The organism is Roseococcus pinisoli, assembly GCF_018413645.1.
GTDB classification, from domain to species: Bacteria; Pseudomonadota; Alphaproteobacteria; order Acetobacterales; family Acetobacteraceae; genus Roseococcus; species Roseococcus pinisoli.
In genome coordinates this window covers 1-54,770 of the sequence record NZ_JAHCDA010000006.1, presented here as the reverse complement: position 1 = coordinate 54,770, position 54,770 = coordinate 1, and the positions used below count along the sequence as shown (strand labels likewise).

Annotated in this window: 50 protein-coding genes, 1 tRNA gene and 1 riboswitch (1 of these 52 running past the window's edge); of the genes, 27 read left to right on the top strand and 24 right to left on the bottom strand. The window is 71.0% G+C overall.

All coding sequences use genetic code 11. The features are described 5' to 3' along the window. The 5 genes in view from KHU32_RS22365 to KHU32_RS22345 are tightly spaced (at most 2 nt apart) and all read right to left on the bottom strand, a layout consistent with a single transcriptional unit that may run on beyond the window. On the bottom strand, nucleotides 1-159 hold the beginning of the coding sequence (locus tag KHU32_RS22365) for a precorrin-8X methylmutase (RefSeq protein WP_213672409.1). Its footprint begins 468 nt before the window's first position; 159 of the gene's 627 nt are visible here — the first part of the coding sequence; the start codon lies at nucleotides 157-159; the stop codon falls past the left edge of the window. Continuing rightward, complete coding sequence (locus KHU32_RS22360) at nucleotides 159-1,274, bottom strand: hypothetical protein (protein WP_213672408.1); 1,116 nt, start codon at nucleotides 1,272-1,274, stop codon at nucleotides 159-161. Before KHU32_RS22360 ends, KHU32_RS22365 begins: the two co-directional genes overlap by 1 nt. Next, nucleotides 1,271-4,447 carry a cobaltochelatase subunit CobN gene (cobN, locus tag KHU32_RS22355; protein ID WP_213672407.1) on the bottom strand — a complete coding sequence of 1,059 codons (3,177 nt, stop codon included), beginning with the start codon at nucleotides 4,445-4,447 and terminating at the stop codon, nucleotides 1,271-1,273. Before cobN ends, KHU32_RS22360 begins: the two co-directional genes overlap by 4 nt. Before the next feature lie 2 nt (nucleotides 4,448-4,449). Continuing rightward, complete coding sequence (cobW, locus tag KHU32_RS22350) at nucleotides 4,450-5,481, bottom strand: cobalamin biosynthesis protein CobW (RefSeq protein WP_213672406.1); 1,032 nt, start codon at nucleotides 5,479-5,481, stop codon at nucleotides 4,450-4,452. Further along, nucleotides 5,478-5,858, bottom strand: coding sequence for a DUF1636 family protein (locus KHU32_RS22345; protein WP_213672405.1), 381 nt, complete (start codon nucleotides 5,856-5,858; stop codon nucleotides 5,478-5,480). The genes cobW and KHU32_RS22345 overlap by 4 nt, the downstream gene beginning before the upstream one ends. A gap of 107 nt (nucleotides 5,859-5,965) precedes the next feature. After that, nucleotides 5,966-6,182: riboswitch (cobalamin riboswitch) on the bottom strand. A 69-nt stretch (nucleotides 6,183-6,251) separates the two neighbouring features. Here KHU32_RS22345 and cobU point away from each other — a divergent pair. From cobU to KHU32_RS22330, 3 genes are read left to right on the top strand one after another with little or no spacing between them, the layout of a single operon-like run. Then, nucleotides 6,252-6,758 carry a bifunctional adenosylcobinamide kinase/adenosylcobinamide-phosphate guanylyltransferase gene (gene cobU / locus KHU32_RS22340; protein ID WP_213672404.1) on the top strand — a complete coding sequence of 169 codons (507 nt, stop codon included), beginning with the start codon at nucleotides 6,252-6,254 and terminating at the stop codon, nucleotides 6,756-6,758. Beyond that, nucleotides 6,755-7,369 (top strand): cob(I)yrinic acid a,c-diamide adenosyltransferase, encoded by a 615-nt coding sequence (gene cobO / locus KHU32_RS22335; protein WP_213672403.1) that lies wholly within the window; start codon nucleotides 6,755-6,757, stop codon nucleotides 7,367-7,369. The genes cobU and cobO overlap by 4 nt, the downstream gene beginning before the upstream one ends. Further along, nucleotides 7,369-8,829 (top strand): cobyric acid synthase, encoded by a 1,461-nt coding sequence (locus KHU32_RS22330; protein ID WP_213672402.1) that lies wholly within the window; start codon nucleotides 7,369-7,371, stop codon nucleotides 8,827-8,829. Before cobO ends, KHU32_RS22330 begins: the two co-directional genes overlap by 1 nt. On the opposite strand, the gene cbiB is transcribed toward KHU32_RS22330, so the two are convergent. Genes cbiB through KHU32_RS22295 form a run of 7 tightly spaced genes read right to left on the bottom strand, consistent with a single transcriptional unit; the run spans nucleotide 8,813 to nucleotide 15,220 of the window. After that, complete coding sequence (cbiB, locus tag KHU32_RS22325) at nucleotides 8,813-9,751, bottom strand: adenosylcobinamide-phosphate synthase CbiB (RefSeq protein ID WP_213672401.1); 939 nt, start codon at nucleotides 9,749-9,751, stop codon at nucleotides 8,813-8,815. The genes KHU32_RS22330 and cbiB overlap by 17 nt on opposite strands. Continuing rightward, complete coding sequence (gene cobD / locus KHU32_RS22320; RefSeq protein ID WP_213672400.1) at nucleotides 9,748-10,701, bottom strand: threonine-phosphate decarboxylase CobD; 954 nt, start codon at nucleotides 10,699-10,701, stop codon at nucleotides 9,748-9,750. Before cobD ends, cbiB begins: the two co-directional genes overlap by 4 nt. Nucleotides 10,702-10,756: 55 nt before the next feature. Beyond that, nucleotides 10,757-11,725 (bottom strand): Bug family tripartite tricarboxylate transporter substrate binding protein, encoded by a 969-nt coding sequence (locus KHU32_RS22315; RefSeq protein ID WP_213672399.1) that lies wholly within the window; start codon nucleotides 11,723-11,725, stop codon nucleotides 10,757-10,759. Between the two features lie 60 nt (nucleotides 11,726-11,785). After that, nucleotides 11,786-13,057, bottom strand: a complete 1,272-nt coding sequence (locus KHU32_RS22310; RefSeq protein ID WP_213672398.1) for an NAD(P)/FAD-dependent oxidoreductase — start codon at nucleotides 13,055-13,057, stop codon at nucleotides 11,786-11,788. 3 nt (nucleotides 13,058-13,060) lie between these two features. After that, a complete protein-coding gene (locus KHU32_RS22305) occupies nucleotides 13,061-13,795 on the bottom strand; it encodes an amino acid ABC transporter ATP-binding protein (protein WP_213672397.1) in 735 nt (244 codons plus the stop codon). After that, a complete protein-coding gene (locus tag KHU32_RS22300) occupies nucleotides 13,792-14,451 on the bottom strand; it encodes an amino acid ABC transporter permease (protein ID WP_213672396.1) in 660 nt (219 codons plus the stop codon). The genes KHU32_RS22305 and KHU32_RS22300 overlap by 4 nt, the downstream gene beginning before the upstream one ends. A gap of 10 nt (nucleotides 14,452-14,461) precedes the next feature. After that, entirely contained in the window at nucleotides 14,462-15,220 is a 759-nt protein-coding gene (locus KHU32_RS22295; RefSeq protein WP_213672395.1) for an ABC transporter substrate-binding protein, read from the bottom strand. Nucleotides 15,221-15,391: 171 nt separating this feature from the next. On the opposite strand from KHU32_RS22295, the gene KHU32_RS22290 reads away from it, so the two are divergent. From KHU32_RS22290 to KHU32_RS22280, 3 genes are all read left to right on the top strand, one after another. After that, a complete protein-coding gene (locus tag KHU32_RS22290; protein WP_213672394.1) occupies nucleotides 15,392-17,101 on the top strand; it encodes a tetratricopeptide repeat protein in 1,710 nt (569 codons plus the stop codon). 8 nt (nucleotides 17,102-17,109) lie between these two features. Further along, a complete protein-coding gene (locus tag KHU32_RS22285; RefSeq protein WP_213672393.1) occupies nucleotides 17,110-17,991 on the top strand; it encodes a 4-(cytidine 5'-diphospho)-2-C-methyl-D-erythritol kinase in 882 nt (293 codons plus the stop codon). Further along, nucleotides 17,982-18,056, top strand: a tRNA-Gln gene (locus KHU32_RS22280). The genes KHU32_RS22285 and KHU32_RS22280 overlap by 10 nt, the downstream gene beginning before the upstream one ends. Before the next feature lie 76 nt (nucleotides 18,057-18,132). On the opposite strand, the gene KHU32_RS22275 is transcribed toward KHU32_RS22280, so the two are convergent. Continuing rightward, entirely contained in the window at nucleotides 18,133-18,738 is a 606-nt protein-coding gene (locus tag KHU32_RS22275) for a hypothetical protein (protein WP_213672392.1), read from the bottom strand. Nucleotides 18,739-18,855: 117 nt separating this feature from the next. Further along, on the bottom strand, nucleotides 18,856-19,764 hold the full coding sequence (locus KHU32_RS22270) for an alpha/beta fold hydrolase (RefSeq protein ID WP_213672391.1): 909 nt from the start codon (nucleotides 19,762-19,764) through the stop codon (nucleotides 18,856-18,858). 173 nt (nucleotides 19,765-19,937) lie between these two features. Here KHU32_RS22270 and KHU32_RS22265 point away from each other — a divergent pair, with 173 nt between their 5' ends. Further along, nucleotides 19,938-20,879: a LysR family transcriptional regulator gene (locus KHU32_RS22265; protein WP_213672390.1), complete on the top strand. Its 942-nt coding sequence runs from the start codon at nucleotides 19,938-19,940 to the stop codon at nucleotides 20,877-20,879. Here the strand turns inward: KHU32_RS22265 and KHU32_RS22260 are convergent. From KHU32_RS22260 to KHU32_RS22240, 5 genes are all read right to left on the bottom strand, one after another. Further along, nucleotides 20,824-22,674: a M14 family metallopeptidase gene (locus KHU32_RS22260; RefSeq protein ID WP_213672389.1), complete on the bottom strand. Its 1,851-nt coding sequence runs from the start codon at nucleotides 22,672-22,674 to the stop codon at nucleotides 20,824-20,826. The genes KHU32_RS22265 and KHU32_RS22260 overlap by 56 nt on opposite strands. 287 nt (nucleotides 22,675-22,961) lie before the next feature. Beyond that, a complete protein-coding gene (gene ugpE / locus KHU32_RS22255; RefSeq protein ID WP_213672388.1) occupies nucleotides 22,962-23,783 on the bottom strand; it encodes a sn-glycerol-3-phosphate ABC transporter permease UgpE in 822 nt (273 codons plus the stop codon). Beyond that, nucleotides 23,780-24,667: an ABC transporter permease subunit gene (locus KHU32_RS22250; protein ID WP_213672387.1), complete on the bottom strand. Its 888-nt coding sequence runs from the start codon at nucleotides 24,665-24,667 to the stop codon at nucleotides 23,780-23,782. The genes ugpE and KHU32_RS22250 overlap by 4 nt, the downstream gene beginning before the upstream one ends. Then, complete coding sequence (locus KHU32_RS22245) at nucleotides 24,664-25,998, bottom strand: extracellular solute-binding protein (RefSeq protein WP_213672386.1); 1,335 nt, start codon at nucleotides 25,996-25,998, stop codon at nucleotides 24,664-24,666. Before KHU32_RS22245 ends, KHU32_RS22250 begins: the two co-directional genes overlap by 4 nt. A gap of 240 nt (nucleotides 25,999-26,238) precedes the next feature. Beyond that, on the bottom strand, nucleotides 26,239-27,243 hold the full coding sequence (locus tag KHU32_RS22240; protein WP_213672385.1) for a Bug family tripartite tricarboxylate transporter substrate binding protein: 1,005 nt from the start codon (nucleotides 27,241-27,243) through the stop codon (nucleotides 26,239-26,241). Between the two features lie 148 nt (nucleotides 27,244-27,391). Here KHU32_RS22240 and KHU32_RS22235 point away from each other — a divergent pair, with 148 nt between their 5' ends. Both KHU32_RS22235 and KHU32_RS22230 read left to right on the top strand, forming a co-directional pair. Beyond that, nucleotides 27,392-29,059, top strand: a complete 1,668-nt coding sequence (locus KHU32_RS22235; RefSeq protein ID WP_213672384.1) for a long-chain-fatty-acid--CoA ligase — start codon at nucleotides 27,392-27,394, stop codon at nucleotides 29,057-29,059. Further along, nucleotides 29,056-29,838: a crotonase/enoyl-CoA hydratase family protein gene (locus tag KHU32_RS22230; protein WP_213672383.1), complete on the top strand. Its 783-nt coding sequence runs from the start codon at nucleotides 29,056-29,058 to the stop codon at nucleotides 29,836-29,838. The genes KHU32_RS22235 and KHU32_RS22230 overlap by 4 nt, the downstream gene beginning before the upstream one ends. A 6-nt stretch (nucleotides 29,839-29,844) precedes the next feature. On the opposite strand, the gene KHU32_RS22225 is transcribed toward KHU32_RS22230, so the two are convergent. After that, on the bottom strand, nucleotides 29,845-30,687 hold the full coding sequence (locus KHU32_RS22225; RefSeq protein WP_213672382.1) for an alpha/beta fold hydrolase: 843 nt from the start codon (nucleotides 30,685-30,687) through the stop codon (nucleotides 29,845-29,847). 154 nt (nucleotides 30,688-30,841) lie between these two features. Here KHU32_RS22225 and KHU32_RS22220 point away from each other — a divergent pair, with 154 nt between their 5' ends. The 5 genes from KHU32_RS22220 (at nucleotide 30,842) to KHU32_RS22200 (ending at nucleotide 36,225) form a co-directional block, all read left to right on the top strand. Then, on the top strand, nucleotides 30,842-31,813 hold the full coding sequence (locus tag KHU32_RS22220; RefSeq protein ID WP_213672381.1) for a Bug family tripartite tricarboxylate transporter substrate binding protein: 972 nt from the start codon (nucleotides 30,842-30,844) through the stop codon (nucleotides 31,811-31,813). Further along, on the top strand, nucleotides 31,810-33,213 hold the full coding sequence (locus KHU32_RS22215; RefSeq protein WP_213672380.1) for an MFS transporter: 1,404 nt from the start codon (nucleotides 31,810-31,812) through the stop codon (nucleotides 33,211-33,213). The genes KHU32_RS22220 and KHU32_RS22215 overlap by 4 nt, the downstream gene beginning before the upstream one ends. An 11-nt stretch (nucleotides 33,214-33,224) precedes the next feature. Continuing rightward, nucleotides 33,225-34,931: a thiamine pyrophosphate-requiring protein gene (locus KHU32_RS22210; protein WP_213672379.1), complete on the top strand. Its 1,707-nt coding sequence runs from the start codon at nucleotides 33,225-33,227 to the stop codon at nucleotides 34,929-34,931. Nucleotides 34,932-35,206: 275 nt separating this feature from the next. Next, nucleotides 35,207-35,362, top strand: coding sequence for a hypothetical protein (locus KHU32_RS22205; protein ID WP_213672378.1), 156 nt, complete (start codon nucleotides 35,207-35,209; stop codon nucleotides 35,360-35,362). Between the two features lie 65 nt (nucleotides 35,363-35,427). Then, nucleotides 35,428-36,225, top strand: coding sequence for a class II aldolase/adducin family protein (locus KHU32_RS22200; RefSeq protein WP_213672377.1), 798 nt, complete (start codon nucleotides 35,428-35,430; stop codon nucleotides 36,223-36,225). 68 nt (nucleotides 36,226-36,293) lie between these two features. Here the strand turns inward: KHU32_RS22200 and KHU32_RS22195 are convergent, their stop codons facing one another. Together KHU32_RS22195 and KHU32_RS22190 are read right to left on the bottom strand one after the other, a co-directional pair. After that, nucleotides 36,294-37,262, bottom strand: coding sequence for a Bug family tripartite tricarboxylate transporter substrate binding protein (locus KHU32_RS22195; RefSeq protein ID WP_213672376.1), 969 nt, complete (start codon nucleotides 37,260-37,262; stop codon nucleotides 36,294-36,296). 23 nt (nucleotides 37,263-37,285) lie between these two features. Continuing rightward, complete coding sequence (locus KHU32_RS22190) at nucleotides 37,286-38,263, bottom strand: tripartite tricarboxylate transporter substrate-binding protein (protein WP_213672375.1); 978 nt, start codon at nucleotides 38,261-38,263, stop codon at nucleotides 37,286-37,288. 306 nt (nucleotides 38,264-38,569) lie between these two features. On the opposite strand from KHU32_RS22190, the gene KHU32_RS22185 reads away from it, so the two are divergent. From KHU32_RS22185 to KHU32_RS22150, 8 genes are all read left to right on the top strand, one after another. Continuing rightward, nucleotides 38,570-39,442, top strand: coding sequence for an ABC transporter substrate-binding protein (locus tag KHU32_RS22185; protein ID WP_213672374.1), 873 nt, complete (start codon nucleotides 38,570-38,572; stop codon nucleotides 39,440-39,442). Between the two features lie 7 nt (nucleotides 39,443-39,449). Beyond that, nucleotides 39,450-40,433 carry an ABC transporter substrate-binding protein gene (locus KHU32_RS22180; protein ID WP_213672373.1) on the top strand — a complete coding sequence of 328 codons (984 nt, stop codon included), beginning with the start codon at nucleotides 39,450-39,452 and terminating at the stop codon, nucleotides 40,431-40,433. A 19-nt stretch (nucleotides 40,434-40,452) separates the two neighbouring features. Further along, nucleotides 40,453-41,289 carry an ABC transporter permease gene (locus tag KHU32_RS22175; RefSeq protein ID WP_213672372.1) on the top strand — a complete coding sequence of 279 codons (837 nt, stop codon included), beginning with the start codon at nucleotides 40,453-40,455 and terminating at the stop codon, nucleotides 41,287-41,289. Then, entirely contained in the window at nucleotides 41,286-42,008 is a 723-nt protein-coding gene (locus KHU32_RS22170; RefSeq protein WP_213672371.1) for an ABC transporter ATP-binding protein, read from the top strand. Before KHU32_RS22175 ends, KHU32_RS22170 begins: the two co-directional genes overlap by 4 nt. Before the next feature lie 18 nt (nucleotides 42,009-42,026). Further along, complete coding sequence (locus tag KHU32_RS22165; protein WP_213672370.1) at nucleotides 42,027-43,013, top strand: ABC transporter substrate-binding protein; 987 nt, start codon at nucleotides 42,027-42,029, stop codon at nucleotides 43,011-43,013. Between the two features lie 46 nt (nucleotides 43,014-43,059). Next, nucleotides 43,060-44,412, top strand: coding sequence for an LLM class flavin-dependent oxidoreductase (locus tag KHU32_RS22160; protein WP_249681536.1), 1,353 nt, complete (start codon nucleotides 43,060-43,062; stop codon nucleotides 44,410-44,412). Nucleotides 44,413-44,479: 67 nt separating this feature from the next. After that, complete coding sequence (locus KHU32_RS22155; protein ID WP_213672369.1) at nucleotides 44,480-44,800, top strand: YdhR family protein; 321 nt, start codon at nucleotides 44,480-44,482, stop codon at nucleotides 44,798-44,800. Nucleotides 44,801-44,804: 4 nt separating this feature from the next. Continuing rightward, nucleotides 44,805-46,184 (top strand): LLM class flavin-dependent oxidoreductase, encoded by a 1,380-nt coding sequence (locus tag KHU32_RS22150; RefSeq protein WP_213672368.1) that lies wholly within the window; start codon nucleotides 44,805-44,807, stop codon nucleotides 46,182-46,184. A gap of 54 nt (nucleotides 46,185-46,238) precedes the next feature. On the opposite strand, the gene KHU32_RS22145 is transcribed toward KHU32_RS22150, so the two are convergent. Both KHU32_RS22145 and KHU32_RS22140 read right to left on the bottom strand, forming a co-directional pair. Continuing rightward, complete coding sequence (locus KHU32_RS22145; protein WP_213672367.1) at nucleotides 46,239-46,829, bottom strand: peroxidase-related enzyme; 591 nt, start codon at nucleotides 46,827-46,829, stop codon at nucleotides 46,239-46,241. Between the two features lie 36 nt (nucleotides 46,830-46,865). Next, nucleotides 46,866-47,834 carry a Bug family tripartite tricarboxylate transporter substrate binding protein gene (locus KHU32_RS22140; RefSeq protein WP_213672366.1) on the bottom strand — a complete coding sequence of 323 codons (969 nt, stop codon included), beginning with the start codon at nucleotides 47,832-47,834 and terminating at the stop codon, nucleotides 46,866-46,868. A gap of 539 nt (nucleotides 47,835-48,373) precedes the next feature. Here KHU32_RS22140 and KHU32_RS22135 point away from each other — a divergent pair. From KHU32_RS22135 to KHU32_RS22115, 5 genes are all read left to right on the top strand, one after another. Further along, the gene (locus tag KHU32_RS22135) at nucleotides 48,374-49,351 is read left to right on the top strand and encodes a Bug family tripartite tricarboxylate transporter substrate binding protein (RefSeq protein WP_213672365.1); all 978 of its coding nucleotides are present in this window, start codon (nucleotides 48,374-48,376) and stop codon (nucleotides 49,349-49,351) included. Between the two features lie 49 nt (nucleotides 49,352-49,400). Beyond that, a complete protein-coding gene (locus KHU32_RS22130) occupies nucleotides 49,401-51,005 on the top strand; it encodes an ABC transporter substrate-binding protein (RefSeq protein WP_213672364.1) in 1,605 nt (534 codons plus the stop codon). Nucleotides 51,006-51,035: 30 nt separating this feature from the next. Beyond that, entirely contained in the window at nucleotides 51,036-52,331 is a 1,296-nt protein-coding gene (locus tag KHU32_RS22125; RefSeq protein WP_213672363.1) for an NtaA/DmoA family FMN-dependent monooxygenase, read from the top strand. A gap of 291 nt (nucleotides 52,332-52,622) precedes the next feature. Further along, a complete protein-coding gene (locus KHU32_RS22120) occupies nucleotides 52,623-53,600 on the top strand; it encodes a Bug family tripartite tricarboxylate transporter substrate binding protein (protein ID WP_213672362.1) in 978 nt (325 codons plus the stop codon). Between the two features lie 5 nt (nucleotides 53,601-53,605). Then, on the top strand, nucleotides 53,606-54,580 hold the full coding sequence (locus tag KHU32_RS22115; RefSeq protein WP_213672361.1) for a Bug family tripartite tricarboxylate transporter substrate binding protein: 975 nt from the start codon (nucleotides 53,606-53,608) through the stop codon (nucleotides 54,578-54,580). Nucleotides 54,581-54,770: the final 190 nt, after the last annotated feature.

The window sequence follows — 54,770 nt, the reverse complement described above, 5'->3', positions numbered from 1 at the left end:
GGCGAAATGCGCCGCCGCCTCCACCAGCCCGCAGGCGTGGATCATGCGGACGGCCACGTCCTCCTCCTCCGGCGCGAAGCGGGAAAGGTCGGCCTCGGCGCGGATGATCGCGAAGGATTTCTGATAGATCGCCGCGCCGTCGCGGATGTAGTCGGACATCACCGGTTCCTGATCGCCGCGGCCACCTCGCCCGGCGCCAGACGGCATGCCGCAAGATCGCGCGGCCCGCCAGCCCGGATGAGGTCGAAGCCGCCGCCGCGCCCGACCAGCGTGACCGGCGCGGGGCCGGGGTGGGCGCAGCCCTTGGCGCAGCCGGAGAGGTGGACCAGACCCGGCAATCCCGGCAGGGCGGCCAGTTCCCGCGCGAGACCGCGCGTCTCCGCCTCGGCGCTGGCGCAGGAGGGCCGGCCCGGGCAGGCGACGATGCGGCGGCGCGGATCGGCCGGGTCCGTCACGAGGCCGATCCCTGCCGCGCGATCCCTCAGGGCCACGGCCTCCTCGTCCGCGAGGCCCAGGACGAGCCAGGCCCGCCCCGGCGCGGGCCGCAGCAGCGCCCCAGCCGGCAGGGCTTCCGCGAGGGCGGCCAGGTCTTCCGCCTCCAGCGCACCGAAGGCCCCGGCAAGGCCGAGCGCGCCCGCGGCCGCGTGCCAGCCCAGCGGCTCGGCGGCCGGCCGGGGCGCGGGTGGTTCGAGCGGCGCCTCAGCCTCGACCTCGCGCGCCCGGCGCGGACCGAGCCGTGCGAGCCAGCCGAGAATGGCATCGGCAGCGTCCTGGGTCGGCACGCATTCCTGCCAGCGGGGGCGCCCTCGCCCCCCGAGGCCCAGCAGCCAGGCATCGCCCGAGATCGCGACAAGCCGAAGATCGGCCCCGACCGCGTCGAGGGGCAGCAGCCCGCCGCCGTCCACGACGACCGAGGTCTTGGGCGCAAGCCCTTCCGGCCAGCGGGCCGCGATCTGCGCCACGATGGCGCGCGGACCGGCGATCTCCGCCGGATCCTGCCCGGCGAGCGGCCCCCTCATCACCGGCGGCGCGTCCACAAGGCCCACCGCTGCCAGCATCGCCGCGGCCTCTGCCACCGTCTCGGCGCGAAAGCCGCGAAGCTGGAGATTGCCGCGCGCGCTGACCTCCACCACTCCATTGCCGTGGCCTGCCGCGACTTTCGCGATCGTGCGGACCACGGCCGGGCTCCAATCGCCGGCGGGGGCGCGCAGCAGCAGGCCATCCCCCGTCGGCATGGGCGCGGCCAGGCTCGGGCACGCGCCGCGCGGCGTCACGCCGCTTCCCCCAGCAGCGCGGCAAGGCCGGAATCCACGTCATTGGCGCGCGGATGCCAGAGGCCCCGCCGCCGGGCCTCGGCGAAGCGGCGCGCGATGGCCCTCAGCGCCGCCGGATTCTCCCGCGCGAGAAAATCGCGCACGCTCTCATCGCCCAGATAGGCGCCATGCACCGCGTCCAGGGCCGCATCGGGGACGGCGTCGGTCGTCTCGGCGAAGGCGACGAGGCGGTCGACCGTCTCGGCCAGCTCGCTGGCGCCGCGCGGGCCGTGGCGCATCTGCCCCGCGATGAAGCGCGGCGCGATCCGCCCTTGCACCAGCCGCGCGAGCTGCGCCGCCAGCGGCCGGGCGCGCGGCCGCAGCGGATCGGTCGTATCCAGCGAGATCAGCAGCGGCGCGCCGCCCAGCAGCCGCGCGGCGCTGGCGAAGCCGCCGAGATGAGCCGCATCGGCGCCGCCCTCCAGCAGGTCACGCGCCGGGTCGTCGCTGCCGTGCAGCAGGGCGTCGGCGCCGGCCACCCGTGCCTCGAAGGCACCCGGCGCGGGGGCACCGTCGCCGCCCTGGCCGCCATAGGCATGCGAGGTCGCGTCCAGATAGGCGCGGCCCAGCTCGTCCCGCGTGGACCAGCGGCCCGAGGCCAGCGCGTCCTCGAGGCCCGCGCCGTAGGCCCCCGGCGCCGCGCCGAAGACCCGCGGGCCGGGCGCCGCGCCGAGGGGGTTTTCGTCCACACTTTCCTCGCGCTCCGCGACGGCCCGCGTCGCGGCGTCGAGCAGCGCGATCTGCGCGGGAAAGAGGTCGCGGAAGAGGCCGGAGAGCCGGAAGGTCACGTCCACCCGCGGCCGGCCCATCACCGCCGGCGGCTGCACCTCCACGCCCGTGACGCGCCCCGTGGCCCCGTCCCAGACCGGGCGGCAGCCCATGAGCGCCAGGCCCTGGGCGATCTCCTCGCCGCCGCTGCGCAAGGTCGCACTGGCCCAGAGGTCGAGGATCACCGCGCGCGGCATCTCGCCCTGCTCCTGCTGGTGCAGGCGGATGGCTTCCTCGGCGGCGAGGCGGCCGAGATCCATGGCGGTCGGCGTGGGCAGGCCGCGCGGATCGGCGGCGTAGAGGTTGCGGCCGGTGGGAAGCACGTCCCGCCGCCCGCGCCCCGGTGCGCCGCCGGGGCCGGCCGCGACGGCCCGGCCGTCCAGCGCCGCCAGCAGCCCGGCCCGCTCGGCCTCGGCGCTGGGGCGGCGATCCTCCTCCCCGGCCCGGCCGAAGACGTGCAGCCCGTCCTTGATCGCCAGCTCCTTCAAGTCGCAAAGCCAGGAATCGAGCTGCTTCAGCGCCTCCATCGGGCAGGATTCGGGGGTAAGGCCAGGCACCGCGCCGGCCTGCTCCAGGATCAGCCTGGCCAGCCGATCCCGCCGGCGGGGATCGAGCCCGTCGGCCATGGCATATTCGTCCAGCAGCCGCTCGAGATCGCGGTTGGCACCGTGCAGGCCCGCCTCCGCCAGCGGGGGCGGCAGGTGCCCGAGAGTGATCGCGGCGATGCGCCGCTTCGCCTGCGCCGCCTCGCCCGGATTGGAGACGAGGAAGGGGTAGAAGACCGGCAGGGCGCCCAGCACACGCTCGGGATAGCAATCGGCCGTCAGCGCCACGGCCTTGCCCGGCAGCCATTCGATGGCGCCATGCGCGCCCATGTGCACGACGGCATCGAACTCCCGCTGGAGCCAGGCGCCGAAGCCGAGCAGGGCAGGATGCGGCGGCAAGGCGGGGTCATGCCAGTCGGCACGGCGGTTCTCGACGCGCCCGCGATCCGGGGCGATGGCGACGGCGACCTTGCCGAAGCGCCGGGCGCGGAACGGCGCCGTGGCCGCCTCGCCCCAGGCGTCGCGCACCTCGGACGACAGCTCAGGGATCGGCGCGGTCTCGCGCGAGGCTTCCAGCGCCTCCATCAACTCGCGCGCGGTCGCCGGCACGGGGCCCACGGCATAGCCCGCCGCCGCGAGGTCCTGCAGCAGGAGGCGCACGCTCTCCGGCACGTCGAGGCCGACGGCATAGCCCGCCCGCCCGCCCGCGCCGGGATAGTCCGGGATGAGCACGGCGATGCGCCGCTCGGCCCGCGCCAGGGCCTGCAGCCGCACCAGCGCCGCGACCCGCGCCGCGACCTGGGCCACCCGATCAGACTCCACGCGGTTCACCGGGCCGGGCCCGCTTTCCTTGAAGCTCAGCGCGCCGGCCAGGACGCGCCCGTCGAGCTCGGGCAGCACCACATGCATGGTGAGGTCCGCGCCGCCGAGGCCGCGGGGGCTGCCTTCCCAGGCCGCGCGCGCGGTGGTCGCCATCACCGCCTGGAGCAGGGGGACGCCCGGCGCGCCGAGCACTCCCGCATCGCCCGAAGCGAAGCCGGTGGTGGTGACGATGACGGAGGGCCGCAGCACTTCCATCGCCCGGCGCACGAAATCGAGGCTCTCCCGCTCCTTCAGGCTGGCGACAAAGAGCGGGACGGCGGCGATGCCCTGCCCTTCCAGCGCCTCGGCCAGCGCGGCGACGGGCGCGGCGTCCTCGGCCAGCAGCATGGATCGGTAGAAGAGGATGGGCACCACCGGCCGCTCGCCCTCACGCCGGGGCACGACGACGCCGAGGCCCGGCGCCCAGGCTCCGGCGCGCGGCAGGCGCTGCGGCGGCGCGGCCTCCAAGGTCACGCCAGCATGGCCCGCCATCCGCCGCAGCAAAGCGCGCAGATTGGCTTGCCCGCCCTCGCGGAAATAGGCCAGCAGGGAGGCCTGCTCCTCGACCGGCAGGGTGCCGAGCGCGGCGAGGCGCGGGTCGTCGCCATCCTCGCCGGGCAGCACGGCCAGCGCGATGCCGTGCGCCCGCGCCGCCTCGGCCAGGCGCTCGACGCCGTAGCGCCACCAATCCAGCCCGCCGAGCAGGCGCAGCACGATCAGCTTCGCGCGGGATCCCGTGCGGTCCAGCCAGAGGTCCACGGACATCGGGTGCCGTAGCTCGCGCAGATGCACGAGCCGCAGCTCCGGCAGCGCCGCCCCCTCCGCCGCATGCGCGGCGGCGAGGACCGTGAGGTCGCTGTCGGTGAAGGAGAGCACCACCATCGGCGCCGGCGCCTGACGCAGATCGACGGGCTCGGCGAGCCCGTCGATCGAGACGGCGGTGGTGGCGAGGATATGCATGGTTAAGCGGCGAGCGCCCGCCCGACGGCGCCCTGGTCGAAGCCCTTCAGCCCGATCACCACGAGCCGACCCTGGCGCGCCTCGGCCGCCCCCCAGGCGCGGTCGAACTGGTGCGAGACGCGCTGGCCCACCGCCTGCACCAGCAGCCGCAGCGGCTTGCCGACGACGGGGCAGAAGCCCTTGGCGCGCAGCACGCCCGGCACGGCGCAGGCCGCCGTCACGCGCGCCGCGAGCGCCGCCGGATCGGTCGCCTCGGGGATGTCCATCACGATCGTGTCGAAATCGTCGTGATCGTGGTCCAGCTCCTCGTCGTGATGGGTACGGCGGTTCTCGATGTCCGCTTCCGTGGCGAGGCCGAGGCCCAGCATCACGCCGGGGTCGAGCTTGCCCTCCGCGCTCGTCACCACATGGACCGCGCGCGGCAGCGCCTCGGCGATGGCGGCCTGGGCGCGGGCGAGGGCCGGCGCGTCCAGAAGGTCCGTCTTGGTCATCACCACGAGGTCGGCGCAGGCGATCTGGTCCTCGAAGACCTCCTCGACGGGATCCTCGTGGTCGAGCGAGGGATCGGCGGCGCGCTGGGCGGCCAGGGCTTCCGGATCGGCCGCCACGCGGCCTTCGGAAAGCGCCGCGCCGTCCACTACGGCGACCACGCCGTCCACCGTCACGCGGCCGCGGATCGCCGGCCAATGGAAGGCCTGGACCAGCGGCTTCGGCAGGGCGAGGCCCGAGGTCTCGATGAGGATGTGGTCGGGCCGCGGGTCGAGGGCCAGCAGGGCGTCCAGCGCCGGCACGAAGTCGTCCGCCACGGTGCAGCAGATGCAGCCGTTGGCGAGCTCGATGATGCCGCTCTCGTCGCAGGCCTCGGCGCCGCAGCCGCGCAGGATCTCCGCATCCATGCCGACATCGCCGAATTCGTTCACGATCACCGCGAGCCGCCTCCCCTGAGGGTTCTGCAGCATGTGGCGGATCAGGGTCGTCTTTCCAGCGCCGAGGAAGCCGGTGACGATGGTGCAGGGAATGCGGGCAAGGCTCATGCGGAAGCTCCAGGAAGGGGGGGAATGCGGGCGATGAGGCCGCGCTTGAGGGGTTCGGGGCGGCCGCGCCAGGGCATGAGCCCATCGGCCGAGCGGGCCAGGAGCTGCGCGCCTTCCATCACCGCGGCGCCATCCGTGGGCGCCAGGTTGCCGAAGACGTAGCTCCAGCCGCCGGGCCGCGCCATGGCGACGGAGGGGCCGCGCTTGCAATTGGCCAGGCATTCCACCTCGCGGACCTCCACACCTTCCAATGAGGTCAGGGTGGCGGCCAGGCGGGCACCGGCGCGGGGCTGGGCTTCGGCCGCGTCATCGGCATGGCGGCAGGTCATGCAGACGAAGACCGTCACCGGCCCGGCGGTGGATTGGGGATGGGGCAAGCGCACGCTCCTCCCTCGCCGGCAGGCGCGGGACCGGGATGCAGTCGCGGCGCGCAAAGGCGCCTTCGCCGGGATGGCGGCCGCGCCGAGGCACCCCGCCCGGCACGGTGGTCTGTCGCTCGACGGCAGGTCTCCTGGCTCACGGATCGACGCCCGCCGCCGCCTTCCCGGGGCACCCTCGCGGGCACTTCCAGTGGCGGATTGGCAACGGGCTCACCGCTCACAGTTGCGGGGGCAGCCACGGCTTCGACGGGCCTGCGCCCCTCGTTCCGTGTTCCCTTTTCACCCCGCCTCCCGGCGGGGACCATCAAGCGGGGGCATGAGAGACATGTGCCGCCGCTTCCTGTCAACGCTGTTGCCGAAGGCGCCGCCTGCGGCCATGGTCCGCGCGCCATGGCCAGCCCCCTCACCCTCGTCCTCGGCGGCGCGCGCTCCGGCAAGAGCCGGCATGCGGAAACGCTGGTCCAGGCCGTGCCGCCGCCCTGGACATATATCGCGACGGCGGAATCCTACGACGCGGAGATGACCGCGCGAATCGCCGAGCACCGCGCGCGCCGGCCCGCCGGCTGGACGACGCTGGACGCCCCGCGCGACCTGCCCGCCGCCATCGCCACCGCGCCGGACGCGCCGCTGCTGGTGGATTGCCTCACGCTCTGGCTCAGCAACCTGATGCTGGTCGAGGCGGATCTCGACGCCGCGACGCAAGGCCTGCTCGCGGCCCTTCAGGCCCGCGCGGCCATCACCGTCCTGGTCTCCAACGAGGTCGGCTCCGGCATCGTGCCGGCGACGCCGCTCGGCCGCCGCTTCCGCGACGCGCAGGGGAGGCTCAACCAGCAGGTCGCCGCCGTGGCCGGGCGCGTGGAGCTCGTGGTGGCCGGCATTCCTATGAGGTTGAAATGAGCATCACCGACGAAGAAGCCGAGCGGCATCGCGAGAAGATGCGCAAGCGCAAGGCCGTGCAGGATGCGGAGGTGGCGTCCAAGCCCATCGTCCAGAAGGGCCTGCTGATCGTGAACACCGGCCCCGGCAAGGGGAAGTCCACGGCGGCCTTCGGGCTGGCGCTGCGCATGCTGGGCACGGGCGGCCGCGTGGGCGTCGTGCAATTCGTGAAGGGCGCCTGGCATGCCGGCGAGCAGGACGGCTTCGCCGCCTTCGGCGAGCGCGTGCAATGGCACAGCATGGGCGAGGGCTTCACCTGGGAGACGCAGGACCGCGCGCGCGACCTCGCCGCCGCCGCCCGCGCCTGGGAGCAGGCGAAGCGCATGCTGGAAGACCCGTCGCTGGACCTCGTGGTGCTGGACGAGCTCAACATCGCGCTGCGCTACGAGATGCTGGACCTGGCGGAGGTGGTGGCCACGCTCGCCGGGCGGCGCGAGGGGCTGCATGTCGTCGTCACCGGCCGCAACGCGAAGCCCGAGCTGATCGAGGCCGCCGATTGCGTGACGGAGATGGGCGCGACCAAGCACCATTTCTCCGCCGGCGTGCGCGCCCAGAAGGGCGTGGAGTTCTGATGCAAGCACGGAGCCTGATGTTCCAGGGCACGGGCTCCGATGTCGGCAAATCGCTGCTGGTGGCGGGGCTGGCGCGCGCCTTCACGCAGCGCGGCCTGCGCGTGCGGCCCTTCAAGCCGCAGAACATGTCGAACAACGCCGCCGTGACGGCCGATGGCGGCGAGATCGGCCGCGCCCAGGCCTTGCAGGCGCGTGCGGCCGGCGTGCCGCTCAGCGTGCACATGAACCCCGTCCTGCTGAAGCCGCAGAGCATGATCGGCGCGCAGATCGTCGTGCAGGGGCGCGTGCAGGGCAGCGCCAAGGCGGCCGAATACCAACGGATGAAGGCCGGGCTGATGCCCGCCGTCCTCGACAGCTTTTCGCGGATGCGCGGCGAGGCCGATCTCGTGCTGGTGGAGGGCGCGGGCAGCGCCTCCGAGGTCAATCTCCGCGCCAACGACATCGCCAATATGGGCTTTTCCCGCGCGGCGAACGTGCCGGTCATCCTGATCGGCGACATCGATCGCGGCGGCGTGATCGCGAGCCTCGTCGGCACCAAAGCCGTGCTCGATCCGGCGGATGCGGCGATGATCCGGGGCTTCGTGGTGAACAAGTTCCGCGGCGATCCGGCGCTCTTCGCGGATGGGATGGCGCTCATTGCCGATCGCACGGGCTGGGCGCCGCTCGGCCTGCTGCCCTTCCTGCCCGAAGCCGCGCAGCTCCCGGCCGAGGACGCGCTGGCGCTGGACCATGTGCTGCCGCGCAAACCCGGCGCCCGGCTGCGCATCGCCGTGCCGGTCCTGCCCCGCATCGCCAATTTCGACGATCTCGATCCGCTCATCGCCGAGCCGGCGGTGGAGGTGATCCGCGTGCGGCCGGGCACCGCCCTGCCTGGCGATGCGGACCTCGTGATCCTCCCCGGCTCCAAGGCCACCATCGCCGACCTCGCCGCCCTGCGCGAGGCGGGTTTCGACATCGACATCGCGGCCCATCTGCGGCGCGGCGGCGCGGTGCTCGGCCTTTGCGGCGGCTACCAGATGCTGGGACGCGAGATCGTCGATCCCGATGGGGTGGAAGGCCCGCCCGGCACCGTCCCCGGGCTGAGGCTGCTGGACATCACCACCGTGCTCGGCGGCGCGAAGCGGCTGGAGCCGGTCACCGGCACCACGGCCGACGGCGCGGGTTTTTCCGGCTACGAGATGCATATCGGCCGCAGCGAGGGGCCCGATCGCGCCCGTCCCTTCGCGCAGCTGGCCGATGGTTCGGCGGAGGGCGCGGTCTCGGCCGACGGGCGCGTGCTGGGCACCTATGTCCATGGCCTTTTCTCGGCCGAGGCGCAGCGTGGCGCCTGGCTCGCGCGCTTCGCCGCCGGCGCCCCCGCCCTCGACTACGAGGCGCGGGTCGAGGCCGCGCTGGACCGGCTGGGCGCGCATGTGGCGGCCCATCTCGACCTGGACCGGCTGCTCAGCCTCGCAGGATGAACCAGAGCAGCAGGGCGAGGCCGATGCCCAGCGCATCGGCGAAGCGAAAGAGGCGCAGCGCGGCGCGGATATCCGCCGCCCCCGCCTCGCGCCGGCCGTCCCCCATATAGCCGTCGTCGACCGCCACCCCGGCATAGCTGCGCGGCCCGCCCAGCGCGAGGCCGAGCGCACCTGCCATGGCGGCCTCCGGCCAGCCGGCATTGGGCGAGCGATGCCGCGGCGCATCGCGCCTGACCGCCCGCCAGGCGCCTCGCCAGTCCAGGCCCTGGAGGCCGGCGGCGGCAATGATCAGCAGCGCGGAAAGCCGCGAGGCAGGCAGGTTCAGCAGGTCATCCAGCCGCGCGGCGGCCCAGCCATAGGCTCGGTAGCGCTCCGAGCGATGGCCGATCATGCTGTCGGCCGTGTTCACCGCCTTGTAGACCGCGCCGCCGGCCAGCCCGCCGGCGCCGATCCAGAAGGCCGGCGCCACCACGCCATCGGAAAAATTCTCCGCGAGGCTTTCGATGGCGGCGCGCGCCACGCCCGCCTCGTCCAGGCCCTGCGGATCGCGGCCGACGATATGCGACACGGTCTCCCGTCCCGCCTCCAGGCCACCGGTTTCCAGGGCTTCGGCCACGCGGGCCACATGCTGGTGAAGGCTGCGCTGCGCGAGGAGCGAGCTGGCCAGCACGGCCGCGACGACCACGCCCAGCGCCGCCTGCAGCGCCACCCCCGCCAGCCCGGTCACGGCCACCAGCAGCACCAGCGCCAGCACGCCGAGCATCCGACGCTGCGCGAAGCCCAGCGCCGGCCGGTTGAGCCGCGTCTCCAGGAAGGAAATGAGCCGCCCGATCCAGATCACCGGATGGCCGATCGCCCGCACGAGCCGGTCCGGATAGCCGACGGCCACCTCGACCAGCAGGGCAATCAGCAGCAGCGTCATGCCAGCGCTTCGGCCAGGCGCTCCAGCCCCGCCGCGTCGGGCGGAAGGCCGAAGCGCAGGCGGTCCGGCCAATAGTCGAAGCCGCGCACGAGGATACCGGCGCGGCCCAGGCGCTCGAAGGTGCCGGGCGGCACTTCCGCCAGGCGGAAGAGCGAGGTCCCGCCCAGCACGCGGCAACCGCCCGCCGTCAGCACCCCGTCCAGCGCTGCCGCGGCGGCGGCGAGGCGGGCGCGCATGGCCGACGCCCATGCCTCATCCGCCAGCGCCGCCAGTCCAACGGCCAGCGCGGGACCCGAGACGGCCCAGGGGCCGAGCGCGTCGCGCAGCCTTCGGGCCAGGGGCGCGGCCGTGATGGCGAAGCCCAGCCGCAGCCCGGCGAGGCCGTGGAACTTGCCGAAGGAGCGTAGCACCACCAGCCGCTCATCCACCGCGCCGGCCAGGCTTTCGTCGGCGGGCGCGGCCTCCATGAAAGCCTCGTCGACCACGAGGAGTCCCTGCGCCGGCCGCGCGGCCAGCAGCTCGGCACGCGGGCGGAAGCGGCCGTCCGGGTTGTTGGGGTTCACGATGGTCAGCAGGTCCGCCGCCCCCTCCTCCGCCAGCGCGTGCCCGGCCAGGGCGGCCGCGCGCGCATGCTCGGCATAGGTCGGGCCCAGGACGCGCGCCCGGCCCTGCGGCACCAGCTTCGCGATCAGCGGCAACAGGATCTGGGTGCCCGGCGCCGCCACGACCTGCGCCGGGTCGCGCGCGCCGTAGCGCCGGGCCGCCAGGGCCTGGAGCCGCTCCAGATCCGCGGGCTCCGGCAGGCGCGTGAAGGCCTCGGCCGGCAGGGCCGGCACGGGATAGGGGAAGGGGCTGATGCCCGTGGAAAGGTCCAGCCAGGGGCTGCGCGCCTCGGGGAAGCGCGCGCGCGCGGCCGTCAGATTGCCGCCATGGGGGATGTCCGGGCTCATGGCGCGGACCCTCTTCGCCCGCACCCGATTTGGCAAGCCGGGTGCGGTCGGCGCGCTATTCCACCGTGATCCGCGCCTCGCGCACCACGCGGCCCCATTTCTCGGATTCGCTGACCAGGAACGTCGCCAGCTCCTCCGGCGTGCTGGACTGGGGGTCGACGCCCGCGCCGGCCATCCGCTGCGCGATGGTCGGCGAGGCGATCGCCTCCCGCAGCACCTCGCTGAGCCGGGCGATGGCCGGCGCGGGCGTACCCGCCGTCGTCATCACCGCGCCCCAGGAGGTCGCGGTGGCCTGCGGCAGGCCGAGCTCCGCGAAGGTCGGCACGTCCGGCATCAGGGCGTGGCGATGCGGACCGGTGACGGCCAGCGCGCGCAGCCGCCCGTCCCGCACGGCGCCGGCAGCGCCCGCGATCTGGATCATGATCATCTGGATATTGCCGGCGATGAGGTCGTTCATCGCCCCGCCCGAGCCGCGATAGGGCACGTGCTGGAGGTCGATGCCCGCCGCGATCCGGAACAGCTCGGCGGCCGTGTGCGTCGAGGCGCCGTGGCCGGAGGAGCCGAAGGAGATCTCGCCCGGCCGCGCCTTCGCCAGCGCGATGAACTCCGCGAGGTTCCGGGCCGGCAGCGAGAGCGGCACCACGATCACGAGGTCGCTCGTGTAGCACATGCCCACCGGCGCCAGGTCCCGGCTCGGGGAGAAGCTCATGGTCCGGTAGATATGCGGGTTGGTGGTGAGCAGGCCGGTGACGCCCATCAGCAGCGTGTGCCCATCCGCCGGCGCGCGGGCGACCATCTCGCCGCCGATATTGCCGCCCGATCCACTGCGATTCTCGACGATGACCGGCTGGCCCAGCTTCTCGCCCATGGCGTCGGAGACCAGCCGCGCCGCGACATCCGTGCTGCCGCCCGCGACGAAGGGCACGATCATGCGCAGCGGCCGCGTGGGCTGCCAGGGCGCCTGGGCGTGGGCCGCCATCGGCAGCGCGCCGCCGGCGGCCAGAAGAAATCGGCGATGGATCATGCGGACGGCGCCTCCCCGCGCCTTTCGGCCAGGATCATCCGCCCCGGTCGGCCCGGCAAGTCAGATACCGAAACGATCCCGCAGCCGCCCCTGCAGGATGGTCCAGGCCACGCCGAGCTTCCAGAAGCCGTGGAAGGGGATGGGCCGGATCGGCAGCACCGGCATGTCCAGCTCGGCGGCCGGCCGGCCCAGCAGGCGCAGCGCCATCTGTCGGCCCATCGCCGTCGCCATGGCCACGCCGCGGCCATTGTAGCCGAGGCCTGCCAGCAGGCCCGGCGCGGGCTCGTGCAGGTGGGGGTAGTGGTCCTTCGTCATGCCGAGCTGGCCGTTCCAGCCATGCGTCCAGGCCGCGCCCGCGAGCTCGGGCCAGAGGCGCGCGGCATAATCCATCAGGTAGCGTACCGGCTCGAGGCTGGTGAGCGGCGATTGCGGGCCGCGGCCGCCCATCAGCAGCCGGTTGGCCTGGTCCAGCCGGTAGTAGACCGTGATGTGCCCGGCCTCGTAGAGCGAGGCACGGCGCGGCATGATCCGCCGCGAGACCTCCTCGGCCAGCGGCGCCGTGCAGGCGATGGAGCTGTAGACCGGCACCACGCTGCGCCGCAGGCCCGGCCAGAGGTCGCCGGTATAGCCGTTGGTCCCGAGCACGACCTTCTCCGCCAGGACCTCGCCCTTCGGCGTCGTCACGCGCCAGCCGCCCTCGGTTCGCGCGAGGCCGGTGGCGGGCGTGCCGCCATGGATCCGCACGCCGAGCTGCTGCGCCGCGCGGGTGAGGCCGCGCGCATAGGAGAGCGGCTGCAGGTCGCCCCCGCGCCGGTCGAGCATGGCGCCGGCATAGCGGTCCGTCCCCGTCAGCGCCGCCGCGCCGGCCGCGTCCAGCATCTCCACGGGCCAGCCGCGGCGCAGGCACTGTTCCGCCGTGGCGCCGACCGCCACGGCATTGGGCGCGCCGATGGCCGCGCGGATCGTGCCCTCCTGCCTCGCCTCGCATTGGATCTGGTGGCGGCGGATCAGCTCGAAGACGGCGTCGGGCGCCCCGTAGGAGAGCGCCAGCATGCGGCCGCCCATCTCCGCGCCGAAATCGGCCTCCACCTGATCCGGATTGGGCTTCAGGCCGGGATTCACCTGCCCGCCATTGCGGCCGGAGGCGCCCCAGCCCGGCTCCTCGGCCTCGAGGAGGATCACCTCCGTCCCCGCCTCGGCGAGGTGCAGCGCGGCCGAAAGGCCGGTGAAGCCGCCGCCGATCACGCAGACCGAGGCGCGCGCGCTCCCTTCCAGCGGCGGCGTGTCGAGGCGAGGCGTGGCGGTCTCAGCATAGAGGCTCGGCGGAAGCATCGGCTACTCCAAGGGGCGCAGCACGCGCCGGAGGAAATCCTGGGTGCGCGGCTCGCGCGGGGCGGTCAGCAACTCGGCGGGCGGGCCTTCTTCCACGACGCGGCCGCGATCCATGAAGACGACATGGTCGGCCACTTCGCGCGCGAAGCCCATCTCATGCGTGACGACGGCCATGGTCATGCCCTGCCGCGCGAGGTCACGCATCACGGTCAGCACCTCGCCCACCAGCTCGGGATCGAGGGCGCTGGTCGGCTCGTCGAAGAGCACCGCCTTGGGCCGCATGGCGAGCGCGCGGGCGATGGCGACACGCTGCTGCTGGCCGCCCGAGAGCTGCGAGGGATAGGCGGCCTCCTTGCCCGTCAGCCCGACCTGGGCCAGCAGCTCGCGCGCATGCGCCTCGGCGGAGGCGCGGCTTTCGCCGGCGGCGTAGATCGGACCCTCGGTGACATTCTCCAGCGCCGTGCGATGGGCGAAGAGGTTGAAGCGCTGGAAGACCATCGTCACCTCGCGCCGGATCGCGCGGATCTCCGGCGAGCGGCGGTCCACCCGGCGGCCGGAGACCCGCACCTCGCCGCCCTCGTAGGATTCGAGGCCGTTCACGCAGCGCAGCAGCGTGGACTTGCCCGAGCCCGAGGGGCCGATGACGCAGACCACCTGGCCCTGCCGCACGGTGAGGCTGATCCCGTCCAGGACCCGGTTCGTGCCGAAGGATTTCTCCAGCCGGTCGATCTCGATCATCGGCGGCCGAACCTCCGCTCCAGCCAGGCGACCAGCAGGATCAGCGGGATGCTCAGGCAGAGATAGAGCAGCGCCGCCAGGGTCCAGACCTCCTGGTTCTTGAAGGTCGAGGAGGCGATGAGCCGCGCCTGGGTCGAGAGCTCGGCGACGGTGATGACGCTGGCCTGGCTGCTGTCCTTCAGCAGCATGATCAGGTTGTTGCCATAGGGCGGCAGCACGATGCGCACGGCTTGCGGCAGCACCACCCGGCTCAGCACGCGCGCCCGCGACATCCCGAGGCTTTCCGCCGCCTCGATCGAACCGGAATCGACGGCGAGGATGCCGGCGCGGAACACTTCACCCATATAGGCGGAATAGGCGATACCGAGGCCGATCACGCCGGCCTGGAAGGCGTTGAGATCGACCCCGAGCTCGGGCAGCACGAAGTAGATGTAGAAGAGCTGCACCAGGATCGGGATGCCACGGATGACGTTGGTGAAGATCATGGCAGGCCATTCCAGCCACCGCTTCCCCGAGGTGCGCATCAGCGCCCAGACGACGCCCAGCGCTGTGGCCAGGGCGAGCGCGCAGAGGGTGACGGCGATCGTCACCCAGACGCCCTGCAGCAGGATCGGCAGGAACTGCTGCCCGTCGCGCAGGAAGCCCGCCCAGCTCATGCCGGCACGCTCAATCCACCGAGGCCGGCAGGTTCCATTTCTCCACCAGCCGCGCGAAGGCGCCGTCCGCCTTGATGGCGGCGAGGCCCGCATTGACCCGGGCGATCACCGGATCGCCCTTGCGGGCGCCGATGGCGATGCTGCCCACCACCGAAGGGCGGTAGTCCGGCACCAGCTTCACGCCCCGGAAGGTGCCCTGGGCGATCTGGTAGGAGACGATGGGCGCATCGCCGAAGCCCGCCTGGATGCGGCCCAGCGACACGTCGCGCATGATGTCGGCCACGCTGTCATAGGTGCGGACCTCGAGGCCCGCGGCCCGCAGCGGCTCGATGTAGATGGTGCCGATCTGCGCCCCGGCGGTGACCCCGCGCATATCGGCCAGGCTGCGCCAGGGGCGGGTCTCGCTTTCGCGGATCGCGGCCCCCTCGCCATAGCCGTAGACGGGGTCGGAGAAGTCGATCTGCTCGCGCCGGGCGGGCGTGGCCAGCATGGCGGCGGCGATCAGGTCGATGCGGTTGGAGGTCAGCGAGGCGATGAGCGCGGCGAAGGGCGTCGCCTGCACATCCACCGCGAAGCCCTGGCGGCGCCCGACCTCCCCGATCAGGTCGACCATGAAGCCGGTCAGCGTGTTGCTGCGCGTGTCCAGGAAGGTGAAGGGAATCCCTGTGGGCGTGGAGCCGACCCGGAAGGTCTGGCCCTGGGCCGACACCTCCCGGCCGACGAGACCCAGCGCGGCGGCGCCGGCGGCAAGCTTCCTGCGGGTGAACATTCCCGGCCTCCTTTACGGATGTGCCTTCGAGCGGGAATGAGGGCATGCCGGCTCGCCTGCTTCAAGGCCGCAAAGCGGGCGATGCTCAAAAGCCACAGTGTGTCGCCCTGGTGTGGAGAACAGGTCACGACCCATGGTGCGGCGCAACTTTTCGCTGCTACATTCCACGCCATGGCTCACGGCCGTTCCCCCCCCCGCCTCGCCCTTCTTGCCGCGACCCTGCTGGCCGCCTGCGCGGCGGGCGGCGCGGGCCTGACCGACCGCAGCGGCCGCGTCGCCCCCTCCCGGGAGGATGTCAGCGAGACCGCGACGGTCTTCGGCAGCTTCCTCGTCGGGCGCCTCGCCTCTGACGAGCAGGACACCGCCGTGGCGGCGGACAACCTGCTCTCCGCCCTGCGGTCCGAGCCCAATCAGTCCATCCTGGTGAACGACGCCTTCGCCGCCGCCCTCATGGACGGCCGGCCCGAGGCGCTGCGGCTCGCCAGGCGTCTGCCCGACAATATCTCGGCCCAGCTCGTGATCTTCGGCGCCGATATCGTCGGCCAGCGCTGGGACCGCGCGGAGAGCCGCGCCCGCGCGCTGGGCCGGCAGGGGCCGATGCAGGCGCTGCAGCCGGTGCTCGTGGCCTGGAGCCTCGCCGGCCGCGGCCAGACGGACCAGGCCATCGCCCTGCTGCGACCGCTGGCCGAGCAGGGCCGCTTCCGCGGGCTCAACGCCCTGCATGCCGCCCTGATCGCCGATGCGGCGAACCGCCCCCGCGAGGCCGAGCGCTACGTCCGCCTCGCCCTCGCCGGCCAGCCGGAGCCCACCATGCGGCTGGCGCTGCTGGCCGCCGGCATCCTCAATCGCGCCGGCCGCAATGCCGAAGCCGTGCGCATGCTGGACGAGCTCGGCGCCACGCATGACGAGCTGGCGCTGGCGGCGCTGGAGCCCGCCCGCGCGGGCGTCCTGACGCGCCGCAGCATCAACGGGCCCGCCGACGGCATCGCCGAGGCCTATGTGGCCCTGGGCAGCGCGCTGCGCGGCCAGGGGCTGGAGGAGATGGCCGGGTTGCTGGCGCGCCTCGCCCTGCGCCTGCGGCCGACCTTCGGCCCGGCCCTGCTGCTGCTGGCCGACACGCTGACCGAGGGCGAGCAGCTGGACGCCGCGGTGCGGGTGCTGGGCCAGATCCCGTCCGACGACGCGCTCTTCGGCACGGCCCAGATGCGCCGCGCCGCGCTGCTGGATCGGCTGGACCGGCTGCCCGAGGCGGAGGCCCTGCTCGCCCAGGCGGCGACCGCCCTTCCGACCCTGCCGCAGCCCCTCACCCGCCTCGGCGACATCCTGCGCCGCCGCTCCCGCTTCGCGGAGGCCGCGACCGCCTATGACGGCGCGATCGGCCGCCTGGACCAGGCGCGGGAATACGACTGGCCCCTCTTCTACGCCCGCGGCATCGCCCGCGAGCGCTCCGGCAACTGGACCGGCGCCGAGGCCGACTTCCTCCGCGCGCTCCAGCTCTCGCCCGAGCAGGCCTATGTCATGAACTACCTGGCCTATACCTGGGCGGATCAGGGCGTGCATCTCGACCGCGCGCGGGCCATGCTGGAGGCTGCCGCCGCTCAGAGGCCGCAGGACGGCAACATCGCCGACAGCCTCGGCTGGGTACTGTTCCGCATGGGCGACCTGCGGGCTGCCGTCCAGCAGCTCGAGCGCGCCGTGGAGCTGGAGCCGCGGAATTCGACCGTGAACGACCATCTCGGCGACGTGTACTGGGCCCTGGGCCGCCAGAGCGAGGCGCATTTCCAATGGCGCCGGGCGCTGACGATGGAGCCCGAGGCGGCGGAGGCAAGCCGCATCGAGGGCAAGCTGCGCAACGGCCTGCCGGTGCCCGTGGGACGCTGAGCCGCGTGATGCTGCTGGAACCGGCGCCTGCCAAGGTGAACCTCTACCTGCACGTCACGGGACGGCGGGAGGACGGCTACCATCTGCTGGACAGTCTCGCGGTCTTCGGGCCGGCGGCGGACGCGCTCCAGGCCGTGCCGGCGGAGACGCTGAGCCTTTCGCTGGAAGGCCCCTTCGGCGACGCCCTGGTCGCGGAGGCCGATAACCTCGTCCTGCGCGCCGCGCGGGCCCTGCTGCCGGAAGGCGTGATGCACGGGGCGGCGCTCCGGCTCACGAAATGCCTGCCCGTCGCTTCGGGCATCGGCGGCGGCTCGGCCGATGCCGCGGCCGCGCTCCGGCTGCTGAACCGGCTCTGGGCCACCGGGCTCGACGAGGCGGCGCTGGCGGCGCTGGCGGCGCCGCTGGGCGCGGATGTCCCGGTCTGCGTGGCCTCCCGCCCCGCCGTGATGCAGGGCATCGGCGAGCTGATCCGCCCCGCCCCCACCCTGCCGGAATGCGGGCTGCTGCTGGTGAATCCACGCGTCCCCCTGGCGACGCCGGCCGTCTTCCGCGCGCGACAGGGCGGATTCTCGCCGCCCGCGGTGCTTCCCGAATCCTGGCCCGATGCCGCCGCGATGGCGACCGATCTCGCCCGGCTCGGCAACGACCTGGAGGCGGCGGCGCTCTCCCTCTGCTCCCCGATCGGCGAGGTGCTGGCGGCGCTGCGCGGCCAGCCGGGCTGCCTGCTGGCGCGGATGAGCGGCTCGGGCGCCACCTGCTTCGGCCTCTTCGCGACGCCCGCCGAGGCCGAGACCGCCGCTCGTGCCATGCCTTCGACCTGGTGGGCCTCGGGTGGGGGGCTTTACGGCGCCCGGCCTGTCTCGCTACATCCGGGCCCAGTTGGGGTGTAGCCAAGTGGTAAGGCAACGGTTTTTGGTACCGTCATTCCTAGGTTCGAATCCTAGCACCCCAGCCAACCCTCCCGCCTGCCGCTGACGATTCCGGAATACCGCCGCACGGCAGCGTCGGCATTTCGCTGGCGCCGCCCATCCTCACCGCGTCGAAGCGACGTGCCCGCGATGAACCGCGGCCGCCTGCCACGAGAAGACCTGCGGCGCCATGATCCCGTTGAGATGCTCGACCTCCACGCGAACGGGGACGCCGCTCTGACGGTCCAGCCACAGGGTCTGCCTGTAGCGATAGGCGGAATCGACGATCTGGAAGACCCGCTCGACGCGTAGCGCGTTGAAGCTGCCGGCGGGCGTGCTCACCGCCTCGGCCCCACCCGCCGACCAGCTCTCCCGGACCGTGATCGGAATGTAGCCGACCGCCGAATGGCTGAAATAGGTGAAGGACACCGGCGACGGCGCGGCCCCTTCGAAGGCGGCTGTCATCATCCGCTCCAGCGGCCCACGGTTGCTGGCATAGAAGGTCTCCCCCGTTTGCCAGTAGCCGAGGAAGCGCTGCGCGCCGGTCGAGGTCGCGCACAGGAAGGGCGCCGCGCCGTCGCCGCGATAGGTGAAGGCGTCGCCACGCGTGCGCTCCAGGGTCGTCCCGGCGGCCGGGCAACGATAGCCGGCTTCCTGCGCTTGGGCGGGGTCCGAAGCCAAGGCCGACGCTCCGGCCAGGAAGCCGGCAACCAGGACAATTCTCAACATCTCATCTTCTCCGCAGTGCTGCCCGGAACCGATCCGGGTGCAGCGAACCTACGGGCGCACAAAGTGTCGGTGCCTCTCGCTTGACGACGTTTTATGACGGCCTTGTCGCTCGCCGCCTCACGACCCGTGTGGGCCGCTTTCCTCGTCGAAGAAGGCGAGCATGCGCGCGGCCAATTGGGCAGGCTGCTCTTCCGGGATGTAGTGGCCGCAATTCTCGATCACGCCGCCGCGGATGTTCTCAGCCAGCGGCTTCATCGCCTCGTAGAGCTGGGGCGCCATGCCGACATCGCCGCCGAGGGCCAGGAGGGGCGTCGCCAGCTTCACGGAGGACAGGGCCTGGTTCTGCTCCATGTCCTCGAAGACCGCACGGTAATAGGCCAGGGCGCCGCGGAGATTGCCGGGCGCGCGAAGGGCCCGCTCGTATTCGTCGAGATCGGCGGGGCTGAAGGTGGCGGCGGGATTGGCCGTCTTCCGCTGGAAGAACCATTCGATATAGGCGCGCTCCCGGCCGGTGATCAGGATCTCGGGCAGATCGGGGACCGGATGGAAGAAGAAGTGCCAGTTCTTCCAGTTGTGCGCGCCGACAGTCACCGTCGTCGGCAGCGTGATGCCCGGCACGTTCGCGTCGAGCATGACGAGGCGACGCACTTCCTCCGGATAGGCGACCGCATAGGGATAGGCGATCCACGCGCCGATATCGTGCGCGCCGATGAAGTATCGCTTGTGCCCCAGCACCTTCAGGAGCGCGTGGATCCGCGCGCCGGCGGTGCGCGTGTCATAGCCGTCCACGGGCTTGTCGGAATCGCCCTGCCCCGGCAGGTCCAGCGCGATGACGTGGTAGCGTTTCGCCAGCAGCGGCATGACGCGCCTCCAGGCGAACCAGCTCTGCGGAAATCCCGCCAGCAGCACAACGGTTTCGCCGCTGCCGCCCTCGACCAGGTGGAACCGCATATCCGCCGCGGTCACCATGCGGTGGCGGAAGGCGACGCCATCAAGCTGGATGGTCTCGTGGATGTTTTCGGGCAAGCTCATCTCCTGGTCTCGTGGCACAGCGATCCGCCAACCCGCGATGAGGTCGATTCAAGGTTCCCCGGACCGATGCCCTCTGCCCGCTCGCCGAAAGTCCCTGTCGCGGTGCGAAAATAGACAGTGGCCCTGCATTCAAAAAATCGATTGTTGCCATACATGGCATTGTCCCGATGAATTTAGCCTCCCTCGACCTCAATCTCCTCGTCGCCTTCGATGCGCTGATGCAGGAGCGGAACGTGACCCGCGCCGGGCAGCGGATCGGGCTCGCGCAGCCCTCCATGAGCAGCGCGCTCACGCGGCTGCGGGCGCTGCTGGGGGACCAGCTCTTCATACGAACGGGCACCGGGATGAAGCCGACCGAGCGCGCCCTGGCACTGGCCGGGCCGGTCGGCGACGCGCTGGAACAGCTGCGAGAAGCCCTCGAGCGCGGAAAATCCTTCGATCCCGCGACCGCCCGTCACCGCTTCACGATCGCTGCCACGGATTACGGCAACCTGGTCGTGATGCCGGCCCTGGTCAGGGCGCTTCGGCAGCAGGCCCCCGGCGTCGATCTGCTGGTCAAAGCCACGCTGGATCGGGCGGAGACGCTGAAGCTCGTCGAGAGGGGTGAGATCGACGCCCTTGTCGGCGGGCATTTGCCGGACTCGCCGCTGACGCTTCGGCACACGCTGTTCCTGGAGCGCTTTGCCTGCATCCAGGACGCCGCACGCGCAGACCCAAGCGGCGTGCTGAGCCGCGCAGACTATCTGCGACTTCCGCATGCCTGGTTCTCGTCCGACGGCAGCAGCGGGGCGGGCGTCATGGATGCGGTCCTCGCGGAACATGGGGCGAAACGGCGCATCGCCGTCAGCCTGCCGCATATCGTCGCCGTCCCCTTCGCCGTGGCCGGGACCGACCTGATCGCCACCATGGCGGAGAGCGTCGCGCGTCGGTTCGCGGAAACGACAGGGGTCGTCTGCCGCGCCGTGCCCTTCGACGCCGAGCCCTTCCGCGTCGACCTCGTCTATGCGCGCAAGGGCAGCGGCGCGCCGCCCATGCGATGGCTCATCGATTTCATCAAGCGCGAGGTTCGCCTGCCGATGGCATCAATGCCTGCCCGGCCGGAGAGATGAGGAATTCATAGGCAGAAAGGACCGCCTGCATCTGCGTCGTGTGGCCCAGTTCGAACGGCGCGCCATGGATCGTTTCATCCGGGAACTCCGTGGTCACGGTCACCGGGCATAGCCCCCCTTCCCCGCTCATATAGGTCAGCGGGATGCCGTGGAGAGTTTCCGGCGCCAATCCGGTATGCGTGCGGAAGATGTCCAGGCTCCGGGCATTGAACGCCGCCAGCTCAGGCAACTGGCTGAGCTGGCGGGCCACGTGTTCCGCCAAGGCCTGAGCGAATTTCTCCCAGCCGGGCTTCGGACGCAGGATGAGAAAAAAGCCGCGCGGGACGCTCCATTCCTCCATGGCCTTCGTCACATACCCGGCCGACGGGCGCGTCCATTCATGGGCCGGATAGCCATGCAGGGTGCAGTGGATGACGGCCTTCGTCCGGCGCGCCATGTCGAGCCGCACGGCCTTCTCGAAAAGCGGCTCGGCCTGGCGCGAGGGGATGTCGTCGCCGAGCGCCGTGTATCGGGCGGCATGGAGGAGGTGATGCGGAAAGAGCTGCGCGAGTTCCTCGCGGAGTGCATAGCCATCCGGATTCTCGAGCGCGACCAGACCGAAATGGGCGTCGGGCAGCAGCGCGAGCCTCCTCGCTGCGCGGATCGCGCCGACGATGCCCGTCGGCTCATTGGCATGCTGGCCGCCCGTGACGAGAATTCCAGAGGCCGACGTCTCGCGATGTATCCCGACGACCGGCCTTCCCTGCACCGAGCGACCTTCGACCACGGCGCCCGGAACCTTCTTCAGCTCCTCGGCCAGCTGGGAGGCATCGATGGGCACCTGGGCCCGTTCGAGGTCGATGCTTGCCGGAACCTCCAGGGCGGCCGGCACGGGATAGGGAACGGCTTCGATCGTCAGTGAAGCCCCGCTGCTTCGCGGCCGGACCAGGGGCACGATCTGTCCGGATCGGACGGTGCGGTCGCCGGTCTTGCGGCCGCAAAGCTGGATGAAGAATTCCTGGGCGGAAAAGTAGAGATCCTCGTGAAGGGCATCGAAAGTGCTGATCTGCCCGGGCGCTTCCTTCACATGGGTTTCGAAGCCCGCGATCTCGGTCCGGATTTCCATTCGTTCGAAGAAGGGCAAAGGCCCGCTCCACGAATGGCAGCGAAGGCCGTCCATCGCCGCTTCGAACAGGAGCTCGTATTCCGTGCGGACCGGGGCATCGATCGAGGGCAAGGTTCCGGCCACCCGATGCCAGCCGCAGGGGATGAAGACCTTCTCGCCGAAGGCATCGACCTGCACGCGGTTGGGAGCGAAAACCGCATGCTGCTCCCTGCGGCCATCCGCGAAATCGAACTCGACATGGTAGGTGAGGTCCGAAGCGACCCTCGGCACGAAATCGATCTTGGACGCCAGTATCGCCGCGAGCGGATAGGCTTCAGAGAGAAAGCGGTTCGAGGAGGCGGCGCGCGCATCGACGGGATAATGGACGACCGCGCGGGTGACCTCGGCAAGCGGGATCTCCTCGAGCATGAAATGCACGAGAGGCTTGTAGGCGGATCTAACTCGAACGCTGAAGCCCGCCGCCCGGAGGGTCCGCTCGGCCTTCCGGCGACGTTCGACGTCGGAGAAGCACCAGAATTCGATCGGTCCGGTGTTCGGAATGCCTGCGCCGAGGCGCTCGACAAAATCATCGAGCACATCCGGGAAGACCTGATGCGGGAAAATCACCTCGCGATAACCGGCGCGGAGGTCCAGGGAGAAATCGGGCGCGCTTTGTGCTGCCTGAGCAGGATCGACGTCAGAAACGGTCATCGCGATATCATCTCCGGAACGGACCCACCGCCTCGATCGGGCCACTCATCGCCCTTCGCAACCAGAACTAACCCCGTGGTCCCAGATTCGCGTCGGCGAGAACCGATGCCTTCATTCGCCTGGCCGCGAAAGCAAAGTCACGCCCCGGATTTAATGGTGGAAACGCCCTCGGCCAAATCGAATGTTCAAATGTCGCCTATCGTTGAGCGACATAAAGCCAGGGCGGCGATCTGCTTGTTGGCCCGCCGATAGCGGAAAAGCCGTCGACGCCCCGTGGACGCCGGACCTCACTTCTCCGCGCTGATCAGCCCCCGCACGAACAGGCGCTGCAGCGCGAGCACGACGATGACCGGCGGCAGCAGCGCCAGGATCGCGGCGGCCATGATGGCACCCCAATCGCTCATGGCCTCCCCCGTGCCGATCATCTTCACGACGGCGACGATGACCGTATCGAGCTCCGCGCGCGTCACGATCAGCAGGGGCCAGAGATACTGGTTCCACCCATAGACGAAAAGCACGACGCCAAGGGCCGCCACGCTGGTGCGCGAGAGCGGCAGTAAGATATGCCAGAAGAAGGCGAGCGGACCGGCGCCGTCGATGCGGGCGGCGTCGACCAGCTCGCGCGGCAGGTCGCGCATGAACTGGCGCAGCAGCAGCGTGCCGGTCGCCGAGGCGAGCAAGGGCAGGATCAGGCCGCCCATGCTGTCCGAGAGGCCCATCTTCACCACCACGTCATAGGTCGGGACGATGCGCACCTCGACCGGCAGCAGAAGCGTGAGGAAGATCAGCGCGAAGGCGATGCCGCGTCCCCGCACGCGAAAATAGACGAGGGCGAAGGCCGAGAGCAGCGACAGCACGATCTTCCCCGCCGCGATGCCGGCCGCCATCACCGCGCTGTTGAGCAGCAGCCGCCAGACCGGGGCCGTGCCGGCCCCCTGGGTCAGCGCCTCGCCTAGATTGCGGGCCGTCTCGCCGCCGGGCAGCCAGGCCATGCTGCCGCGCGCGATCACCTCCGAAGGCTGGGTCGCGCCCAGGAGCGCCACCAGGACCGGCGCCAGAAGCAGGAAGGCTGCGACCGAGAGCGTCAGGAAAGCCAGGCTCCGTTTCATGGGCGTCGTCCCATCGCACGGAACTGCAACAGCGTCAGCGCCGCGACCACGACCAGCAGCACCACCGACTGCGCGGCGGAGCGGCCGAGATCGTGGTTCACATGGCCATCGACGAAGGCGCGATAGACCAGCGTCTCCGTCGCATTCGCCGGCCCGCCGCGGGTGAGCGCGTGGATCAATCCGAAGCTGTCGAAGAAGGCGTAGACCAAATTGACGACGATCAGGAAGAACAGCGTCGGCGCGATGAGGGGAAGCTGGATCGACCAGGCGATGCGCGCCTTGCCGGCCCCGTCCATCTCCGCCGCCTCGATCAGGCTGCGCGGCAAAGCGAGCAGCGCCGCGAAGGCGAAGATGAAGTTGTAGGCGACCTGCTTCCACGCCGCGATGCCGACGACCAGCAGGAAGGCCTGCGTTCCGTTGATGCGCCAATCCCAGCCCGTGTCCGCGCGCACCAGCGCAGTCCCGATGAGCCCGACCGAGGGGTGCAGCAGGAAGAGCCACAGCACGCCTGCCGTCGCCGGCGCCAGGGCATAGGGCCAGGTCAGCAGCGCCTGCCAGACGCGCTTGCGACGCGCCCCATTCTCCACCAGCAGCGCCAGGCCGACGCCAACCCCCAGGGCGAAGCCCGCGACGAGGCTGGCGAAGACGAAGCTGCGCACCACCGCATCGCGGTAGAGCGGGTCCTCGGCCAGCAGAACATAGTTCTCCAGGCCCACGAAGATCAGGCTGGTGCCGAAGGCATCGCTGATGTGGAAGGACTGCCAGAAGGCCCAGGCCGCCGGCCACAGGAAGAAGATCCCCGTGACCGCGAGCTGCGGCGCCAGCAACAGCCAGGGCAGCACGGCCTCCCCGAAGGGCTCCCGTGCCGCGGCCTCGCGGCTCAACGCCGCGCCGTTCGTTCGAAGTTCCGCAGCACCTGGTTGCCGCGCGTACGAGCGCGATCCAGCGCCTGCTGCCCGGTCTGGCCGCCCTGCAGCGTCCGCTCCAGCTCTTCCTCCACGATGCTGCGAATCTCCGTCAGGCCGCCGAGGCGGATGCCGCGCGAATTCCCGGTCGGCTCCTGCTTCGTCACCTGGCGATAGGCCACCAGCGCATCGGGCGTGCGGTCGTAGAAGCCCTGCGCGCGGCCGTATTCGAAGGCGCTGCGCGTGTTCGGCAGCACCCAGCTCTCGGAGGTATAGGCGAAGACGCGCTGCGGCTGCGTGATGAAGCGCAGGAACTCCGCCACGCCGCGATACTCGTCGGCGGTGCGGCGCGGATGCGCGAGCGACCAGAAGTTGGAGCCCGAGATGATGGAGTTCACCGGCGCGCCCGGCACGTCGTCGTAATAGGGCAGCGTGCTGATGCCCGAGGCGAAGTTCGCCTCGCGCTGGATCCGCAGCTGCACCGAGGAGGCGGCGATGTGGATCGCGCTCTCGCCCGAGACGAAGACGCTGTCGCCGTTGAAGTCGCGGCCGCCATACTTGAAGAGGCCGGCGCGCTGCCAGTCGGCCAGGTTCTGGAAGTGCCGCGCCGCCGTCGGGTTGTTGAACACCAGCTCCGCATCCAGGCCCTGGAAGCCATTGCCGCGCGTCGCATAGGGCTGGTTGTGGAAGGCGAGCAGGTGCTCGAGCTGCAGCATGCCGGGCCAGGCGGTGGAGATTCCCGTGGCGGCGGCGCGCGCGGCCACGATGCGCTCGGCCGCCTCCTTCACGCCGCTCCAGGTCGTCGGCGGCCGGTCGGGGTCGAGGCCAGCGCGGCGGAAGGCGTCCTTGTTGTAGAAGACCACGCCCGTCGGCACGAAGAAGGGGATGGCGAGCAGCTTGCCCTGCGGCGTGCTGTAGTACTGGCGGATGGCGGGCAGGTAGTCGTCCGCATCGAAGGCGATGCCGGCCTCCTGGAAAAGGTCCTGCACCGGCTTGGCGACGCCCGGCGCGCTGGAAAGCGTGGCCGTGGCGATCTCGGCGGCATGCAGGATATGCGGCGGGTTGCCGGCCCGCACGGCGGCGATCGCCGCGGCCAGGCTTTCGGGATAGACGCCCTTGAAGGTCGGCACGACGCGGAAGCGCGTCTGGCTCGCGTTGAAGTCACGCGCGAAGCCCTCGACGATGTCGGAGAGCGGGCGGGTCAGGCTGAACCAGAGCGAGATTTCGATGGGCTGAGCCTGCGCGCGGGCAAGCGATGGCAGGGCGATGCCGCCGGCAAGCGCCGACAGGCCGCGACGGGTGCTGTTCATGTGGGAGAATTCCTTCAGGCTTCGGTCGATGACTCGGGACGTGCGGAAGAGGCACGGCGACATCGGGCCGCGTCGCGCGGCGATACTCCGGGTCGGCCATCAATGCGGCTTGAAGGTCTCATCGATCACGATTGTTGAATTCTAATTAAACTCAATCAAGAGTGATTCTTCGATTGCGCGAAAATATCGCGCAATGGCACGGATGGGGCGAAACGCGCGCCCCATCCGCTCAGGTCGTCATCACGCGGCGGCGATGCGCGACTGCCGGACCCATTGCGTCCATTCGGCATAGAGATCGGCCAGGAAGGTGTCATTCTCCGTCGCGACGCGCGGCGAGGCCGAGAGGCCGAGCTCCTCGATCCGGCGGCGGCCCTCCGGCGTGCCGATCGCCGCGACCACCTCCTCGCCCAGCCGCCGCAGGATCGGAGCCGGCGTGCCGGCGGGCGCCACCAGCGCCTGCCAGGTCACGTCGAAGCAGGAATAGCCGAGCTCCGCGAGGGTGGGGGTATCACGCAGGGCCGGATGGCGCTCCTTCGTCGTGACGGCGAGGAAGTTGACCGGCGAGCCGCGCGAGAGGGCGACGGCGCTCGGGATGTCGCAGAACATCGCGCCCAGGCGCCCGGCCGTGAGGTCCAGGATGGCATGCGACATGCCGCGATAGGGCACATGCGTCGCCTCGAAGCCGCCCTGCTGGCGCAGCAGCTCGAAGGCGATCTGGTGGGGCGTGCCGATACCGCTGGTGCCGTAGGTAACGCTGGCAGGGTCGCCCTTCGCCTGCTCGACCAGGCCGGCGAGCGTCGTCGCACCCGTGGGCGGCGTCATCAGGACGAAGCCGAAGGTGCAGAGGGTCGCGACGAGGTCGAAATCCTTCACCGGATCATAGCCGATCGCGGGGTTCAGCACCGGGCCGATGGCATGCGTGGCCGTGGTGGCGAGGAAGAGGTTGTAGCCGTCGGGCGCCGAGCGCCGGACCGCCTGCGCCCCCAGCGAGCCGCCGACGCCGGTGATGTTCTCGACCACCACCGGCTGGCCCAGCGGCCCCTGCAGGAGGCGGCCCAGCGTGCGCGCCAGCACGTCGATGCCGCCGCCGGCCGGAAAGCCGCTGACGAGCCGGATGGAGCGGTTGGGCCAGGCGGAGGAGGAAGGCGCGTCGGCCCGGGCGAGCGCCGGCATGGCGAGGGCGGAGGCCGCGCCCAGCAGCGCTCGGCGCCCCCAGGCGGCGGAGGACGGAGGGGGGAAGGACATGCACGATCTCACAAATCAACGATGTAGAATCGATATTTATAACCAACTCACATTCATTGCACGTCAAATTGACGTGTGATATCAAATTTAGCCCCTTATGTTCGTTGAATGGGCCGGCATTTGCCCCCCGCATCGAGAACGGAGCGTCATGTCGTCACCGAACGCCTATTGGCCGGCACACCTGCCGCGCCGCCTGCCGCGCCTGGAGACCACGCTGGCCTTCAACCTGCGCGTCTCCGCCGCCCGCCATCCGAGCCACCGCGCCATCGGCTTCTACGGCCACGACCTGGACTGGCGGACGGTGGAGGAGGAGGTGGAGGCCTTCGCCGGCTGGCTCCGTCATCAGGCGGGGCTGCGCCGCGGCGATCGCGTCCTGCTTTTCCTGCAGAACTGCCCGCAATACGTGATCGCCTATTACGCCGCGCTGCGGGCGGATTGCGTAGTGGTCCCGGTCAATCCGATGACACGCGCCAGCGAGCTCCGTCACCTGCTGTCGGACAGCGGCGCGGCGGCCGCGGTGGTGGCGCAGGACCTCGCGCCCGTGCTGCGGGAGGCGGCCCAAGGCGCCCTGCGCGTGGCGGTCGTCGCCTATTCGGACTACCTGCCCGCCGCGCCCGACTACGACCTGCCCGACTGGCTGCGCGAGCCCGCCCGCGCCATCGAGGACGCCACGCCCTGGCGTGACGCCCTCGCCGCCGGCCACCGCGCCCCGCCGCCCGAGGCGACGCCGGACGACCTCGCGCTGCTGCCCTATACCTCCGGCTCCACGGGCCTGCCCAAAGGATGCGAGCATCCGCATCGCACCTTCCAGCACACGGCGGCGGGCTGCGCGCTCTGGCACGGGCAGAGCGCGGCCACGGTCACGCTCGGTCTGCCACCCATGTACCAGGTGGCAGGCCTGAACCAGTGCCTGCACCTGCCGGTGCTGACGGGCGGCACAATCCTGCCCATGCCGCGCTGGGATCCACGCCTCGCGCTGCAGCTCATCGAGCGCTACGGCGTCACGCACCTGCCCATCGCGCCCACCGCCTGCATCGACCTGCTCACGCAGCCCGACCTCGCGGAGCGCGACCTGGGCACGCTGCGCCGCGTGACCGCCGGCGGCGCGGCCATGCCGCAGGAGGTCTGGCGCCGGCTGCGCGAGGCGACCGGCCTGCCCTTCATCGAGGCCTATGGCATGACGGAAGCGGCCGCGACGACGCACCTCAACCCGATCGAGCGGCCCAAGGCGCAATGCCTCGGCATTCCCTTCTTCGAGACCGAGGTGCTCGTGGTCGATCCCGAGACGCTGGAGCCCCAGCGCCAGGGCGAGGCGGGGGAGATTCTGATCAGTGGCCCGCAGCTGCTGCGCCGCTACTGGGGCCGGCCGGAAGCGACGGCCGAGGCGATCGTCGAGATCGACGGCCGCCGCTGGTACCGCAGCGGCGATATCGGCCATGTCGACGAAGAAGGGTACTTCTTCATGACCGACCGGCTGAAGCGGATGATCAACGCCGCCGGCTTCAAGGTCTGGCCGGCGGAGGTGGAGACCCGCCTCTACGAGCATCCCCATATCCTCGAAGCCTGCGTGATCGGCGTGCCCGACGCGCGGCGCGGCGAGACGGTGAAGGCCGTCGTCACGCTGCGCCCCGGCAGCACGGGGCAGCTCGACGCGGCGCAGCTCATCGAATGGGCCCGGCCGCGCATGGCCGCCTACAAGATTCCCCGCGAGGTGGAGATCGTGCCAGCACTGCCGAAATCCGCCGTCGGCAAGATCCTCTGGCGCGAGCTGCAGGAGCGCGAGCGCGCCAAGGCCCTGGCGGAGAGCGCGGCATGAGCGCGCTCGTCACCTATGAGCTGGAGGGCGAGGTCGCCCTCATCGGCCTCGACCGCGCGGCCAAGCGCAACGCCATCAGCGAGGCCATGGTGGCCGAGATCCGCGACGCGGCGCTTCGCGCGGGCGAGGAAGCGCGGGCCGCCGTCATCTTCGGCCATGGCGATCATTTTTCCGCCGGGCTGGACCTCGCCGAGGCGCTGCAGAAGCGCGACGCCCAGGACAAGCTCCGGCCGCGCTCGCGCAAATGGCACGCGGCCTTCGACCAGATCGCCCGCGGGCCCATCCCCTTCGTCGCGGCGCTGCGGGGCTCGGTCATCGGCGGCGGGCTGGAGCTCGCCGCCGCCGCCCATCTCCGCGTCGCCGATGCGACGGCCGCCTTCGCCCTGCCGGAGGCCCAGCGGGGCATCTTCGTGGGCGGCGGCGGCTCGGTCCGGATCTCGCGCCTGCTCGGCTATGCCCGGATGGCCGACCTCATGCTCACCGGCCGCGTGCTGAACGCGACGGAAGCGGAGCGATTCAACCTGGTGCAATACGTGACGGAGCCCGGCGCGGCGCTGGAAAAGGCGCGCGAGCTCGCGCGGCGCGTCGCCGGCAATGCGCCCCTCTCCAACTACGCGATCACCAGCGGCCTGCCCCGCATGCAGGACCTCTCGCATGACGACGGGCTGTTCTTCGAGTCCCTGCTCGCCGCCTATACGAGCGCGGACACGCAGGCGGCCGACCGCCTGCGGGACTTCGTCGAGAAGCGCGCGGCGCCGCTGGGATCGGCGCCTCGCTGACGTCGCTCAGGCGTCGAGGCTCCAGCGGCCGCGCTCCACCGTCGAGAAGAAGCTCTGCACCTCGCGGTTGAAGGCGGCCGGCTCCTCCAGGTTGATGGCGTGGCCGGTGCGCGGCTGCATCCACAGCCCGCAATTCGGCAGGGTGCGCTTGAGGAAGATATTGGGCTCGATGCAGGGCCCGTCCTCGTCGCCAAGGGCGAGCAGCGTGGGCACCGTCATCTTCTTCAGCTCGGCCTCCCAGGCATAGACCGGGTCGCGCGCGCCCTGGTACCAGCGCTGCGTGAGCGCCGAGCCCACCGGCGAATGCTCGCGCAGATGCGCGACGAATTCGTTCCAACCGCGCGGATCCTTCTTCTTCAGCTGCACGCGCGTCGGGCTGTGGCCGGTTTCCAGGGCGAGCTCGTTCCAGCCCTCGGCGTGGAGCTGATTGGCCCGCTCGGCCTGGGCGGCGCGGAAAGCGTCCAGCTCGGCGAGGTTCGAGCCGGTGCCGACGCCCGCGACCACCAGCGCCGTCGCCATCTGCGGAAAGCGGATGCCGAAGAGCAGGGCCGCGAAGGCGCCCATCGACAGGCCGACGATATGGGCCTTCGGAATCTCCAGGTGCCGCATGACGGCCGCGATGTCGGCAGCGGCGAATTCCTGGCCATAGAGCTTCGGATCGCTCGGCACCTCGGAAGGCGTGTAGCCGCGCGCGGCAAAGGTGATGCAGCGGTACTCACGCGAAAAGAAGCGGACCTGCTGTTCCCATTCGCGATGGTCAGAGCCGTACTCGTGGACGAAGACGACGGGATGACCTGTGCCGGCCTCCTCGTAATAGAGGCGGGCGCCTTCGGCCTGGGCATGGGGCATGTCGGTTTCCTCTCCTTGCTTCGCGCCAGATTGGCCGCAGGGAGGGCTTCGGCATAGCGGTTGGGGCATCAAAAGCGCCACCCAGGGACGGACCATATTGACGTGATAAAATTGTATAATTAAAATTATACCAAATTACATGCATCAAGGCCCGATGACCCGGTCTCACGCCCTCTCCCGCCGCCGCCTGTCGCTCCTCCCACTTGCCGGCCTGGCGGTCCCCTCGATCGCGAGGGCACAGCAATGGCCCGACCGGCCGCTGCGCGCCGTCATCCCGTGGCCTCCGGGCGGCCAAGTGGACAAGTACGGGCGCCCGTTGGCGGAAGCGCTGGCCCAGGCGCTGGGCCGGCCCGTGGTGGTGGAGAACCGCGGCGGCGCCGGCGGCCTGCTGGGCACGGAATATGTCAGCCGCGCACCGGCCGACGGCTACACGCTGCTGCTGAACAACAATATCGGCTTCATCGGCAACGCGGCCGCCAACCCCTCGGTCCTGCGCTTCGACCCGATCCGCGACTTCGCGCCGATCGGCATCTTCCATGAGAGCGCGGTCGTCTTCCTCGCCCATCCCTCGCTCGGCGTGCGGACCTTCGACGAGTTCCTGGCCGCCGCGCGTGCCAGCACCCAGCCCCTGCCCTACGCGTCCTCGGGCGGCGGCTCCTCGGGCTCGCTCGCGACGCAGGCGCTGCAGCGGAAATACGGGCTGGAGTTCCTGGAGGTCGTCTATCAGGGCGGCGGGCCGCGGCTCACGGCGCTGCTTTCGGGCGAGGTGAAGTTCGCCTCCACCGACATCGCCCTGGTGCGCGAATACGTCACGACCGGCGCGCTTCGCCCGCTGATCAGCGTGGGGCGCCGCCGGCAGAACGTCTGGCCGGACATTCCCTGCTTCGGCGACATCGGCCTCACCGATTTCGACTACGGCAACTGGCAGGCGCTGCTGGTGCCGGCCGGCGTTCCCGCCTCCATCCAGGCCCGCCTGCGCGACGCGCTGGACCAGGCGCGGCGCAGCCCGCTCTTCGAGCGCGCGTCCGATGACGGCGAGATCATCTTCCAGACCGGCCAGGAGGCGGTGGAGCGCATCCGCCGCGGCTATGAGGAGCGCCTGCGGCTGCCCGCGTCGCCGGCGTGACAGCCCCCGCCGCGGGCAGCTGGCGGCCCGTCGCGCTGATCGTGGGCGCGCTGTTCTTCATGGAGCAGCTCGACACCACCATCCTGGCGACGGCCCTGCCGGTGATGGCCGTCGATCTCGGCACCGATCCGCTGCGGATGAACCTGGCGCTGACGGCCTATCTGCTGACGCTGACGGGCTTCATCCCGCTGAGCGGCGCGCTGGCCGACCGCTTCGGCAGCCGCCGCATCATGACGGGCGCGGTGCTCCTCTTCACCGGCGCCTCGCTGATGTGCGCCTGGGCGCCCAACCTCGCCACCCTGGTGGTGGCTCGCGCGCTGCAGGGCGTGGGCGGGGCGATGATGGTGCCGGTGGGGCGCCTCGCGCTGCTGCGCGCCGCGCCGCCCTCGGAATTCGTCCGCGCCATGTCCTGGGTGCTGATCCCGGCGATGCTCGGCCCGATGCTGGGGCCGCCGTTGGGCGGGCTGATCGTCAGCTGGTTCTCCTGGCACTGGATCTTCTACATCAACGTGCCGCTTGGCCTCGCCGGCGCCTTGTTCATCAGGCGCCACGTCGCGCAACACCGCACCGAGCAGCCACGCCCGCTCGATCTCGCCGGGGCGCTGCTCTGCGGCCTGGCCCTCGCCTGCTTCGTCCTGGGGCTGGAGGGGCTTTCCGCCGGGCACGGCCCGCGCGCGCTGGCCTGGTCGCTGCTCGGCGCCTCCGTCGTCGCGGGACTGATCTACGCCTGGCACGCGCGGCGCCATCCGGCCCCGGTGCTGGACTTCCGCCTGATGCGGATTCCGACCTTCGGCATCGCGGTGGTCGGCGGCACGCTGTTCCGCACCGGCTTCGGCGCCCTGCCCTTCCTGCTGCCCATGCTGCTGCAGCTGGGCTTCGGCTATTCGCCTGCGCAGAGCGGCGCGATGACCTTCGTCGCGGCCGTGGGTGGGCTGGTCATGAAGGCGATCTCCACGCGCCTGCTGCGCCGCTTCGGCTTTCGCGACACGCTGGTGTGGAACGGCGCGCTTTGTGGCCTGTTCCTCGTCGCCTGCGCGGGTCTCAGCCCGGCCTGGCCCGTGGCGCTGACGGGCCTGCTGCTGCTCGTGGGCGGCCTCGCGCGGTCGCTGCAATTCAACGCCTATGGGACGATGTGCTACGTCGATGTGCCCGGCCCGCGCATGAGCGCGGCGACCAGCTTCCACGACACCTTCCAGCAACTCTCCCTCACGCTCGGCATCTCACTGGGCGCGCTCGCGGTCTCGGGCAGCATGTGGCTGCAGGAGCGCGAGGCGCCGGCGCTCTCCGATTTCTCCCTCGCCTTCCTGCTGGTGGGCGTGATCGCGCTCGCGGCCGTGCCGGTGTGCCACCGGCTGGCGCCGGGCGCCGGCACCCGGTTCAGCGGCGCGGCCCCTCGATGAAAGACGTCACCATGGAAACCGCCCCGGTTGCGCGCAGCGCCGCCTGGTTCGCCCTCGAGGCGCTCTCCGAGCTCGGCGTGGAGTATATCTTCGCGAATCTCGGCACCGACCATGTCTCGGTGATCGAGGCCCTGGCGGAGCAGGACGGCACCAACCAGCCGCATCCGCAGCTGCTGTCCATCGCGCATGAGAATGTCGCGATCCATATGGCCGCCGGCTATGCGCTGGCCACCGGGCGCGGCCAGGCCGTGCTGGTGCATGTGGATGTCGGCACGGCCAATGCCGGCAACGGCCTGCACAACATGTTCCGCGCGCGGCTGCCGGTGCTGCTGCTGGCGGGCAAGTCGCCCTACACGCATCGCGGCGAGCTGCCGGGCACGCGCGACAACTACGTGCACTACATCCAGGATCCCTTCGACATCGCCAGCCTGGTCAGGCCCTTCGTGAAGTGGGAGGCCAATCTGCCGGCCGGCCTCGTGGTGAAGCAGTTCCTGCACCGCGCCCATACGGTGATGCAGTCCGACCCGCCCGGCCCCGTCTTCCTCAGCCTGCCGCGCGAGACGCTGGCCGAGGCCCTGCCGGCCGAGCGCATCGCCACCCCGCCGGCGGCGGGCCCCGTGCGCTGGCGCGGCACCGACCCCGCCACGGCGCGGCGGATCGCCCAGGCCCTTCTGCAGGCCGAGAAGCCCGTGGTGCTGACGAGCTATCTGGGACGCTCGGCCGAGGCCGTGGCCGCGCTGGTCGAGCTCTCGGAGGCGGCGGGCCTCGTGGTGGCGGAGCACAATCCGAACCACCTCAACTTTCCGCGCGACGCGGCGGCACATGCGGGCTTCGATCCGGGCCGCGCCATCGCGGGCGCGGATCTCGGCCTGCTGCTCGACATCGACGTGCCCTGGCTGCCGAGCCAGGTGACGCCCGATCCCGCCACGCGCTGGATCCAGGTGGACGTGGATGCGGTGAAGAAGGACTTCCCGCTCTGGGACTTCCCGGTGGAGCTGGCGGTGCAGGCCGATGCCGGCACGGTGCTGCGCCAGGTGCTGGAGATCCTGCGCACCGAGGGCGATGAGGAGTTCCGCGCCCGCGTGGCCCGCCGCAAGGCGACCTGGCGCCCCCGCCCTCCCCTTGCTCTCGCACCCGGGCTGAGCGGGGCTGCCGTCGGCGCCGCGCTCGCCGCCGTGCTGCGGCCCGAGGACGTGGTGGTGAACGAGGCGACGCGCAACGCGCCCGAGATCCTGCGCAGCCTGCCGCGCCGTGTCCCCGGCACCTATGTCGGCATGCTGGGCAGCGGCCTCGGCTCGAGCGGCGGCGTGGCGCTGGGGCTGAAGCTGGCCTGGCCGGAGCGGCGCATCGTCCATATCGTGGGCGACGGCTCCTTCCACTTCTCCAACCCCGACACCGTGTACTGGACGGCGGCGAGCTTCGGCCTGCCGATCCTGACCATCGTGCTGGACAATGGCGGCTGGCTGGCCGTGCAGGATTCGGTGCGGCGGGTCTATCCGCAGGGCGCCGCCGCAGCGACCGGCGCCTTCCAATCCAGGCTCGCAGCGCCGGGCGCCCGCCGGTTCGACGAGGTAGCACGGGCCTTCGGCGCCCATGGCGAAGCGGTCTCCGCTCTGGAGGAACTGCCCGCGGCGCTGGAGCGGGCGCTCGCGGCCGTGGACGGCGGGCAGGCCGCCCTGCTGAGTATCCAGCTCCCTTCGATCGACGCGACGCCCTGACGCCCGCTGGGCCGGCGGCAGCGCCCCGGCCCAAACCACCACAATACAAGGTGGATAATCGCCACCTCGATTATTTTAACTGTTAATTTTAGTTTTATGACTTGATCAACGATGATTCGTGGTCATTAATCTCTCCCATGGCGATCCACCCCATCCCGGCCCGCGCTTCAGACCGCCCCGCCGCCAGGGGCATGCGCACCTTCTGTTGTCGCTTCTGAAGCCACTCGCCGACCCGCGCCCTCGCGCCTTCTTTCCCGCTTTTTCCGGAGCTCCCCATGGAACTCTTCGATTTCGGCTCCCTTTCGGGGGCCGCTCAGGCCCTGCTCGCTCTGGCCTGGGCAGGTTTCCTCGGCGTCGTCGTCTACGTCACCTATCCCATCGACTACGAGACCGAGGACGAGGCCTTCCTCGCCGCCTGGTGCCTGCTGTGACGCCTTACCCCGCCGCGCGCCGCTGAGCCGCGACCGCAACGCCCTTCCATCCCGAAAGACCGTCCATGAACCAGATCAGCACCCCCGCCCGCCGCGGCGAGGAGTTTCTCTCCCTGCTCCGCAACGGCCCGCCCGAGCGCACGCCGGAACAGGAGCAGCTCCATCGCAAGCAGCGGCTGGCCGCCACCTTCCGGCTCTTCTCCCGCTACGGCTACGACCAGGGCCTGGCCGGTCATGTCACGGCACGCGATCCCATCCGGCCCGACCATTTCTGGGTGAATCCGCTCGGTTTCCATTTCAGCCTCATCCGCGTCTCGGACCTCATCCTCGTGAATGACGAGGGCGAGGTGGTGGAAGGCAGCCATGCCGTGAACCGCGCGGCCTTCGCCATCCATTCGGCGATCCATGCGGCGCGCCCGGATGTGGTGGCCGCCGCGCACACGCATTCGACCCACGGCAAGGCCTGGTCCGCCCTCGGCCGGCGGCTCGATCCGCTGACGCAGGATTCCTGCGCTTTCTACGAGACGCACGGCCTCTTCGACGACTTCACGGGCGTGGTGCTGGACCAGTCGGAAGGCCATCGCATCGCCGAGGCGCTGGGGCCGCACAAGGCCGCCATCCTGAAGAACCACGGCCTGCTGACGGTGGGCCAGTCGGTGGAGGCCGCGGCCTGGCGCTTCATCGCGCTGGACAATGCGGCGCGCGCGCAGCTGCTGGCCGAGGCCGCCGGCACGCCCCAGCCCATCCCGCACGATGTCGCGAAGCTCACCGAGAGCCAGATCGGCAATGAGCGCGGCGGCATCCTCAGCTTCCACCCGCTCTGGGACAAGATCACGGCCGAGGAGCCCGACCTGCTGGGCTGAGATCACCCGGAACCGAATCAGAAGGCCCGGCCGGAGACACGGCCGGGCCTTTTCCGTTTCGGCCGGCCTCAGCTGACTCTGATGCCCGCCGCCTCGATCACCTGGCGATTGACCGTGGTTTCCTGGCGCAGCAGCGCCACCGTCTCCGCCAGCGACAGCGGCGCGGCCTCGACGCCCAGCGCCTTGAGCGCGGCGATCGTTCCTGGATCGCGAGAGGCTTCCAGCACCGCCTCGTGCAGCCGGCTCACGATGGGCGCCGGCGTGCCGCCGGGCGCGGCCGCCACGAAGAACTGCGTGAGGTTCCAGTCGGGCAGGCCCACCTGATGGATATGCGGCACGCCCGGCAGGTCCTCCGCCGAGGAGGCGCCCCAGAAGACGATCGGCCGCAGCCGCCCGGCCAGGATATGGCTGATGGCCAGCGCATCCATGACGAACTGCACGTCGCCCGCCACCGCCGCCGCCAGCACCTGGCCGCTGCCGCGATAGGGCACGTGGGTGATGTCGATGCCGGTCCGCAGGCGCAGATACTCGCCCGCCAGGTGGCTGCCGGTGCCCGTGCCCGCGGTGCCGTAGTTCAGCTGGCCGGGATGCCGCCGCGCATAGTCCAGGAAGTCCTGGAAGCTGTGGATCGGCAGGCGCGGATCCACCGCCAGGATGTAGCGGTAGTGGCCCAGGAAGCCGACGGGGACGAGGTCCGCCTCCGGGTCATAGGGCGCGCCCAGCAGCTGCGGCGCCGAGGTCAGGTTGGCGCTGGAGGCGTTGAGCAGCAGGTACCCGTCCGGTCGCGAGCGCGCGACATAGGTCGCGGCGATGGTGCCGCCGGCGCCGCTCCGATTCTCGACGACCACGTTCTGGCCGAGGCGCTGCGTGAGCTGGCGCGCGAAGATGCGGCCGGTCGCGTCGTTGGTGCCGCCGGCGGCGTAGGGCACGACATAGGTGATGGGGCGCGCCGGGAAGGCCTCGGCATGCAGCCGGGCCGCCGGCAACGCGGCGAGGCCCGCGCCCAGCAGGGCGCGGCGGGAAGGGGCGAAGGGCACGGCGGAAATTCCTGCTCTGGCGGTCACGAGGTCGTCTGCAGCCGGGCCTCACGGATCAGGCGTCCCCAGCGATTGAGCTCCGAAGCCAGGCGCGCGCGCGAGGCCTCCGGCGCCTCATAGGCCGGCGTGACGCCGAGGTCGTCGAAGCGGGCGCGAATGGCGGGGTCCTGCAGCGCCTCCTCCAGCGCCGCACTGATGCGCGCGAGCACCGGCGCCGGCGAGCCGGCCGGCGCGTACCATGCGCCCCAGGACAGGACGTCGAAGCCCGGCAGCCCGCTTTCGGCCAGGGTGGGCAGGTCCGGCAGGATCGCGAGCCGCTCGGCCGAGGTCACGGCGATGGGGCGGCTCTGCTCGGCCCGCTGCGCCTGGATGGCCTCCAGCGCCGTGCTGAACATGACCTGCGCGCGGTTCGCCTGGATATCGAGGATGGCAGGCACGCCGCCGCGATGGTGGATGATCTCCGCCTGGATGCCGACGGTGCGGCTGAACAGCTCCCAGGTCAGGTGCGGCCCGGCGCCCTGGCCGGTGGTGGCCGCGTTGATCTGCCCCGGCCGCGCCTTCGCCCAGGCGACGAATTCCTGGACCGTGTTCACCGGCAGCCCGCGATGGACGTGCAGGATGTAGGGCGTGGTGTGCGTCGTGCCCACGGCGGCGAAGGCGGCCAGCGGGTCGGAGGGCTGCAGGTTCGGCTGCAGGCTCGGGATGATGGCCTGCGGGATGCCGCCGAAGAGGATGGTCTGGCCATCCGGCCGGCTGCTGGCGACCTGCGCGGCGCCGATCGCGGAGCCCGCGCCGGCGCGGTTCTCGACCACCGTCGCCTGGTTGAGGATCTGCCCCACCCGATGCGCCAGCAAGCGGCCGATCGTGTCGACGATGCCGCCTGGCGGGAAGGGCACGATGAGGGTCAGGGGTCCCGACCCGCCCTGGGCGCGCGCGGCGCCCGAGCCGGCGGCGAGCAGGGCCAGGTTGAGGGCGGCGGTCGCGATCTGCCTGCGGCGCATGCTGAGCATCCATGTATGTGAATCTATAAAATCACCATTACATGATGTTGTTTTTTCCACACAAGGCTCGTTCTCCGCGAAGCGTCCGGGACCCATGGCCACGCATCACCATCAATCTATTGTTATAAATCCACATTTCGATCAAAGAACGGCCATATGCTGCCCCGCAATGCTGTCATGCGATGATGATATGTGTTTTCCATATTCAACGATTGACTAACGTTTTTAACGTTTCTATCCCTGAGTGCCCGCGTCACCGAAGCGCGCCGGTCGACTACCCCGACCGTCCCGAAGGAACCTCCCGACATGCCGGCACCCCAGCCCGTCATTCGCATCTCGCCCAACCCGCCGATCTTCGACCTCCCGATCTTCGTCGCGATCGAAAAGGGCCTCTTCGCCGAGGCCGGGCTCGATGTGCGCCACGTCGCCAGCTACTCGGACCACGACACGAGCGAGCGCGAGGTCCTGAAGCGGCAGAAGGAAGCGCTCTTCGAGCGCGGCAAGGCCGATGCCTTCAACGTCTGCGAATGGGGCGGCATCGACCGCCTCGAGCGCGGCGAGGGCCGCGGCCGGATCGCCGCGCTGCGCCCCGCCATCGCCGCCCAGGCGATCCTCTCCTTCGATCCCGCGATCCAGACGCCGCGCGACCTCGCCAACGTGCCCATCGGCATCAACGAGTTCACCGGCTCGCATTTTGTGACCGTGCAGACGATCGAGGGCGCCATCGGCAAGGACGCCGTGAAGCTCGAGCATATCGGCGCGCCGGAAACCCGGCTGCGGAAGCTGCGCGAGGGCGTGGTGCGCGCCGCGGCGCTGATGGAACCCTGGATCAGCCTCGGCCTGAAGCAGGGCGCGCATATCGTCGCGCTCTCCTTCTACCGCGGCGCCGAGGTCGTCTCGCCCGAGCTGGCCGAGGCGCAGCGCGAGGCCTTCTTCACCGCGATCGACAAGGCGGTGGACCTGATCAACGCCGATTTCGGCGCCTATGCGCATTACCTGACCGACGCCACCGAGGGCGCCCTCTCGCCCGAGGAGCTCGCGCGCAACTACGGCCATTTCGTCCGCTACAACCACGCCCAGCGCTATGACGCGCAGCTCTTCGGGCACGCCTACGGCTGGATGCAGGAACGCGGCTACTCCAAGGGCACGAATTCCCATGACTCGCTCGTCGTTTCCTGAGGCCCCGATGCGCCGCAGGACCTTCAGCGCGCTCGCCCTCGCGGCCGCTGCCCTCCCCGCCCCCTTCGTCGCGCGCGCGGCCGTGCCCGTGCCGGTGCGCGTCACGCTTCCGGGCTCGGGCAGCGCCGGCTCCATCTGGCGCCCGCTCTTCGCCGCCCTCCCGCCCGAGGTGCTGGACGGCATCGACCTGCAGTGGATCGGCGGCAATCCGGGCCAGCTGCAGATGCAGCTCGTGGCCGGGACGCTGGATGTCGGCGTCTTCGGCGCGCTCGGCCTCGCCGAGATGGCGGCGCGCGGCAGCGACATCGTCATCTTCGGCCCGGCACTGAACAATCACGGCCGCTGGCTCGTGCCCGCCAGCAGCCCCTACCAGAAGCCCGAGGATCTGATCGGCAAGCGCATCGCCGCCCTGGCCGAGGCGAGCGAGACCTTCAAGGCCGCGCGCATCGCCTCGGCCGTCTCCGGCATCGACATCCGCCGCGAGATGAGCGTCGTCTTCGGCCCGCCCACCGCCAACCAGGCGCTGTTCGAGCGCGGCGATGTGGACGGCATCCTGACGCTGGAGCCCAGCGCCACGCGGCTGATCGGCCAGGGCGCGCGCGAGATCGCCCGCGTCGGCGATCTCTGGCGCCGGGGCACGGGCGAGACGGAGGTGCCCTTCCTCGTCGGCCTCGCCGCGCAGCGCCGCTGGGTGGAACAGAACCGCGCCATCGCCACGCAGCTGGCGCGCGCCTTCGTGATCGTGAACCGCATCACCCGCGAAGACCCGGCCCGCGTGGCCTCGCTGCACGGCGCCTTCGGCATCCGCGAGACGGAGCGGAAGGCGATCGAGCTGCTGCCCTCGCGCCTGGCCGACGTCTATGGCGTCGCCTGGAACGACACCGTCTTCGCCTCGATCGACCGGCAGATCGAGGTCGCGCGCGGCCTCGGCCTGATCCCGGCCCTGCCCGACCGGCCCCTCTACGACCGGACCCCGCTGACCGGGGCATGAGTACCGAAAGGACGAGACCATGAGCGCGACCGATACCGTCGCCCTGCCCGGCGTGGCCCGGCAGCCCGAAGGAGGCGGCGCCTGGCGCGCCTGGGCGCCGCGGCTGCGCGCCGCGCTGCCGGGGGCGGTCTTCTGCCTGCTGGTGGCCGGCCTCTGGGAAGTCCTGGCGCGTACCAAGCAGAGCCCGTTGGTGCCCGACCTCGCGGAGGTCTGGGGCGAGATCCTGCGCCTGCTCGCCGGCGGCATGGCGCTGGAGCAGGTGGGCATCACGCTGTGGCGCATCTCCCTCGGCGGCATCGCGGGCTTCGCCATCGCGGTGCTGCTGGGGCTCTTCGCGGCGCGCAGCCGCCTCTTCGGCGCCTTCATCCGCCCGGCCGTGCTGCTGGGGCTGACGGTGCCCGGCCTGGTCTGGGCGCTGCTCTGCGTCATCTGGTTCGGCGTGGGCCTGGCGACGCCGGTCGTCTCCATCATCCTCGGCATCGCGCCGCCGCTGCTGGTCACGATCTCGCAGGGGCTGCGCGCGGTGGACAGCGAGCTGACGGAGATGGCGCATGTCTTCCGCTTCTCGCGCGCGGCGCGCATCCGCCACGTGCTGCTGCCCTCCATCGTGCCCTTCCTGCTGAGCGGCGTGCGCCTCGCCTTCTCGCTGGCCTGGAAGGTGATCGTGCTGGTCGAGCTCTTCGGCCTGTCGGACGGCGTGGGCTACCAGCTCAACTCCGAGTTCAGCTCGCAGAACGTGGCCGGCGTGCTGGCCTGGACGCTGATCTTCTGGGTGGTGATGGCGGCCATCGAATTCGGCCTGATGCAGGGGATGGAGAACCGGCTCACGCGCTGGCGGCGGGAGTCGAGCCTGTGAGCGCGGCCCCCATCGTCTTCAGCCGCGTCGGCAAGACCTATCCCGGCATCGGCGCCCGCCCCACCGAGACCATCCTGCGCGACTTCGACCTGCGCATCGAGGCCGGCGAGCTGCTGGCCCTGGTCGGCCCCTCGGGCATCGGCAAGACGACGCTGCTGCACATGGCCGCCGGCCTCGAGACCTCGGATACCGGGGCGGTCCAGACCGGCGGCGACCGGCGGCTCGGCATGGTCTTCCAGCAGCCCCGGCTGCTGAACTGGCTCTCCGTCGTCCGCAACGTGGAGCTGGCGGCCGAGGCGGCCGGCGTCTCCCCGCGGCGCGGGCTCGAGCTGCTGACCGAGGTCGGGCTCGACGGCTACCAGGCCGCCTTCCCCCTCGGCCTTTCGGGCGGGCAGCGGCAGCGCGTGGCGCTGGCCCGCGCCTTCTCGATCGACCCCGAGATCGTCCTGCTCGACGAGCCCTTCAGCGCGGTGGATGCGCTGACCGCGCGCCGGCTGCGCCTGCTGCTGCAGGACCTCTGGCTCGAGAACCCGCCCACCGGCCTGCTGGTCACGCACAACACGCAGGAGGCCGCCTTCCTGGCCGACCGCGTGATCGTGCTCGGCGGAAGGCCTGCGCGCGTGGTGGAGGAGATCAAGGTCGACCTGCCGCGCCCGCGCTCGCCCGAGGATCCGGCGCTGTTCGAGATCCATCGCCGGATCATGTCGCGACTCATCTGAATTTCCGGAGTGATACCCATGTTCGTTTCACGGCGCCTCCTGCTGGGCGCATCGGCCCCGGCCCTGGCCGCGCCCTTCATCCGCAACGCCCGCGCGGCCGTCCGCACGGTGAAGATCGCGAACACCGCCATCGGCAATGCCGGCGCCATCCAGCGCCCGATCATCGAGGCGCTGCCGGCGGCCGCTCGCGACGGGCTGGACCTGCAATGGGTGGGCGGCAATCCCGGCCAGATGCAGGTGCAGCTCATCAGCGGCGCACTGGACGTCGCCTTCTCGGGCGCCATCGGCACGGTGGACCTGAATGCGCGCGGCGCGGACCTCGTGCTCTTCGGGCCGGGCACCAACCTGCATGTCCGCTGGATTGTGCGCGGCGACAGCCCCTATCGCGAGCCGCGCGACCTCATCGGCAAGCGTATCGCGGCCCAGGCCGAGGGCAGCGAGCAGTACAAGCTCGCGCGCGTCGCGGCGGCGGCCAACGGCATCGAGCTGAAGAAGGACGTGGAGGTCATCTTCGGTCCGGCCACGGCCAACCTCGCGCTGTTCGAGCGCGGCGACGTGGAGGGCGTGCTGGTGCCCGAGCCCACCGCGACGCGGCTGGTGGCGCGCGGCGCGCGGCAGATCGCGCATCTGGGCGAGCTCTGGCAGCGCATCAACGGCACGCAGCTGCCGACCTTCCTCGTCGGCCTCGCGGCGCGGCGCAGCTGGGTGGAGGAGAATCGCGAGGTCGCGACGCAGATCGCGCGCCTCTTCACCATCGCCAACCGCGCTGTGCACGAGCGCCCCGAGCTGCTGGCGGAGCATCGCGCGGCCCTCGGCGTGCCGGACCGCGAGACCGAGGCGCTGCGCCTGCTGCCCGAGCGCGTGACCGGCGCCTTCACCACGCAGTGGGACCAACCGCTGCTGGAGCTAATCGACCGCCAGACGGCGGCGGCGGTCGCGGCGGGCATCCTGCCGCGCGGGCCGGAGCGCCCGTTCCTCGTCCCCTCGGATGTGGGCGGCGTCTGAGCCCTTCTCCTGACGCCCCGCGCGCAACCTCCGGGATACCGCCCGCATGACCGCTTCCTCCGCACCCCGCCGCCAGATGCATCTCGGCGTCTTCGTCATGGGGACGGGCAACCACCCGGCCGGCTGGCGCCTGCCGGGCGCGGGGCGGAGCAACCAGGACCTCGGGCTCCTCAAGGGCATCGCCCGCACGGCGGAGCGCGGGAAGTTCGACCTGCTCTTCGTCGCGGACGGGCTGGCGCTCTCGCTGAGCGACCATCCCTCCTACGTCGCGCGGTTCGAGCCGCTGACGCTCATCACCGCCCTGGCCGGCGCCACGCAGCATATCGGCCTGGGCGCCACCGTCTCCACCACCTATGGCCAGCCCTATCACGTGGCGCGCGCCTTCTCCTCGATCGATCATCTCAGCGGCGGGCGCGCGGCGTGGAACGTCGTCACCACCGCCAATGCCGCCGCCGCCGCCAACTTCACCCGGCCCGGCCATCCCGAGCATGCCGAGCGCTACGCCCTGGCCGAGGAGTTCGTGGATGTCGTGCGCGGCCTCTGGGACGGGTGGGAGGACGACGCCCTCGTCGCCGACCCCGCGACCGGGCTCTTCGTCGACCCGGCGAAGGTCCGTCCGCTGAACCACGAGGGCCGCTTCTTCTCGGTCCAGGGGCCGCTGAGCATGACGCGCAGCCCGCAGGGCCATCCCGTGATCATCCAGGCCGGCGGCTCCCCGGCGGGGCGCGAGCTCGCCGCCCGCACGGCCGAAGTGGTCTTCGCCGCCGTGCAGGACCTCGACGCCGCGCGGGATTCCTACCGCGCCCTGAAGGCCCGCCTGCCCGCCCATGGCCGCCGGCCGGAGGAGCTCAAGGTGCTGCCGGGCGTCATGCCCATCATCGGCCGCAGCACGGCCGAGGCGCGCGAGATCCTGGCGCGCATGCAGGCCTTCCTGACGCCGACCAACGCGCTGCACCTCGTCTCCATCCGGCTCGGCCACGACATCTCGGGCTATCCGCTGGACGGCCCGGTGCCCGACCTGCCCTTCACCGAGGGCACGCAGGGCTTTGCGCGCAACCTGCTGGCCCTGGCGCGGCGCGAGGGGCTGACGCTGCGCGACCTCTACAACGTCACGGCCGCGGCGCGCGGCCATTGGGTGCTCTGCGGGACGGTGCAGAGCATCGCCGACACGCTGGAGGAATGGTTCACGGGCGAGGCCGCGGACGGATTCAACATCCTGCCGCCCTACTTCCCCGCCGCCTTCGATGAATTCGTGGACCAGGTGGTGCCCGAGCTGCAGCGCCGCGGCCTCTTCCGCACCGAATATGCCGGCACGACCCTGCGCGAGCATCTCGGCCTCGCGCGTCCGGAGAACCGGCTCGCGGCCGCGACGGAAGCCACCGCCGCCGCGGCGGAATAGCGCGGCGCAAGGGGCTGGGAACCAGTCCCTCCCGTCTTCATACTGCCCTCAACAACAGGAGAACGTCATGCCCGCCATCCTCCAGGTGAACTACCGGCCGAGCGCCGCGCAGCAGCAGCTTCCGGCCGCCGCCCGCCATGCCTCGGCCGAGCGGATCAACGCCCTGCCGGGCTTCCGCTGGAAGATCTGGATCGGCAGCGCCGAGAATGGCCTGCGCGGCGGCATCTACCTCTTCGACGACGCCGCCAGCGCGAAGAGCTGGTCGGACCAGGTCTCCAAGGCCCTGACCGAAGCCGGCGGCACCGAGCTGACCGCCCGCATCTTCGAGGTGAATGACGAGCTGAGCGCGCTGACCCATGCGCCGCTCGGCGCCGTGCCCGTCGCCTGACGCCATGCCCCGCGAGATCCGCGTCAACGCCTTCACGCTCCAGAGCCCGGTCCATCAGACGCCCGGCCTCTGGCGCCACCCCGAGGATCGCTCCACCGACTACAACCGGCTGGAGTTCTGGACCGACCTCGCGCGGATCCTCGAGCGGGGCCTCTTCGACGGTATCTTCACGGCCGACAGCCTCGGCACGAACGACGTCTATGCCGGCACGCTCGACGGCGCGCTGCGCGGCGGCATCCACGTGCCGAAGAACGACCCGTTGCTCTCGCTTTCCGCCATGGCGCTGGTGACGGAGCATCTGGGCTTCGGCGTCACCAGCAATGCGATCCAGGAGCCGCCCTACGCCTTCGCCCGGCGCATGACGACGCTGGACCACCTGACCAAGGGGCGCATCGGCTGGAACATCGTCACCGGCCATTCCGCCAGCGGCGCGCGCGCCGTGGGCGCCGAACTGATTCCGCACGACCAGCGCTATGACGTCGCGGACGAATATCTCGACCTCGTCTACGAGCTCTGGGAGGGAAGCTGGGACGACGACGCCGTGCCGCGCGACAAGGCCAGCGGCGTCTTCATCGATCCGACCAAGGTACGGCCGGTGCGCCGCCAGGGAGGCCGTTTCTCGACGGACGCCATCCACCTCGCCGAGCCCTCGCCGCAGCGCACGCCGGTGCTGTACCAGGCCGGCGCCTCCGGCCGCGGCCGCGCCTTCGCCGCGCAGCACGCCGAATGCGTCTTCATCAGCGGCCCCACGGCGCGGGCGCTGGCGCCCATCATCGCCGACACGCGCCGCCAGGCGGCGCAAAAGGGCCGCGACCCGGCCGAGCTGCTCTTCTTCTCGCTGGCCACGACCATCGTCGGCCGCACGGAGGAGGAGGCGCAGGCCAAGCTCGCGGACTACCGGCGCTACATCGACATCGAGGGCGCGCTGGTCCTCTACTCCGCCTGGACGGGCATCGACTTCTCGCTCTTCTCGCTCGACGAGCCCGTGCGCCATCAGCAGCAGGAGGCCGGCATCCATTCCGCGCTGGAGGTCTTCACCCGGGCCGATCCGAACCGCGTCTGGACCGTGCGGGAGATCGCCGAGCATGTCGCCATCGGCGGGCGCGGCCCCGTCTTCGTGGGTTCGCCCGGGCAGGTCGCCGATGCGATCGAACACTGGGTGGACGAGGCCGGCGTGGATGGGCTGAACCTCAGCTACGCCCTGATGCCCGGCGGCTTCGAGGATTTCGGCACGCTCGTGGTGCCTGAGCTCCAGCGGCGTGGCCGCTTCAAGCAGCGCTACGCGCCCGGCACGCTGCGCGAAAAGCTCTACGGCCCAGGGCGTGCGCGCCTTCCGGCCGCGCATCCCGCCGCGGTCTCCCGGCGCCCGCAGACGCCGGGGTGATGCGGTTGAGAGCATCTTTACCCGACCAGGTAATTCACCTGATCGGGTGATGCTCTAGCCCGCGCGATAGGCGGCGTGGGCCTCGTCGTTCAGCCGCGTCCCGAGCACGCCGGTGACGCGGTTGGTGTAGTTGAAGATGCCGACGATCTGCGCGACCTCGATGATCTCCTCCTCGCTGAAGCCGGCGGCCCGCAGGCCGCCGATGTAGCTTTCGTCCGCATCGGCGGGATGGCGCGTCAGCTTCGTCGCGAACTCGGCCAGCGCGCGCTCGCGATCTGAGAGGTCGGCGCGGCGCCAGTTCACCGTCAGCACGTCCACCAGGCTCTTCGGCGCGCCCGTCTTCTGCAGCGCGGTGGCGTGCTGGATGACGCAGACGTCGCAGCGATTCTCCACGCTCACCACCAGCGCCAGGAGCTCCCTCTCGCGAAAGGAGAGCAGGCCGTTGGGCCCGCGCACCAGCAGGTTCACGAAGCGCTGGCTGGCGACCAGGTGCTCCGGCCGGAAGGGCAGCGTCAGCCCATGGCGGACATAGCCCTTGCGGGCCTTCTCCTCGGCCTGGAGCTCGGCGAGCTCGGGCGTCACCTTCTGCGGCTCGGCGATGCGCAGGAAGGACACGGCCTCGCCGCGCGGCTTGTGTTCGGTCATGCGGATTTCCCCGTGATCTTCAGGAATGGTTGATGTTCAGGAGCGGCTGGAGAGGCCGATGCGGCGCACCAGCGCCCCATAGACGGCGTGGTCGTGGCGGACCTTCTCCTGGATCTGCTCGGGGCTCAGCCGCTCCGGCCGCAGGCCGAGGGTCTTGAGCGGATCCAGCAGGGACCGGTCCTCGAAGGCCTCGTTGAGAGAGCGGTTCAGCGTGGCCACGATCTCCGGCGGGGTCGAGGAGCGGACGAGGATCGTCCACCAGGGATTGACCGGCCAGTTGGCGAGGCCGACCTCCTTCACGTTCGGCAGGTCGGGCGCCGCCTCCCAGCGGCCGGGGCCCGTGATGGCGAGGGCGCGCAGCCGGCCCGCCTGGGCGTGCTGGAGCGCATAGGCGTCGAAGATGAACTGCGTGTCGCCGGCGATGGCGCTGTTGAGCGCACCGGCGCTGCCGGGAAAGGGCACGTGCACCGCGTCGATCTCCGCCAGCTGCTTGAACAGCTCGCCCTGGATATGCCCGAAGGAGCCGTGGCCGGCGGAGCCGAAGTTCAGCTTGCCCGGATGGGCGCGGGCATAGGCCACCAGCTCCTCCACCGAATTCACCGGCACGGAGGGATGCACGGCCAGCACGGTGAAGCCTTCGCCCGGAAAACCGACCGGCGTGAAGTCGCGGAAGGGATCGAAGGGCGCGTCGATGATGTGCGGAACGATGCACAGCACCCCGCTGGTGGAGTTGAGCAGCGTATAGCCATCCGCCCGCTGCTGCGTGACGTATTGCGTTCCCAGCGCACCGCCGGCGCCGACGCGGTTCTCCACCACGACGGGCTGGCCGAGCCGCGCGGTGAGATCGCGCGCGACGTGACGGGCGAGCAGATCGTTCATCGCGCCCGCCTGGAAGGGCACCACGTAGCGCAGCGGCCGGTCGGGATAGGCCGAGGCGGCGGCGCCAAGCGGCAACAGCGGAAGCAGCGCCGGCGCGGCGAGCAAGTGGCGACGGTTCATCGGCATCGAAGGGTCTTTCGGAACGCGGCGCCGCGACCTCGGCGGAAAGCGGGACGGCGGCACGCGCGCAAATGAGGGAGCGGCCGATCACCCGCGCCGCCGGCGAGCCGCGGCGGCGCTGGGGATCGGCATGGGATCAGGGGGAAGCGGCTCAATGCCCCGAACATCGACACCGCTGGCCAAGGCGGGTCGGCAAGGCGAATGGCCGGCTGGGCCGCTGTGTCATCTCGAGGAGCTTGCCCCTGGGGTCATGATCGTCGACGTCATTTTACGATCAACAACGATCATATTGTCAATATTAACATTTTCAATTTGTTAATTATGAAGTCGACAAAATCGTTCCATTCCCTTGCTTTCCCTTGCTCACTCCAAAGGACCCCCGCTGCGGTCACCTGCATACCAAGACCTGAAACCGCAACGATTCCGTTAAACACACATTGACACGATATTTTCGGTAAAATACTCATAAATGCGGTTAATTATGGTGCGATGCGATGACGGCCGACGTGACGGGCGACAAACCGGCAGCAGCAAGGCGACCGCCGATGGCGGCAGGGCGACGGGCCCTCCTCCTCGCCTGCGGCCTTTCGGGCCTCTCCGCCGCTGCCCTCGCGCAAGGCACCGGCACCACCTTCCCGACCCGCCCAATCTCGATCGCCGTTCCCTATACGAGCGGCAGCAGCGTCGACACGATCGCGCGGCGCGTGGCCGAAAGGCTGAGTGGCGAGTTGGGCCAGCCCGTCGTGGTGGAGAACCGCCCCGGCGCCTCCACCACCATCGCTACCACCTATGTCGCGCGGGCCCGGGCCGATGGGCACACGCTGCTCTTCGGCACGCCCGCGCTCTCGATCAATCCGGTGCTGCAGCCGCAGCTTCCGCCGGGCGATCCGCGGCGCGTGCTGGCGCCGGTCGGGCGCATCGCCGTCACGCCCTTTGCGGTGGTCGCCGGCCCCTCCGTCGAGGCGAGCAATCTCGAGGAGCTGGTGGCCTGGGCGAAGCGGCATCCGGGCGAGCTCACCGTCGCGATCACCGGCGCCGCGACCGTCATGCGCATGGCGGTGGAGCTGCTCGCGCGGCGCGCGGAAATCCAGGTCACCTACGTGCCCTATAACGGCGGCAGCGGCGCCGTGGACATCATCGCGGGCCGCGTCCATGTCGGCTTCATCCAGACGCCGGATGTCGGCGCGCTGCGCGAGGAGCGCGGCGTGCGCGTGCTGGCTGTCACCTCGCCCGAGCGCGTCGCCTCCCTCCCCGGCGTGCGCGCCATCGGCGAGCTCTATCCCGGCTACGGCGTGACGAGCTGGAACGGCCTCTTCGCGCCGGCCGGCACGCCGGAGCCGGTGCTGGAACGCCTCAACGCGGCGCTGCGGCTCGTGCTCGCCAATCCGGAACTGCGCGCCGGCTTCGAGCGGGTGGATGTCGCCCTCGTCGGCGGCAGCCGCGCCGATCTCGGCGACCATCTCGACCGCGAGATCCGCCAATGGGCGGCGCTGCAGGAGCAGTCCCCCATCACGGTCGACTAGCGCGCGACCACGCCTCCCGCCCCTTCGCACAACGCCACAGGTGAACATCATGACGACCCGACGAAGCCTCGTCCGGAACGCGGCCCTGCTTGCCGCGGGCGCGGCCCTCCCCACGCCCTCGCGCGCCCAGCGGAGCAGCCGCAACGCGCGGCCCAATACGCTGCGCATCATCCATGCCGCCGATCTCCAGAGCCTCGATCCCGTCTGGACAACCTCGGCCTCGACGAAGGACTACGCCTTCCTCACCTATGACCAGCTGATCGCGGTGGATGCGGACAACATCCCGCGCCCGCAGATGGCCGAGGGATGGACGGTGGAGGATGACGGGCGCAGCTACGTCATCAGCCTGCGCGACGGGCTTCGCTTCCATGATGGCGAGCCGGTGCGCGCGCAGGACTGCATCGCCTCCATCGCCCGCTGGTCCGCGCGCGACGGCTTCGGCCAGGCGCTGCGGCGCGTCACCGACCGGATGGAGGCGATCGACGACCGGCGCCTGCGCATCCGCCTCAAGCGGCCCTTCCCGCTGCTGCCGGCGGCCATCGGCAAGTCTAACTCCTCGCAATGCTTCATCATGCCGGAGCGCGTGGCGAAGACCGATCCGTCGCAGCAGATCACCGAATGGGTGGGCAGTGGGCCCTTCCGCTTCCTGCGCGACGAATGGGTCTCGGGCTCGCACGCCTCCTGGGCGAAGTTCGAGCACTACGTGCCGCGCCGCGAGCCGGTCAGCAGCATCGCGGGCGGGCGCATCCCGGCGGTCGATCGCGTCGAATGGGGCATCATCGGCGACTCCGCGACGGCGCTCTCGGCGCTGATCAGCGGCGAATACGACTACTGGGACCAGCCCTCGCTCGACCTGCTGCCGGCCATCGAGAGCCGTCGGAACCTCGTCGTGGACGTGCGCAATCCCTCGGGCGTCTACGCCATGCTGCAGTTCAACCACCTGCAGCCCCCCTTCAACAACCCCGAGGTGCGGCGGGCCGTGGCGCTCGGCGTCGACCAGGCGTCCTTCCTGCAATCGGCGACCAGCCGGCCGGAGCAGCAGGTCCCCTGCACGAGCTTCTACGCCTGCGGCACCGCCTATGGGACGGATGACGGCGCGGAAGTCCTGAAGGAAGCCAGCCTGGAGGCCGCGCGCGCGGCGCTCCGCAGCAGCGGCTACAACGGCGAAAAGGCCGTGGTCCTCGCCGTGCAGGACCATCCGATGATCGCGCCGATGAGCCTGGTCGCGGCCGACCTGCTGCGCCGCATCGGCATCAACACCGAGCTGGTGTCGACCGATTTCGCGACCATGGTCCAGCGCCGCACCAACCGCGACACCACCGATCGCGGCGGCTGGAGCGTCTTCCTCACCACCTGGACGGGGACCGACATCCTCAACCCCGCCGTCAACCAGATGCTGCGCGGCCCCGGGGCCAGCGGCTGGTTCGGCTGGCCGGACGATCCCGTGCTCGAGGATCTGCGCAACCAGTGGTTCGACACCTCGGACACCACGCAGCAGGCGCGCCTCGCCAAGGAGCTGCAGGTCCAGGCCTTCAAGACGCTGCCCTACATCCCGCTCGGCGGCGTCGTGCGGCCCGTCGCCTATAGCCGCGAGCTCACGGGCGTCTTCCCCGTTCCCGTGCAGGCCTACTGGAACATCGGCAAGCGGCGCTGAGCGCCGCCCTTTTCCTCGGAGCGATTTGACATGTCGAAATTCCACCTCGGCTGGTTCCTCGGCCCTGGCACGACCATCCAGGGCTGGAACGAACCCGGCTTCCCGCATGGCTACGACTGGACCAAGCCGGCCCTGTTCCAGGATGCGGCGCGCGCGCTGGAGCGCGCCTTCTTCGACGTCTTCATCATCGAGGATTCCTCGACGGTGCCGGACACCTATGGCGCTTCGATGGACTTCTACCTGAAGAACGCGATCATGACGCCGAAGTTCGATCCGGCGGCGCTGACGCCCTACCTCGCCGCGGTCACGAGCAACCTTGGCATCGTGCCGACGCTGACCTCCACCTTCTACCCGCCCTACCTGCTGGCCCGCCTGGTCTCGACCCTGGATCACTTCTCCTCGGGCCGCATCGGCTGGAACATCGTCACCGCCGCCAATGACCGCGCCGGCCAGAATTACGGCCTGCCCGCCCAGCCGGAGCACGACCTCCGCTACGACATGGCGGACGAGTACATCGACCTGGTGAGCCAGCTCTGGGAGGCCTGGGACGCCGATGCGGTGGTGCTGGACGAGGCGAACCACGTCTTCGCCGATCCCTCCAAGGTGCGCCCGATCAACTTCGAGGGGCGCTTCTACAAGTCGCGCGGGCCGCTCAACGTGCCGCGCTCGCCGCAGGGCAAGCCGGTTTTCGTGGCGCCCGGCGCCTCGCCGCGCGGCCGTCGCTTCAGCGGCCGCAACGCGGAGATCGTGCTGGCGGGCCATGCCGAAGACGTGGAGGCCATGAAGGACTATCGCGACGAGGTGCATCGCCATGCGCGGGAATACGGGCGCGATCCGTCCGGCGTGAAGGTGCTCTTCACGCTGTCGCCCTTCGTGGTGGGCAGCAAGCGCGAGGCGGAGGAGCTGAAGGAGCAGCAGGCGCGGGCACGCCACGCGAATATCGAGCGCACCCTGGCCTCCTACTCCTATCAGTCGGGCATCGATTTCTCGAAGATGGACCTCGACACGCCGCTGCCCGAGATCAAGATCAACGGGGTGCAGTCGCTGCTTCGCACCTTCGCGAATGCGGGCCCGGGCGCCACGCTGCGCGATATCGCGACGCGGGTGCGCACCTTCACGGTGATCGGCACGCCGGACAGCATCGCCGAGGAGCTGCGGAACGTGATCGAGGAGGTCGGCGGCGACGGCTTCCTGATCGCGGGCCACATCAAGCCGCGCTACCTGCTTTCGATCACGGAAGGGCTCGTGCCGACCTTGCAGAAGCGCGGCCTGACCCGGACGGAATACGGCGGCGCCACGCTGCGCGACAATCTGCTGGCCTTCTGAACGGCGGCCGCCGGCGACATCCGGCGGCCCCCTCCACCCTCACGACAAGAGGGCGATGTACATTTTTATCGTTAATTATAGTTGAAAATGCTTTTCAACTATTTTTCATTGTGTATATCCTTCGCCCAACAAGCGAACGGAGCCCCCGCCCCCGCCATGTCCGTCGAACCACCCGTTTCCGCCCCGCGGCGGATCCGTCTCGACCGGACGCGATGTCGGGCTGCCGGGCGGCAGGGCTGACGCCCGGCCGCGCCCTCCCTTCTCCCTCACTTTCGTTCCTGGAATTCCGCCATGCTCCACCGCCGCCATCTGATGGCCGGCGCGGCTGCCCTTGCCGTCGCGCGCCCGGCCTTCGCCCATGCCGCCACCTTCCCGCAGCGGGCCATCCGCCTCGTCGTCTCCTCCGCGCCGGGGGCGAGCCTCGATTCCCTCGCCCGCATCCTGGCCCCCGCCCTGACGGCCCGCTTCGGGCAGCCCGTGGTTGTGGAGAACCAGGGCGGCGCCAATGGCCTGCTCGCGGCCCAGCAGGTCGCGCGGGCCGAGCCGGACGGGCACACCCTGCTGCTGACCGGCGACGCCATTATCCTCTCCGCCCTCGCCGATCCGCGCGCGGGCGTGAGCTTCGAGCGCTTCGCCCCCGTCATCCAGGCGGTGCGCGCGGCACAGATCCTGGTCACCCATCCGGGCACCGGCTTCCGCGACGTCCGCGCCTATGTCGAGGCCGCGCGGTCGCGGCCGGGCGGCCTCAATGTCGGCATCCCCGCCCAGGCCGGCATCGCCCAGGTCGTGCATGAGCTGCTGGCCGAGCGCCTGGGCGGGCTGCGCGTGGAATTCGTGTCCTATCGCGGCGGCGGCCCGGCCGCGACCGACCTCATCGCCCGCAACACCGATGCGCTGGTCATCACGCTGCCCGCGGTCACCGAATACATCCGCCAGGGCACGATCGTGCCGCTGGCCGTCAGCACCGGCACCCGCGACCCGGCCCTGCCCGAGGTTCCGACCTTCGCGGAGACCGTGGCCCCAGGCTTCGACATCGATTCCTGGCAGGGCATCCTCGCCCCCGCCCGGACGTCGCCCGAGATCGTCGCGGCGCTCAACCAGGGCTTCGCGGCGGCGCTCGCTGATCCCGCCGTCGCCGAGCGCCTGCGCGGCCTCGGCTTCACCATCACCGCCCTGCCGCCCCAGGAATTCGCGGCCCGCGCAGCGGCTTCCAGCGCGCAGGCCGCCCCCATTATCCGCGCCATCGCCGAGCGCGCCCCCCGAGGATGAACCCCATGATCCGCCTTCCGCGCCGCGCGCTTCTCGGCGCCTCCGCCTCCCTCCTCGCCGCCCCCGCCGTGCGCGCGCAGGGCCTTTTCCCGCGCCCCCTCCGCGCCATCGTCCCCTTCCCGCCCGCGGGCGGCGTGGACGTCTTCGCGCGGGCCTTCGTCCCGGCCTTCTCCGCGGCGCTCGGCCAGAGCATCGTGATCGAGAATATCGGCGGCGCCTCCTCCCGCGTGGGCAACCAGGCGGTGGTGCGCGCGGCGGCGGACGGGCACACCCTGCTCATCACCAACGACACCCTGGCCGCGGTAGAAGCCCTGCCCGTGCCCGGCACCGGCCCCTTCGTGCCGAGGCTGGCCCCGGTGCTGCTGGGCGCCACCGCCTCGCATGTCGTGGTCGCGCATCCGCGGGCCGGCCTGCCCGACGCCGCGGCCTATGCCCAGCGGCTGCGGGCACGCCAGCGGGTGACCATGGGCGTGCCCGGTCTCGGCACCGCGCATCACTTCGCCAGCGAGCTGCTGGCGGAGGCGCTGGGCGGGCGGCCCGATCACATCGCCTATCGCGGCGGCGGGCCGCTGATCGTGGACGTGCTCAGCGGCACGCTGGATGCCGGCCTCATCACGCTGGGCACGGCGATCGACCATGTTCGGGCAGGTCGCCTGGTGGCGCTCGGCGTCACGGGCAAGGAGCGCAGCCCGGGCGCGCCCGAGATACCGACCTTCGCCGAGACGGTCGCCCCCGGCTTCGAGATCAGGACCTGGCAGGGCATCCTGGCGCCCGCCGGCACGCCCGCGCCGGTGCTGGCGGCGCTGACCGAGGCCGGGCTTGCCGCCCTTCGCGACCCGCGCGTCGTCGAGCGGCTGGCCGGCCAGGGCTACGAGGCCGCCGGCCTGGGCCCCGAGCCCTTCGGCACCCTGCTGCGGGACACTGTTGCCCGCTTCGCGGGTATCGTCGGCGCGGTCGGCCTGCGGCCCGAGGAGTCTTGAACCTTACCGGCCATCACCCGCTGCTCATCCCCAGGCAGCCCGACGCATGGCCGTTTCGTCCCTTCCCCGCCGCGGGGGGGGGGGCGGGGGGGGCCCCCCCCCCCCGCCCCCCCCCCCCCCCCCCCCCGGGGGGCCCGGAGGCCGCCGCAACCACCCCGGCGCCCGGGGGGGGGCGGCCCCCGCGCGCCCC

What these genes read in the sequence shown, in the direction of transcription:
- KHU32_RS22160 (WP_249681536.1), top strand. Translation starts at nt 43,060, where the DNA reads ATGACCGCTTCCTCCGCACCCCGCCGCCAGATGCATCTCGGCGTCTTC.
- KHU32_RS22145 (WP_213672367.1), bottom strand. Translation starts at nt 46,829, where the DNA reads ATGACCGAACACAAGCCGCGCGGCGAGGCCGTGTCCTTCCTGCGCATC.
- KHU32_RS22220 (WP_213672381.1), top strand. Translation starts at nt 30,842, where the DNA reads ATGACCCGGTCTCACGCCCTCTCCCGCCGCCGCCTGTCGCTCCTCCCA.
- cobD (WP_213672400.1), bottom strand. Translation starts at nt 10,701, where the DNA reads ATGAGCCCGGACATCCCCCATGGCGGCAATCTGACGGCCGCGCGCGCG.
- cbiB (WP_213672401.1), bottom strand. Translation starts at nt 9,751, where the DNA reads ATGACGCTGCTGCTGATTGCCCTGCTGGTCGAGGTGGCCGTCGGCTAT.
- KHU32_RS22265 (WP_213672390.1), top strand. Translation starts at nt 19,938, where the DNA reads ATGAATTTAGCCTCCCTCGACCTCAATCTCCTCGTCGCCTTCGATGCG.
- KHU32_RS22120 (WP_213672362.1), top strand. Translation starts at nt 52,623, where the DNA reads ATGCTCCACCGCCGCCATCTGATGGCCGGCGCGGCTGCCCTTGCCGTC.
- KHU32_RS22275 (WP_213672392.1), bottom strand. Translation starts at nt 18,738, where the DNA reads ATGTTGAGAATTGTCCTGGTTGCCGGCTTCCTGGCCGGAGCGTCGGCC.
- KHU32_RS22155 (WP_213672369.1), top strand. Translation starts at nt 44,480, where the DNA reads ATGCCCGCCATCCTCCAGGTGAACTACCGGCCGAGCGCCGCGCAGCAG.
- KHU32_RS22300 (WP_213672396.1), bottom strand. Translation starts at nt 14,451, where the DNA reads ATGAGCTGGGCGGGCTTCCTGCGCGACGGGCAGCAGTTCCTGCCGATC.
- KHU32_RS22125 (WP_213672363.1), top strand. Translation starts at nt 51,036, where the DNA reads ATGTCGAAATTCCACCTCGGCTGGTTCCTCGGCCCTGGCACGACCATC.
- KHU32_RS22245 (WP_213672386.1), bottom strand. Translation starts at nt 25,998, where the DNA reads ATGAACAGCACCCGTCGCGGCCTGTCGGCGCTTGCCGGCGGCATCGCC.
- KHU32_RS22130 (WP_213672364.1), top strand. Translation starts at nt 49,401, where the DNA reads ATGACGACCCGACGAAGCCTCGTCCGGAACGCGGCCCTGCTTGCCGCG.
- cobW (WP_213672406.1), bottom strand. Translation starts at nt 5,481, where the DNA reads ATGAGCCTTGCCCGCATTCCCTGCACCATCGTCACCGGCTTCCTCGGC.
- KHU32_RS22295 (WP_213672395.1), bottom strand. Translation starts at nt 15,220, where the DNA reads ATGTTCACCCGCAGGAAGCTTGCCGCCGGCGCCGCCGCGCTGGGTCTC.
- cobU (WP_213672404.1), top strand. Translation starts at nt 6,252, where the DNA reads ATGGCCAGCCCCCTCACCCTCGTCCTCGGCGGCGCGCGCTCCGGCAAG.
- KHU32_RS22225 (WP_213672382.1), bottom strand. Translation starts at nt 30,687, where the DNA reads ATGCCCCATGCCCAGGCCGAAGGCGCCCGCCTCTATTACGAGGAGGCC.
- KHU32_RS22330 (WP_213672402.1), top strand. Translation starts at nt 7,369, where the DNA reads ATGCAAGCACGGAGCCTGATGTTCCAGGGCACGGGCTCCGATGTCGGC.
- KHU32_RS22175 (WP_213672372.1), top strand. Translation starts at nt 40,453, where the DNA reads ATGAGCGCGACCGATACCGTCGCCCTGCCCGGCGTGGCCCGGCAGCCC.
- KHU32_RS22165 (WP_213672370.1), top strand. Translation starts at nt 42,027, where the DNA reads ATGTTCGTTTCACGGCGCCTCCTGCTGGGCGCATCGGCCCCGGCCCTG.
- KHU32_RS22305 (WP_213672397.1), bottom strand. Translation starts at nt 13,795, where the DNA reads ATGATCGAGATCGACCGGCTGGAGAAATCCTTCGGCACGAACCGGGTC.
- KHU32_RS22285 (WP_213672393.1), top strand. Translation starts at nt 17,110, where the DNA reads ATGCTGCTGGAACCGGCGCCTGCCAAGGTGAACCTCTACCTGCACGTC.
- cobN (WP_213672407.1), bottom strand. Translation starts at nt 4,447, where the DNA reads ATGCATATCCTCGCCACCACCGCCGTCTCGATCGACGGGCTCGCCGAG.
- KHU32_RS22240 (WP_213672385.1), bottom strand. Translation starts at nt 27,243, where the DNA reads ATGTCCTTCCCCCCTCCGTCCTCCGCCGCCTGGGGGCGCCGAGCGCTG.
- KHU32_RS22260 (WP_213672389.1), bottom strand. Translation starts at nt 22,674, where the DNA reads ATGACCGTTTCTGACGTCGATCCTGCTCAGGCAGCACAAAGCGCGCCC.
- cobO (WP_213672403.1), top strand. Translation starts at nt 6,755, where the DNA reads ATGAGCATCACCGACGAAGAAGCCGAGCGGCATCGCGAGAAGATGCGC.
- KHU32_RS22315 (WP_213672399.1), bottom strand. Translation starts at nt 11,725, where the DNA reads ATGATCCATCGCCGATTTCTTCTGGCCGCCGGCGGCGCGCTGCCGATG.
- KHU32_RS22185 (WP_213672374.1), top strand. Translation starts at nt 38,570, where the DNA reads ATGCCGGCACCCCAGCCCGTCATTCGCATCTCGCCCAACCCGCCGATC.
- KHU32_RS22210 (WP_213672379.1), top strand. Translation starts at nt 33,225, where the DNA reads ATGGAAACCGCCCCGGTTGCGCGCAGCGCCGCCTGGTTCGCCCTCGAG.
- KHU32_RS22310 (WP_213672398.1), bottom strand. Translation starts at nt 13,057, where the DNA reads ATGCTTCCGCCGAGCCTCTATGCTGAGACCGCCACGCCTCGCCTCGAC.
- KHU32_RS22135 (WP_213672365.1), top strand. Translation starts at nt 48,374, where the DNA reads ATGGCGGCAGGGCGACGGGCCCTCCTCCTCGCCTGCGGCCTTTCGGGC.
- KHU32_RS22180 (WP_213672373.1), top strand. Translation starts at nt 39,450, where the DNA reads ATGCGCCGCAGGACCTTCAGCGCGCTCGCCCTCGCGGCCGCTGCCCTC.
- KHU32_RS22140 (WP_213672366.1), bottom strand. Translation starts at nt 47,834, where the DNA reads ATGCCGATGAACCGTCGCCACTTGCTCGCCGCGCCGGCGCTGCTTCCG.
- KHU32_RS22205 (WP_213672378.1), top strand. Translation starts at nt 35,207, where the DNA reads ATGGAACTCTTCGATTTCGGCTCCCTTTCGGGGGCCGCTCAGGCCCTG.
- KHU32_RS22190 (WP_213672375.1), bottom strand. Translation starts at nt 38,263, where the DNA reads ATGCGCCGCAGGCAGATCGCGACCGCCGCCCTCAACCTGGCCCTGCTC.
- KHU32_RS22150 (WP_213672368.1), top strand. Translation starts at nt 44,805, where the DNA reads ATGCCCCGCGAGATCCGCGTCAACGCCTTCACGCTCCAGAGCCCGGTC.
- KHU32_RS22200 (WP_213672377.1), top strand. Translation starts at nt 35,428, where the DNA reads ATGAACCAGATCAGCACCCCCGCCCGCCGCGGCGAGGAGTTTCTCTCC.
- KHU32_RS22290 (WP_213672394.1), top strand. Translation starts at nt 15,392, where the DNA reads ATGGCTCACGGCCGTTCCCCCCCCCGCCTCGCCCTTCTTGCCGCGACC.
- KHU32_RS22115 (WP_213672361.1), top strand. Translation starts at nt 53,606, where the DNA reads ATGATCCGCCTTCCGCGCCGCGCGCTTCTCGGCGCCTCCGCCTCCCTC.
- KHU32_RS22235 (WP_213672384.1), top strand. Translation starts at nt 27,392, where the DNA reads ATGTCGTCACCGAACGCCTATTGGCCGGCACACCTGCCGCGCCGCCTG.
- KHU32_RS22230 (WP_213672383.1), top strand. Translation starts at nt 29,056, where the DNA reads ATGAGCGCGCTCGTCACCTATGAGCTGGAGGGCGAGGTCGCCCTCATC.
- ugpE (WP_213672388.1), bottom strand. Translation starts at nt 23,783, where the DNA reads ATGAAACGGAGCCTGGCTTTCCTGACGCTCTCGGTCGCAGCCTTCCTG.